The 55,778-nt window shown below is 63.9% G+C and carries 57 protein-coding genes; 14 read left to right on the top strand and 43 right to left on the bottom strand.

What is annotated here, in order from left to right; translation table 11 throughout:
* Positions 1–67: 67 nt before the first annotated feature.
* From V7E26_RS13020 to V7E26_RS13005, 4 genes are read right to left on the bottom strand one after another with little or no spacing between them, the layout of a single operon-like run.
* Complete coding sequence (locus tag V7E26_RS13020) at positions 68–1,309, bottom strand: TCR/Tet family MFS transporter (protein ID WP_324416450.1); 1,242 nt, start codon at positions 1,307–1,309, stop codon at positions 68–70.
* A complete protein-coding gene (gene der / locus V7E26_RS13015) occupies positions 1,306–2,685 on the bottom strand; it encodes a ribosome biogenesis GTPase Der (RefSeq protein ID WP_324416448.1) in 1,380 nt (459 codons plus the stop codon). The genes V7E26_RS13020 and der overlap by 4 nt, the downstream gene beginning before the upstream one ends.
* Positions 2,686–2,740: 55 nt before the next feature.
* On the bottom strand, positions 2,741–3,253 hold the full coding sequence (locus V7E26_RS13010) for a hypothetical protein (protein WP_324416446.1): 513 nt from the start codon (positions 3,251–3,253) through the stop codon (positions 2,741–2,743).
* 37 nt (positions 3,254–3,290) lie between these two features.
* On the bottom strand, positions 3,291–3,944 hold the full coding sequence (locus V7E26_RS13005) for a tetratricopeptide repeat protein (RefSeq protein WP_324416444.1): 654 nt from the start codon (positions 3,942–3,944) through the stop codon (positions 3,291–3,293).
* 244 nt (positions 3,945–4,188) lie between these two features.
* On the opposite strand from V7E26_RS13005, the gene V7E26_RS13000 reads away from it, so the two are divergent.
* Positions 4,189–5,040, top strand: a complete 852-nt coding sequence (locus tag V7E26_RS13000) for a hypothetical protein (protein ID WP_324416443.1) — start codon at positions 4,189–4,191, stop codon at positions 5,038–5,040.
* Between the two features lie 7 nt (positions 5,041–5,047).
* Here V7E26_RS13000 and V7E26_RS12995 read toward each other — a convergent pair whose 3' ends face one another.
* From V7E26_RS12995 to V7E26_RS12975, 5 genes are all read right to left on the bottom strand, one after another.
* Positions 5,048–6,640: a class I adenylate-forming enzyme family protein gene (locus V7E26_RS12995; protein ID WP_324416441.1), complete on the bottom strand. Its 1,593-nt coding sequence runs from the start codon at positions 6,638–6,640 to the stop codon at positions 5,048–5,050.
* 10 nt (positions 6,641–6,650) lie between these two features.
* Entirely contained in the window at positions 6,651–7,472 is an 822-nt protein-coding gene (gene panB / locus V7E26_RS12990; RefSeq protein ID WP_324416439.1) for a 3-methyl-2-oxobutanoate hydroxymethyltransferase, read from the bottom strand.
* A 2-nt stretch (positions 7,473–7,474) separates the two neighbouring features.
* On the bottom strand, positions 7,475–8,059 hold the full coding sequence (locus tag V7E26_RS12985) for an NnrU family protein (protein WP_324416437.1): 585 nt from the start codon (positions 8,057–8,059) through the stop codon (positions 7,475–7,477).
* Between the two features lie 86 nt (positions 8,060–8,145).
* Entirely contained in the window at positions 8,146–8,748 is a 603-nt protein-coding gene (locus V7E26_RS12980; RefSeq protein WP_324416435.1) for a hypothetical protein, read from the bottom strand.
* Positions 8,749–8,950: 202 nt separating this feature from the next.
* Positions 8,951–10,570 (bottom strand): peptide chain release factor 3, encoded by a 1,620-nt coding sequence (locus tag V7E26_RS12975; RefSeq protein ID WP_324416433.1) that lies wholly within the window; start codon positions 10,568–10,570, stop codon positions 8,951–8,953.
* A gap of 155 nt (positions 10,571–10,725) precedes the next feature.
* Between V7E26_RS12975 and sugE the strand changes: the two genes are divergently transcribed.
* Complete coding sequence (gene sugE / locus V7E26_RS12970; RefSeq protein ID WP_324416431.1) at positions 10,726–11,049, top strand: quaternary ammonium compound efflux SMR transporter SugE; 324 nt, start codon at positions 10,726–10,728, stop codon at positions 11,047–11,049.
* Here sugE and V7E26_RS12965 read toward each other — a convergent pair.
* The 7 genes from V7E26_RS12965 to V7E26_RS12935 all read right to left on the bottom strand — a co-directional run bounded on the left by V7E26_RS12965 (position 11,041) and on the right by V7E26_RS12935 (position 17,613).
* Positions 11,041–12,045 (bottom strand): inorganic phosphate transporter, encoded by a 1,005-nt coding sequence (locus tag V7E26_RS12965; protein ID WP_324416429.1) that lies wholly within the window; start codon positions 12,043–12,045, stop codon positions 11,041–11,043. The two genes, sugE and V7E26_RS12965, sit on opposite strands and share 9 nt — an antisense overlap.
* Before the next feature lie 77 nt (positions 12,046–12,122).
* Positions 12,123–12,767 carry a DUF47 domain-containing protein gene (locus V7E26_RS12960; RefSeq protein ID WP_324416427.1) on the bottom strand — a complete coding sequence of 215 codons (645 nt, stop codon included), beginning with the start codon at positions 12,765–12,767 and terminating at the stop codon, positions 12,123–12,125.
* Positions 12,768–12,918: 151 nt separating this feature from the next.
* Entirely contained in the window at positions 12,919–13,887 is a 969-nt protein-coding gene (locus tag V7E26_RS12955; protein ID WP_324416425.1) for a branched-chain amino acid ABC transporter permease, read from the bottom strand.
* Position 13,888: 1 nt separating this feature from the next.
* Complete coding sequence (locus V7E26_RS12950) at positions 13,889–14,776, bottom strand: branched-chain amino acid ABC transporter permease (protein WP_324416423.1); 888 nt, start codon at positions 14,774–14,776, stop codon at positions 13,889–13,891.
* Between the two features lie 89 nt (positions 14,777–14,865).
* Complete coding sequence (locus tag V7E26_RS12945; protein WP_324416421.1) at positions 14,866–16,086, bottom strand: ABC transporter substrate-binding protein; 1,221 nt, start codon at positions 16,084–16,086, stop codon at positions 14,866–14,868.
* 35 nt (positions 16,087–16,121) lie between these two features.
* The gene (locus V7E26_RS12940) at positions 16,122–16,850 is read right to left on the bottom strand and encodes an ABC transporter ATP-binding protein (RefSeq protein WP_442893397.1); all 729 of its coding nucleotides are present in this window, start codon (positions 16,848–16,850) and stop codon (positions 16,122–16,124) included.
* A 7-nt stretch (positions 16,851–16,857) separates the two neighbouring features.
* Positions 16,858–17,613 (bottom strand): ABC transporter ATP-binding protein, encoded by a 756-nt coding sequence (locus V7E26_RS12935; RefSeq protein ID WP_324416417.1) that lies wholly within the window; start codon positions 17,611–17,613, stop codon positions 16,858–16,860.
* 365 nt (positions 17,614–17,978) lie between these two features.
* Here V7E26_RS12935 and V7E26_RS12930 point away from each other — a divergent pair, with 365 nt between their 5' ends.
* Positions 17,979–18,581: a PAS domain-containing protein gene (locus tag V7E26_RS12930; protein WP_324416415.1), complete on the top strand. Its 603-nt coding sequence runs from the start codon at positions 17,979–17,981 to the stop codon at positions 18,579–18,581.
* 8 nt (positions 18,582–18,589) lie between these two features.
* Here V7E26_RS12930 and V7E26_RS12925 read toward each other — a convergent pair whose 3' ends face one another.
* Both V7E26_RS12925 and V7E26_RS12920 read right to left on the bottom strand, forming a co-directional pair.
* Positions 18,590–18,961 (bottom strand): ArsC family reductase, encoded by a 372-nt coding sequence (locus tag V7E26_RS12925; protein ID WP_324416413.1) that lies wholly within the window; start codon positions 18,959–18,961, stop codon positions 18,590–18,592.
* A gap of 83 nt (positions 18,962–19,044) precedes the next feature.
* Positions 19,045–19,749: a glutathione S-transferase family protein gene (locus V7E26_RS12920; protein ID WP_324416411.1), complete on the bottom strand. Its 705-nt coding sequence runs from the start codon at positions 19,747–19,749 to the stop codon at positions 19,045–19,047.
* Between the two features lie 95 nt (positions 19,750–19,844).
* Here V7E26_RS12920 and V7E26_RS12915 point away from each other — a divergent pair, with 95 nt between their 5' ends.
* Together V7E26_RS12915 and V7E26_RS12910 are read left to right on the top strand one after the other, a co-directional pair.
* Positions 19,845–20,717, top strand: a complete 873-nt coding sequence (locus V7E26_RS12915; protein ID WP_324416409.1) for an SDR family oxidoreductase — start codon at positions 19,845–19,847, stop codon at positions 20,715–20,717.
* Positions 20,718–20,738: 21 nt separating this feature from the next.
* Positions 20,739–21,383, top strand: coding sequence for an HAD hydrolase-like protein (locus tag V7E26_RS12910; protein ID WP_324416407.1), 645 nt, complete (start codon positions 20,739–20,741; stop codon positions 21,381–21,383).
* Positions 21,384–21,449: 66 nt separating this feature from the next.
* Here V7E26_RS12910 and ilvD read toward each other — a convergent pair whose 3' ends face one another.
* From ilvD to V7E26_RS12865, 9 genes are all read right to left on the bottom strand, one after another.
* On the bottom strand, positions 21,450–23,171 hold the full coding sequence (gene ilvD, locus V7E26_RS12905) for a dihydroxy-acid dehydratase (protein WP_324416405.1): 1,722 nt from the start codon (positions 23,169–23,171) through the stop codon (positions 21,450–21,452).
* Between the two features lie 73 nt (positions 23,172–23,244).
* A complete protein-coding gene (locus tag V7E26_RS12900) occupies positions 23,245–23,595 on the bottom strand; it encodes a Lin0512 family protein (protein ID WP_324416403.1) in 351 nt (116 codons plus the stop codon).
* An 83-nt stretch (positions 23,596–23,678) separates the two neighbouring features.
* A complete protein-coding gene (locus V7E26_RS12895) occupies positions 23,679–24,845 on the bottom strand; it encodes an alpha-hydroxy acid oxidase (protein WP_324416401.1) in 1,167 nt (388 codons plus the stop codon).
* A 234-nt stretch (positions 24,846–25,079) separates the two neighbouring features.
* Complete coding sequence (locus V7E26_RS12890; RefSeq protein WP_324416399.1) at positions 25,080–25,340, bottom strand: hypothetical protein; 261 nt, start codon at positions 25,338–25,340, stop codon at positions 25,080–25,082.
* Positions 25,337–26,086, bottom strand: a complete 750-nt coding sequence (locus V7E26_RS12885) for a DUF899 domain-containing protein (protein ID WP_324416397.1) — start codon at positions 26,084–26,086, stop codon at positions 25,337–25,339. The genes V7E26_RS12890 and V7E26_RS12885 overlap by 4 nt, the downstream gene beginning before the upstream one ends.
* A 45-nt stretch (positions 26,087–26,131) precedes the next feature.
* On the bottom strand, positions 26,132–26,665 hold the full coding sequence (locus tag V7E26_RS12880; protein ID WP_324416395.1) for an SRPBCC family protein: 534 nt from the start codon (positions 26,663–26,665) through the stop codon (positions 26,132–26,134).
* Positions 26,666–26,668: 3 nt separating this feature from the next.
* Positions 26,669–27,022, bottom strand: coding sequence for an ArsR/SmtB family transcription factor (locus V7E26_RS12875; RefSeq protein WP_324416393.1), 354 nt, complete (start codon positions 27,020–27,022; stop codon positions 26,669–26,671).
* Between the two features lie 93 nt (positions 27,023–27,115).
* Positions 27,116–27,817, bottom strand: a complete 702-nt coding sequence (locus V7E26_RS12870) for a GNAT family N-acetyltransferase (RefSeq protein WP_324416390.1) — start codon at positions 27,815–27,817, stop codon at positions 27,116–27,118.
* 111 nt (positions 27,818–27,928) lie between these two features.
* On the bottom strand, positions 27,929–29,158 hold the full coding sequence (locus V7E26_RS12865) for an MFS transporter (RefSeq protein WP_324416389.1): 1,230 nt from the start codon (positions 29,156–29,158) through the stop codon (positions 27,929–27,931).
* A gap of 158 nt (positions 29,159–29,316) precedes the next feature.
* On the opposite strand from V7E26_RS12865, the gene V7E26_RS12860 reads away from it, so the two are divergent.
* Both V7E26_RS12860 and V7E26_RS12855 read left to right on the top strand, forming a co-directional pair.
* Positions 29,317–29,820, top strand: a complete 504-nt coding sequence (locus V7E26_RS12860) for a peptide deformylase (protein WP_324416387.1) — start codon at positions 29,317–29,319, stop codon at positions 29,818–29,820.
* Positions 29,821–30,027: 207 nt separating this feature from the next.
* Positions 30,028–30,390: a hypothetical protein gene (locus V7E26_RS12855; RefSeq protein ID WP_324416385.1), complete on the top strand. Its 363-nt coding sequence runs from the start codon at positions 30,028–30,030 to the stop codon at positions 30,388–30,390.
* 20 nt (positions 30,391–30,410) lie between these two features.
* On the opposite strand, the gene V7E26_RS12850 is transcribed toward V7E26_RS12855, so the two are convergent.
* The 3 genes from V7E26_RS12850 to V7E26_RS12840 form a co-directional block, all read right to left on the bottom strand.
* Positions 30,411–30,962, bottom strand: coding sequence for a carboxymuconolactone decarboxylase family protein (locus V7E26_RS12850; RefSeq protein ID WP_324416383.1), 552 nt, complete (start codon positions 30,960–30,962; stop codon positions 30,411–30,413).
* Positions 30,963–31,300: 338 nt separating this feature from the next.
* Positions 31,301–34,612 (bottom strand): DEAD/DEAH box helicase, encoded by a 3,312-nt coding sequence (locus tag V7E26_RS12845; protein ID WP_324416381.1) that lies wholly within the window; start codon positions 34,610–34,612, stop codon positions 31,301–31,303.
* A 139-nt stretch (positions 34,613–34,751) separates the two neighbouring features.
* Complete coding sequence (locus V7E26_RS12840) at positions 34,752–36,023, bottom strand: NAD(P)H-dependent oxidoreductase (protein WP_324416379.1); 1,272 nt, start codon at positions 36,021–36,023, stop codon at positions 34,752–34,754.
* Here V7E26_RS12840 and V7E26_RS12835 point away from each other — a divergent pair.
* Positions 36,012–36,209, top strand: coding sequence for a hypothetical protein (locus V7E26_RS12835; RefSeq protein ID WP_324416377.1), 198 nt, complete (start codon positions 36,012–36,014; stop codon positions 36,207–36,209). The two genes, V7E26_RS12840 and V7E26_RS12835, sit on opposite strands and share 12 nt — an antisense overlap.
* Positions 36,206–37,195, top strand: a complete 990-nt coding sequence (locus V7E26_RS12830; RefSeq protein WP_324416375.1) for a tripartite tricarboxylate transporter substrate-binding protein — start codon at positions 36,206–36,208, stop codon at positions 37,193–37,195. The genes V7E26_RS12835 and V7E26_RS12830 overlap by 4 nt, the downstream gene beginning before the upstream one ends.
* 19 nt (positions 37,196–37,214) lie before the next feature.
* Here V7E26_RS12830 and V7E26_RS12825 read toward each other — a convergent pair whose 3' ends face one another.
* Complete coding sequence (locus tag V7E26_RS12825) at positions 37,215–38,474, bottom strand: serine hydrolase domain-containing protein (RefSeq protein WP_324416373.1); 1,260 nt, start codon at positions 38,472–38,474, stop codon at positions 37,215–37,217.
* Positions 38,475–38,769: 295 nt separating this feature from the next.
* On the opposite strand from V7E26_RS12825, the gene V7E26_RS12820 reads away from it, so the two are divergent.
* Complete coding sequence (locus V7E26_RS12820; protein ID WP_324416371.1) at positions 38,770–39,669, top strand: HNH endonuclease; 900 nt, start codon at positions 38,770–38,772, stop codon at positions 39,667–39,669.
* 8 nt (positions 39,670–39,677) lie between these two features.
* Here the strand turns inward: V7E26_RS12820 and guaA are convergent, their stop codons facing one another.
* The 3 genes from guaA to V7E26_RS12805 all read right to left on the bottom strand — a co-directional run bounded on the left by guaA (position 39,678) and on the right by V7E26_RS12805 (position 43,164).
* A complete protein-coding gene (gene guaA / locus V7E26_RS12815) occupies positions 39,678–41,276 on the bottom strand; it encodes a glutamine-hydrolyzing GMP synthase (RefSeq protein ID WP_324416369.1) in 1,599 nt (532 codons plus the stop codon).
* A 156-nt stretch (positions 41,277–41,432) separates the two neighbouring features.
* The gene (locus tag V7E26_RS12810; RefSeq protein WP_324416367.1) at positions 41,433–42,731 is read right to left on the bottom strand and encodes an RsmB/NOP family class I SAM-dependent RNA methyltransferase; all 1,299 of its coding nucleotides are present in this window, start codon (positions 42,729–42,731) and stop codon (positions 41,433–41,435) included.
* A 10-nt stretch (positions 42,732–42,741) separates the two neighbouring features.
* Entirely contained in the window at positions 42,742–43,164 is a 423-nt protein-coding gene (locus tag V7E26_RS12805) for an MAPEG family protein (protein ID WP_324416365.1), read from the bottom strand.
* A 433-nt stretch (positions 43,165–43,597) separates the two neighbouring features.
* Here V7E26_RS12805 and V7E26_RS12800 point away from each other — a divergent pair, with 433 nt between their 5' ends.
* The gene (locus V7E26_RS12800) at positions 43,598–44,566 is read left to right on the top strand and encodes a dienelactone hydrolase family protein (RefSeq protein ID WP_324416363.1); all 969 of its coding nucleotides are present in this window, start codon (positions 43,598–43,600) and stop codon (positions 44,564–44,566) included.
* Between the two features lie 154 nt (positions 44,567–44,720).
* Positions 44,721–45,557, top strand: coding sequence for a metallophosphoesterase family protein (locus tag V7E26_RS12795; RefSeq protein WP_324416361.1), 837 nt, complete (start codon positions 44,721–44,723; stop codon positions 45,555–45,557).
* A gap of 83 nt (positions 45,558–45,640) precedes the next feature.
* On the opposite strand, the gene V7E26_RS12790 is transcribed toward V7E26_RS12795, so the two are convergent.
* The 7 genes from V7E26_RS12790 to V7E26_RS12760 all read right to left on the bottom strand — a co-directional run bounded on the left by V7E26_RS12790 (position 45,641) and on the right by V7E26_RS12760 (position 50,852).
* Positions 45,641–45,919 (bottom strand): hypothetical protein, encoded by a 279-nt coding sequence (locus tag V7E26_RS12790; protein ID WP_324416359.1) that lies wholly within the window; start codon positions 45,917–45,919, stop codon positions 45,641–45,643.
* Between the two features lie 115 nt (positions 45,920–46,034).
* Positions 46,035–46,805: an SDR family NAD(P)-dependent oxidoreductase gene (locus tag V7E26_RS12785; protein ID WP_324416357.1), complete on the bottom strand. Its 771-nt coding sequence runs from the start codon at positions 46,803–46,805 to the stop codon at positions 46,035–46,037.
* Positions 46,806–46,834: 29 nt separating this feature from the next.
* Positions 46,835–47,860 (bottom strand): NADP-dependent oxidoreductase, encoded by a 1,026-nt coding sequence (locus V7E26_RS12780; RefSeq protein ID WP_324416355.1) that lies wholly within the window; start codon positions 47,858–47,860, stop codon positions 46,835–46,837.
* A 251-nt stretch (positions 47,861–48,111) separates the two neighbouring features.
* Complete coding sequence (gene guaB / locus V7E26_RS12775) at positions 48,112–49,602, bottom strand: IMP dehydrogenase (RefSeq protein ID WP_324416353.1); 1,491 nt, start codon at positions 49,600–49,602, stop codon at positions 48,112–48,114.
* Between the two features lie 219 nt (positions 49,603–49,821).
* Complete coding sequence (locus V7E26_RS12770; protein ID WP_028346604.1) at positions 49,822–50,070, bottom strand: hypothetical protein; 249 nt, start codon at positions 50,068–50,070, stop codon at positions 49,822–49,824.
* A gap of 119 nt (positions 50,071–50,189) precedes the next feature.
* A complete protein-coding gene (locus V7E26_RS12765; RefSeq protein ID WP_324416349.1) occupies positions 50,190–50,600 on the bottom strand; it encodes a helix-turn-helix transcriptional regulator in 411 nt (136 codons plus the stop codon).
* A 9-nt stretch (positions 50,601–50,609) separates the two neighbouring features.
* Complete coding sequence (locus V7E26_RS12760; RefSeq protein ID WP_324416347.1) at positions 50,610–50,852, bottom strand: type II toxin-antitoxin system RelE family toxin; 243 nt, start codon at positions 50,850–50,852, stop codon at positions 50,610–50,612.
* 199 nt (positions 50,853–51,051) lie between these two features.
* Here V7E26_RS12760 and V7E26_RS12755 point away from each other — a divergent pair, with 199 nt between their 5' ends.
* Entirely contained in the window at positions 51,052–52,527 is a 1,476-nt protein-coding gene (locus V7E26_RS12755) for a DHA2 family efflux MFS transporter permease subunit (protein ID WP_324416345.1), read from the top strand.
* A 26-nt stretch (positions 52,528–52,553) separates the two neighbouring features.
* On the opposite strand, the gene V7E26_RS12750 is transcribed toward V7E26_RS12755, so the two are convergent.
* Both V7E26_RS12750 and V7E26_RS12745 read right to left on the bottom strand, forming a co-directional pair.
* Entirely contained in the window at positions 52,554–53,246 is a 693-nt protein-coding gene (locus tag V7E26_RS12750) for an RlmE family RNA methyltransferase (RefSeq protein WP_324416342.1), read from the bottom strand.
* Between the two features lie 55 nt (positions 53,247–53,301).
* Complete coding sequence (locus V7E26_RS12745; RefSeq protein ID WP_324416340.1) at positions 53,302–54,336, bottom strand: Ppx/GppA phosphatase family protein; 1,035 nt, start codon at positions 54,334–54,336, stop codon at positions 53,302–53,304.
* 208 nt (positions 54,337–54,544) lie between these two features.
* Here V7E26_RS12745 and V7E26_RS12740 point away from each other — a divergent pair.
* On the top strand, positions 54,545–55,778 hold a 1,234-nt coding region (locus V7E26_RS12740), incomplete at its 3' end, for a xanthine dehydrogenase family protein molybdopterin-binding subunit (protein WP_324416338.1).

Below are 55,778 nucleotides of genomic sequence, written 5' to 3'. Positions count from 1 at the left end.
TAGCGCTGCGTAACCCGCCTTATCCAATGCAGACGAAGGGTGGGTTACGCCTACGGCTAACCCACCCTTACTTTTTCAACGTCCGCCACGCGATCAGGAGCGCGAGCCCGAGCAATGCCGCGGCCAGCAAAAACGGCGCACCCGGCATTTTGAACGGCGCCTGATCGCTGATGAAATAGGCAAAGGTCAGCGTAAACAGAAACGGCCCCAGCATCTGCGCGATGCTGTTGACGCTGTTGGTCGCGCCCTGCAACTGCCCCTGCTGGTCCGGCGCCACGAGTTGGGTCGTCAGCGCCTGCACTGCGGCGCCCGCCACGCCCCACAGCGCCATCACGGGAATGCCGACCCAGAACAGCGGCCCGGTCGGCGCTGCGCCATAGATGAAGAATCCCAATCCGCCGCTCGCGAGCCCGAGCAGCAGCGCCCGTCGCTCACCGAGCCGCTTGACGATCGGCCCGACGCCCGCGCCCTGCACCACCATCGCGCAGACGCCGACCAGCGCCAGCGTGAGGCCGACCGTCCTGGTGTCCCAGCCGTAACGGTAGGTCGCATAGAGCACGAAGGTGGACGGCAGCACCACATGCGCGACCTGACCGAAGAAATTCGCCAGCGACAGACCGGCGAGGATGCGGTTGGAGCGGAGCAGATGCAGCGCGCCGAGCGGACTGGCGCTCTTCCAGCGAAACGGCGCGCGACGCTCCACCGGCAGCGACTCCGGCAGGATCAGCCAGCCATAGAGCGTATTGGCGAAGCTCAAGCCGGCCGCGATCCAGAATGGCAGGCGCGGATCCATGCCGCCGAGCAGGCCGCCGACCGCGGGGCCAAGAATGAAGCCGGCGCCGAACGCCGCGCCGATCTTGCCGAACACCGCGGCACGCCGTTCCGGCGGCGTCACGTCGGCGATATAGGCAAACGCCGTCGAGATGCTCGCTGACGTAATCCCTGATATCACCCGGCCGATGAACAGCCAGATCAGTGACGGCGCGAGCGCCATCAGCACATAGTCCAGCGCCAGCCCGAAATTCGACAACAGCACCACCGGCCGCCGGCCGAAGCGATCCGAAAGCGCGCCGAGGATCGGCGAGAACAGGAACTGCATCAGCGCCCAGGCGGTGCCGAACAGGCCGAAGATCCGCGCCGCGGTGGCGGTGTCGTTGTCGACAAAACTCTCCACGAGCTTGGGCAGGATCGGCAGGATCAGGCCGAGCGCGAGCATGTCGAGCAGGATGGTGACGAAGATGAAGGCCGCCGCGCCGCTGCGCACCGGCGGCCTGTCGTCGGCGACGGCAGCGGACGCCTGCTCGCTCATGACGGCCGCTTGCGCTTGTGGGCGAATGGGTTGGCCTTTTCGCGCAGCGTGATCCGGATCGGCGTCCCCGGCAGTTCAAACGCCTCGCGCAGGCTGTTGGTGAGATAGCGCAAATAGGACTGCGGCACCGCGTCGGCGCGCGAGCAGAACAGCACGAAGCTCGGCGGACGCGCCTTGGTCTGGGTGATGTAATTCAGCTTCAGGCGACGGCCCGACACCGCCGGCGGCGGATTGGCCTGGATTGCCTGCTCGAACCAGCGATTGAGCGCGGCCGTCGACACCCGCTTGTTCCAGACCGCGTAGGCATCCTCGATCGCCTTCATCAGGCGATCGATGCCCTCGCCCATCAGGCCCGACACGGCGACGATCGGCGCGCCCTTGACCTGCGGCAGCCAGTGATCGGCATCGCTGCGCAGCGCCGAAATCAGATGCGGCTTGCGCTCCATCAGATCCCATTTGTTGACTGCGAACACGATGGCGCGGCCCTCGCGCTCGATCAGGTCGGCGATGCGCAGGTCCTGTTCCTCGAAGCGGTGCTGCGCGTCCATCATCATGACGACGACTTCGGCAAAGCGCACCGCGCGCAGCGCGTCCGCCACGGACAGTTTCTCCAGCTTCTCCTCGATCCGCGAGCGGCGCCGCAGGCCCGCGGTATCGAACACGCGGAAATCGCGGCCCTGCCAGTTGATCTCGACCGCGATGGAATCGCGCGTGGTGCCGGCCTCGGCGCTGGTCAACAGCCGCTCCTCGCCAAGCAGGTGATTGATCAGCGTGGATTTCCCCGCATTGGGACGGCCGACGACAGCGACGCGGATCGGGCGCTGTGCGAGATACTCCTCCGACATCTCCTCGTCGTCGGGCTCTTCCGTTTCTTCCTGAGGCTCCGGCATCAGCGCGGCCAGCGCGTCGTAGAGTTCGCCCATGCCCTCGCCATGCTCGGCCGAAATCTGCACGGGATCGCCGAGCCCCAGCGCATAGGATTCCATCGCGCCGATTTCGCCGTGCTTGCCCTCGCTCTTGTTGGCGAGCAATACCACCGGCTTGTTGGCGCGGCGGGCGAAATCGGCAAAGGCGCGATCGTTCGGCGTCAGCCCGGCGCGGGCGTCGATCACGAACATCAGCGCGTCGGCGAGGTCGATCGCGGTTTCGGTCTGCTCCTGCATCCGCGCGATCAGCGAGCCCCTGGCGCCCTCGTCGAGACCCGCGGTATCGATCACGGTGAATTCGAGATCGCCAAGACGCGCCTGGCCCTCGCGACGGTCGCGGGTCACGCCGGGCTCGTCATCCACCAGCGCGAGCTTCTGCCCAACCAGGCGGTTGAACAGCGTCGACTTGCCGACATTCGGCCGGCCGATAATGGCAATCGTAAAGGACATAAATGACCCAAACGCCCTTTTTCGAAGGGCGTGTCAATCGAACGAATATCAGAAATCAGCGCTGGAAACTGCCGCTCGGCATCGGGGCCGGGAAAGCCGATTGCTGCGAAGATTGCGTCGATGCTGCCGACTGATCGGGCGGCGGCGCGGTGGTGCGCTTGCGCGTGATCTTGGCCGGCTTGGGAGCCGGCGGCGCCGCACCGGTGCTGCCCTCTTCCTCGGGAGCGGCATCCTGCTCCGCAGGCGCGGCGGGTGCAGCAGCCTGCTTGCCCTTGGATTTCGCGCCGCGCTTGGATTTCGGCTCCTCCGGCGGCGGAGCAACGGCAGCGGCCTGCGCGTTCGGGTCCTCGACACGCGAGCCCTTGTAGAGATCCTTCGGTACGCCCTGCTCGAGCCCGGGCACGCCTTCGGGAAACACCGCCTTGCGCTCGCCCGGCAGCTTCTTCTTGGTATCGAGGAAATCAAGCAGATCGGACGGATCGAAATTGCCCATGCTGCCACAGCCGGCAAGCGCGCTGGATAGCGCGACGAGGACGGTGGCTGCGATCAAACGTTGCGGGCGGCGCATAAGCTTTTTTCCAACTCGTTCTTTTGCCGGTTTATCTCTAGCTCTTGGCGACCGGCGGCAGCAGGGCCTGCAGCGCCTCGGCACGCGAGCGCAGGCTCGGCGGCGTTTCGCCGTCATCGGCAATCATGTCGAGCCACTGCCTCGCCGCGGCGGCATCGTTGGCGCGCCAGGCCGACAGCGCCAGCAATTCGCGCGCAGTATGGCGGAAGGTCGCGCCCGGCGCAGCCGCCGCCTCGAGGCGCTCTTTCATGTTCGGATAGCCAGCGGTTTCCAGCAGCAATTGGGCGGCGCGGACCCGCGCCAGCTCCTGATCGGCGGCGCCGACGCTGCGATCAGCCGCGATCTCGTCGTACATCTTTGCCGCCGCCGGCGCGTCGCGGTTGGCGATCTCCGCTGCCAGACGCAGCCGCGACAGCACGCGATATCCGGACGGGGCTTTCGCCACGAGATCGGCAAAAGCCGCTTCGGCCTCGGCATGCTTGTTGGCGTCCGAAAGCTCCACAGCCTTGTCGAAGGCAGCGCCCGCCTCGGCCGCCTTCTTGGCCTCCAGGTACTCATAACCGCGCCAGCCGCCCACCGCGGCAACGATCAAAATCATGCCGGCAATGATGTAGAGCGAATACTTGTCCCACAGCTTCTTGAGCTGTTCGCGACGTACTTCTTCGTCTACTTCATCAAATAATTCAGACACTTAATGAAATCCCATCCCGGAGGAACCGCGACTATGCCGGCAGTATCGCGCAGCCGATCCCCGCATGGCCGGGGCGTAGCCTATCGGTATGGCGGTGGCAAGGCAAAGCGTGGCGGATCAAAGCGTTAACAGCCCTGCCGAACGGACCGAGAATCCGGCAGAGATTGTTGACATCGCAGTTCAAAGTTTGGCGTAATCCGCCCGCGTCAATCTATCGACTCGTCCCCCGTTTTTCAGGTGTTTCATGCCCCGCCCTGCGCTGGTTTTGATCCTCGCCATGGGCCTGATATCCCTGCCCGCTGCCCTGTTTGCCGACGACCTCAGGGCAAAGGCCCCGGAAACCGCATTCTCGGGCAAGTTGCGCCCCGACATTCTGGGAATCTCGACCGAATCGACCGCCGAATCCTCGCGCGCCATCTTCGATACGCTGTTCAGGGGGCGCACCGACACCCAGACCGACATCCAGCAGCAGAAATCCGGCCACGGCACCAGCTACGTCGCGGCGCTGAATTTCACCCTCCCCGCCGGGCCCAAACAAAATGGCGAGATGCTGTCGACCTGCTTCTCCGCGCCGGCCAGCACCAATCGCGCCTATTTCGTCGCCCGCAACCTGACCTTCGCGCAGGACCAGCAGCCGTCGAAGGCTGACATGATCAAGGACGTGATGGGCAAATACGGCGTGCCCACCATCGTTGGCGACCAGCATCTGTACTACATCTACCGCAAGGGCTCGATCATGTCGGTCGGCGGCAAATACAAGGAAGCGACCGCGCTCGAAGCGATCGACAAGCCGCTCGATCCGCGCGCCGCCGTCAAGCTCAACGGCGACACCGTGCGCGGCAGTTGCGTGGCCGTCATCAAGCGGGCGCAGGCCAAGGTCAGGGATCCCGGCGCCATGCTCATTGAGGCCAAGGGCGCGAACTGTGACGGGGTGCTGAGCGTGCAGCTCGTGCCGGGCACGCAGGCTGATCGCGTCGGCATCGCGCAATTCACTTTGCTCGATGTCAAACAGCTCATCAGCGCGGCCGCCATCGACCGCGCCGCTGCAGGACAAGGCGACGGCCAGATGCCGACAGGCAGCACGCCGAAACTCTAACGGCCCTTCAAGCCGTAAGAGTCTCGCGGAGCTGCCGCTTCATCACCTTGCCATTGGCGTTGCGCGGCAACGGGTCGGTCCGCACATCCATGGTTTCCGGCACCTTGTAGTCCGACAGCCGTTCGGCGCACCAGGCGCGCAGCGCCTCCGCGCCGACGGCATTCCGCGTCACGACGACAGCGTGCACGCGCTCGCCCAGCACCGGGCACGGCCTGGCGATGATCGCGCTTTCGACCACCTCCGGGTGCCCCGCCAATACCGACTCGACTTCCGCCGAATAGATCTTCAGCCCGCCGCGGTTGATCATGTCCTTCTGGCGGTCGAACACGCGGACGAAATTCTCATGATCGATCGAGCCGAGATCGCCGGAATGCCAGAAGCCGGCGGTAAAGCTCTCCGCGGTCGCCTTCGGGTTGTTCCAGTAGCCCTTGATGACGGAGCCGCCGTGAATCCAGATTTCGCCGATTTCGCCGCGCGGCAGTTCGCGGCCTTCGGCGTCCATCACGACGATCTGCGCGCCTGGACAGGGTAAGCCGACACTGTCGATATGGCTGGCGGTCAATTCGCCCGGCATCATGGTCGACGGCGATGTCGTCTCGGTCGCGCCATAGCAGTTCGCCAGCTTGAGGCCGGGAATCTTGGCGTCGAGCCGTTCGATGGTGGCGATCGGCATCGGCGCGCCGCCGAAGCCGCCGATCCGCCAGCTCGAAAGATCGTAGCTGTCGAAGTCCGGCTGCAGCAGGCAGAGATTATACATCGCCGGCACCATCACCGTGTAGGTGACGCGCTCGCGCGCCGCCAGCTTCAGATATTCCGTTGCCTTGAACTCCGGCATGATGATCAGCGCGCCGGCGGCGCACACCATGGTCATGACGTTGGCGACGACGCCGGTGACATGACCGAGCGGCACGGCGGCGATCGAGCGGTCCGCCTCGGTGAGCGCCAGGCACGACACGAACACCATCGACGAATGAATGATGGTGCAATGGGCGAGCATGGCGCCCTTCGGCTTACCCGTCGTGCCCGAGGTGTAGAGGATCATGGCAGTGTCTTCTTCGCCGACCTCGACCGGCGCGGCCAGCGGCGGGTTTTCCGCAAGCTCCGAAAAGCGCGAGACGTGCGGATCGTCGTCGACGGCAATGCGATGCGCGACTTCCGGAATGTCGGGTGAATCGGGCACGCGGCCGGCCAGCGCCGCCTCGTGGATCAGGAGCTTTGCGCCGCAATCGGTCAGCACATAGGCAATCTCGGGCTTTTGCTGGCGGGTCGACAGCAGCACGGTTACCAGCCCGGCATGGGCGGCGCCGAGCATCGTCAGCACGAACTCGATCCGGTTGCCGAGCAATATCGCGACGCGGTCGCCACGCCGCAGGCCGAGCTTCTGAAATCCTGCCGCGATCTTCGCCGATTGCCGCGCGACTTCGCGCCAGGTCATGCGCGTGTTGCCGCAGACCAATGCTTCGCCGTCGCCGTTTCGCGCCACGGCATCGGCCACCATGACCGAAATGCTCTTCGGCCGCTCGCAGAAGACCGGAACGATCCGATCGCCGAAGCGCGGTTCCAGCCGCATCGCCGGAATGGAGTGCCGCGACCAGTCCATTGCGCCCCCGTCAGCTCTTTTTCATCTCGTAGACATGTTCCGCTCCGGGAAACGCCCGCGAGCGGACGTCATCGGCATAGCCCTTGATCGCCGTTTCGATCGCGGGGCCGAGATCGCCGTAGCGGCGCACGAATCTCGGCGTCCGCGGCGACAGGCCGAGCATGTCCTCAAGCACCAGAACCTGCCCGTCGCAGGCCGCGCTGGCGCCGATGCCGATGGTCGGAATGGCGATGGTTTCAGTGATCTTTCGCGCCAGCGGCTCGGCGACCGCCTCGATCACGACCGAGAAGGCCCCCGCATCCGAGACCGCCTGGGCATCCCTGAGGATCGGCTCCCAACTGCCCTCGTCGCGGCCCTGGGCGCGAAACGAGCCGAGCGTGTTGATCGATTGCGGCGTCAGCCCGATATGGCCCATGACCGGCACGCCGCGCTGGGACAGGAAAGCGACGGTTTCCGTCAACCGTTCGCCGCCTTCGAGCTTCACCGCGCCGCACTGCGTCTCCTTCAATATCCGCACCGCGGAATGAAACGCCTGCTCCTTGGACGCTTCATACGAGCCAAACGGCATATCGACCACGACCAGCGCCTGCTTCGAGCCGCGCATCACCGCGCTTCCCTGCAGGATCATCATGTCGAGCGTCACCGGCACGGTGGTCTCGAAGCCGTGCATGACGTTGCCGAGGGAATCGCCGACCAGGATGACGTCGCAATGGCGGTCGACCAGCGCGGCGGTGTGCGCGTGATAGGACGTCAGCATCACGATCGGCTCGCCCTTCTTGCGCGCTCGAATATCGGGCGCGGTCTTGCGCCTGACGGCAGACTGAACAGACATTGCTAGGCTCCAACCACGGGCACGCCGATCACGACCGGATGGAACGCGAATGCCAGCGCGAGATAGACGACGAGACCGACCGCAATCGCGATCAGGTCGTTGCCGGGACCGCCGACGGGTATCGGCGGCCCGCCGGCATCGGTGCGAGATTTGAGCGAAATGCGATCATAGACCGCCCAGGCGAGGAACGAGCCGAACAGGATGATCGAGCCGAGATCGCCGTTGGCGAGCAGATGCGCGGCGGCCCACAGCTTGATGCCCGTCAGCATCGGATGCTTCAGCGTCGTGTAGATCCGGCCGCGGATATAGGAGGCGACCACCAGGATGACCGCGGGCAGCATCAGCGCCACCGCGATGTGCTTGAACACCACTGGCGGGTTCCAGACGTCGATCCAGCCCGTCGCGCGATATTTGGCAAAGCCCCAGATGATCAGCGCAAGCCCTGCGAACGAGGCTAGCGAATAGCCGATCTTGTAGCCACCCTCGCCGGTCGCGGCGATCACCTGCGCGCGCAGCTTGCGCTGGATGGTGAGCGTATGGACGCCGAAAAACACGATCAGCCCCAGGATCATCACCAGCAGTCCCATGATGTTCTCCCGTCACGCGGCTGGTCTTCTCGGATATCCGAGTATCATTTTAGGGGCTCGGAAAGCAATGCGCCACGCCGCCGCCATCACGGCTTCCCGGCCTGCTTTCCGAGATCGCGGTTATCGACATAGCGGATCGCGATCGGCCGCCCGGCGAGCGCGCCGCCGAGGCCGGCGGTGAATTTGAGTGGCAGGCAGGCGGTCAGCGAGGCGTTGATGGCTTTCAGATAGGTCGCGCGGGTGTCGGCGGGGATGCCTGCCGTGGCATAGGTCACGCGTGGTGTCGCGATGATCCCGCCCGAGCGCCTGAAGCTGAAACGAACCGACATCTGCATGCCCTCGCGCGCGACCTCGGCCGGCGGCGGCGTCCAGCAGGAGCGCAGCGCCGCGAACAGGTCGCCGATCGTATCGAGATCGTGGTCGGGCTTCTTGTATTTCGCGACCTGATCCTGCTCCGGCACGCTCTCGATGGTGAGCTGCAGATTCTGGCCGTAGGGGTAGTCGATCTCGGGAATGCACGGGCCATCGTTGAACACGCTGCAGAACGACGGCGTGCACGGCTGGCCGTCGAGCACGCTGCAGGGCGCATGCGAAAACGGCGTGGCGTCGATCTGGCGGCGGTGCTGCGCATCGGCAGCACCGATCCCGAGGGACAGGCCGATCAGGCAGAGGATGGCGAACCTAGGCATGAGCGGGGTCCTCGGGCGACCCAACCAAGGTGACGTGCGCTTGGGCCACTATCAAGGCGGTCCGCGTTCACATCCCCGCGTTCATCGCGGACAATTCCGCAATCAGGGCCGTCGCGCTGGGCTGGTCGAGAGACGTCAGTGGTTTACGGATAAGTCGCGGCGTACTGGGTCCCCCGCTTTCGCGGAGGACGACAGTGGAGGCTCACGCCTTCTTCTTCACGTCCTTGACGTTGGAGAAGTTGATCCCTTCGGCGCGCTCGCGGGTATAGCCGAGATAGAACTCGTTCCTGGCCATGAACACGGGGTCGCCGTCGACATCGTCGGCGATGCCGGAATTGTTGGCGGCGACGAAGGCGTCGAGCTTCTTGCGGTCGTCGGAGGAGATCCAGCGCGCGAGCTGAAATTCCGAGACCTCGAATTCCACCGGCAGCGAATATTCGGCATCGAGCCGCGCCTTGAGCACATCGAGCTGCAGCGGGCCGACGACGCCGACCAGCGCCGGCGCGCCGTCGCGCGGCCGGAACACCTGCACAACGCCCTCTTCCGACATCTGCTGCAGCGCTTCCTTCAGCTTCTTCGCCTTCATCGCATCCGTCAGGCGCACGCGGCGGATGATTTCCGGGGCGAAGCTCGGCACGCCGACGAAGGTGATGTCCTCGCCTTCGGTCAGGGTATCGCCGATCCGCAGCGTGCCGTGGTTCGGAATGCCGACGACGTCGCCGGCAAAGGCTTCGTCCGCCACCGAACGGTCCTGCGCGAAGAAGAACTGCGGCGACGACAGCGACATGTTCTTGCCGGTCCGCACCAGCTTCGCCTTCATGCCGCGGCTGAGCTTGCCGGAGCAGAGGCGCGCAAACGCGATGCGGTCGCGATGGTTCGGGTCCATGTTGGCCTGGATCTTGAACACGAAGGCGCTCATGCGCGGCTCCGCGGCCTCCACCTTGCGAATGTTCGAGTCCTGCGCGCGCGGCGCCGGCGCGAACTTGCCGAGGCCCTCGAGCAGGTCGCCGACGCCGAAATTGCGCAGCGCGCTGCCGAAATAGACCGGCGTCAGATGACCCTCGCGAAACGCTCCCAGTTCAAACGGCTTGCAGGCCTCGGAGGCCAGTTCCAGCTCTTCCTTGACCTGGCCGACATCCAGGCTGGCGTTGCGCCTGCCGAGGTCGGCGATATCGATCTGCTCGGTCGCGCCGGTCTTGGCGCCGCCGCCTTCCAGCAGGCGCACGCCGCCGTTGACGACATCGTAGGTGCCGAGGAAGTCGCGGCCCCGGCCGACCGGCCAGGTCATCGGCGTGGTATCAAGCGCCAGCGTCTTTTCGATCTCGTCCAGCAGTTCGAACGTATCGCGGCTCTCGCGGTCCATCTTGTTGATGAAGGTGATGATCGGAATGTCGCGCAGCCGGCACACCTCGAACAGCTTTCGCGTCCGCGCCTCGATGCCCTTGGCGGCGTCGATCACCATGACGGCGGAATCGACCGCGGTGAGCGTGCGGTAGGTGTCCTCGGAGAAGTCCTCGTGGCCCGGAGTATCCAGCAGGTTGAAGACGAGATCGTTGAACTCGAACGTCATCACCGAGGTCACGACCGAGATGCCGCGCTCGCGCTCGATCTTCATCCAGTCGGAGCGGGTGTTGCGCCGCTCGCCCTTGGCCTTGACCTGCCCCGCCAGATTGATGGCGCCACCGAACAGCAGCAGCTTTTCGGTCAGTGTGGTCTTGCCGGCGTCCGGGTGGGAGATGATCGCAAACGTGCGGCGGCGCGCCACTTCATCTGACAGCGGCGAGCGGGACGGCGATTCGGCTGATGCGGCAATGTCGGACATGAGGCTCGTGCGTTTGGCAGGGAAAACCGGGCTGATCAAGCCTCATTTGGTGGTTGCGGAGGCCTCTCACCAGCCCCATATCGGATGCGGAAGGACGACCTTCCATTCCAGCTCATTCCCGCGGGGACGACCCTGCCTTTTTTCGGAGGGTCGTCATGGCCTGGATCGTACTGTTCATCGCTGGCCTCCTGGAAATCGGCTGGGCGATCGGCCTCAAATATACCGAGGGTTTCACTCGCCTCGTTCCATCGGTCCTGACGCTGACCTGCATGGCAGCCAGCATCCTCCTGCTCGGTCTTGCCTTGAAAACACTTCCGATCGGGACCGCCTATGCGATATGGACCGGCATCGGCGCGGTCGGGACGGCGATCCTCGGCATCGCCCTGTTCGGCGAGCCGGCGACCGCCGCCCGCCTCGCCTGCATCGGCCTGATCGTGGCAGGCATCATCGGGCTCAAGCTCGTCACCGAGCTAGCGTAGCGCCACCGCCGCCCAGTAAGTCGCCGCGGCTACGATAGCGGACGCTGGAATGGTGATTACCCACGCGTAGACAATCGAACTCGCCACGTTCCAGCGTACCGCCGATGCGCGCCGCGCCGCGCCGACGCCGACAATGGCGCCGGTAATGGTGTGGGTGGTCGAGACGGGGACCCCGAGAAAGGTCGCCAGGAACAACGTCACCGCTCCGCCGGTTTCAGCGCAAAAGCCCTGCATGGGCGTCAGCTTCGTGATCCGCAGCCCCATGGTGCGCACGATCCGCCAGCCGCCCATCAGCGTGCCGAGGCCCATGGCCGCCTGGCAGGAAATCACGACCCAGAACGGGACGGAGAATTCCGCCCCGAGGTGCCCCTGCGAATACAGCAGCACCGCGATGATACCCATGGTCTTCTGCGCGTCGTTGCCGCCATGGCCGAGCGAATAGAGCGATGCCGAGACGAATTGCAGGATGCGAAAGGCGCGGTCGACCGCAAACGGCGTCGAGCGCACCGATAGCCAGGACACGATCGCCACCAGCACCAATGCCAGCAGGAATCCGACCAGCGGCGAAAGCACGATCGCGAGCAGCGCCTTGGTGAGGCCGCTCCAGACCGCCGCCGATATGCCGGCCTTGGCCACGCCAGCGCCGACCAGTCCGCCGATCAGCGCGTGCGAACTCGACGACGGAATACCGAGCGCCCAGGTGATCAGGTTCCAGACGATGGCGCCGACCAGCGCCGCGAAGATCACGGTGGCATCGATGACGCTGGCGTCGATGATCCCGGTGCCGATGGTATTGGCGACGTGCAGTCCGAACACCAGGAAGGCGATGAAATTGAAGAAAGCGGCCCACAGCACCGCATATTGCGGGCGCAACACGCGGGTCGATACGATCGTGGCGATCGAATTGGCGGCGTCGTGCAATCCGTTGAGGAAGTCGAACAGCAGCGCAACCGCGATCAGGAAGATCAGGATGGGAAGGCCAAGCGTGGCGTCCACTGGATCGGCCCTGCCCTATATCACTTGGTTGAGCATGATCTCATCGGAAAACCGGTATCCACTTTTCCGGATCATGCTCATACCTGTTCGATCACGATCGAGTTGATCTCGTTGGCGACGTCATCGAAGCGGTCGGAGACTTTTTCGAGGTGCTTGTAGATCTCGGCGCCGACGACGAAGTCCATCGAGTTGCCGTTGCGGTGCTTGAGGAACAGCTCCTTCAACCCGATGTCGTGGAGGTCGTCGATGCGGCCCTCCAGCTTGCCGATTTCCTCGGTGATGGCGGTCAGCATCGCGACGTTGCTGCCGATCGATTGCATCAGGGGGATCGCGCGGCTGACAAGATTGGCGCACTCGACCAGCAGCGTGCCCATCTCGCGCATCGGCGGCTCGAAGCTGCGGACCTCGAACAGCACCACCGCCTTTGCGGTCTGCTGCATCTGGTCGATAGCGTCGTCCATCGCGGTGATCAGGTTCTTGATGTCGCCGCGGTCGAACGGGGTGATGAAGGTACGCCTAACCGCAGTCAGTACCTCGCGCGTGATGCCGTCGGCGTCGTTTTCGAACTGATTGACGCGCTGGCAGAATACCGGCGTCTCGTCGCCACCCCGCAGCATGTCCTGCAACGCCAGCGCGCCCTGCACGACCGTCTCGGCATGGCGGGCAAACAGGTCAAAGAACCGCTCCTCCTTGGGCAAAAAGGCACGAAACCAGCGCAGCATGGTGTTTTCCGTCGTTCATAAACGGCCGCGGGGAGCGACCTGTCACAAAACTGTCATAGACGATCCGCCGGAAAAACGCTCGACAGGGTGACCCGGGAACCGGGTCATCCACCGCTTTGTGACGTCGAAAATCGCGCCAAAAATGGCCGTTTCAGAGGGATCGGCGGAAAAAATGCGCGATTTCGCCGATGACGCCACGCCGGAAGGTCAGCACGCAGGTCACGAAGATGACGCCCTGGATCACCGTCACCCACTGGCCGAAACCGGCCAGATATTGCTGCATGGCAATGATGATGAAGGCGCCAACGACCGGGCCGAAGATGGTCCCGAGGCCGCCGACCAGCGTCATCAGCACGATCTCGCCCGACATCGTCCAGTGCACGTCGGTAAGCGAGGCGTTCTGCGCCACGAACACTTTCAGCGACCCGGCAAGGCCCGCAAGCGTCCCGGACAGGATGAAGGCGAGGAGCTTGTACTGGTCGGTCTTGTAGCCCAGCGAAATCGCCCGCTGCTCGTTCTCGCGGATCGACTTCAGGACCTCGCCGAACGGCGAGTTGATGGTGCGATAGATCAACAGGAAGCCGCCGAGGAAACCGGCCAGCACGACGTAATACAACACCGTCGGCTTGGCGAGGTTGAAGATTCCGAACAGATAACCCTGGGGAATGCCCTGGATGCCGTCTTCGCCGTGGGTGAATGGCGTCTGCAGATAGACGAAATAGAGGAGCTGCGACAGCGCCAGCGTGATCATCGCGAAGTAGATGCCCTGCCTTCGGATCGAGATGAAGCCGGTCACCACCGAGAGCGCGGCCGCGGCCGCGACGCCGACCACAATTCCGAGTTCCGGCGACAGCCCCCACACCTTCAAGGCGTGCGCCGAGCAGTAGCCCGCCGTTCCCAGGAACATGGCGTGGCCGAACGACAGCAGCCCGCCATAGCCGATCAGCAGGTTGAAGGCGCAGGCGAGCAGCGCGAAGCACAGCGCCTGCATCACGAAGAACGGATAGATGCCCGACATCGGCACCAGGCCGAGCAGCACCGCCATCGCGGCGAACACGATCATCTCGTCGCGCATCGCGCGCGGCGTTGCGGGAAGTGTGTCGTCAGTCAATGCGCTCATGTCAGGCCGCCCGTCCAGTCAATCCCGTTGGCTTGATCAGCAGCACCAGCACCATCAGCACGAACACCACGGTGTTGGAGGCCTCGGGGTAGAAGTATTTCGTCAGGCCCTCGATCACCCCCAGCGCGAAGCCGGTGATGATGGAGCCCATGATAGAACCCATGCCGCCGATCACCACCACCGCGAACACGACGATGATGAGATCGGCGCCCATCAGCGGGCGCACCTGGTTGATCGGCGCCGACAGCACGCCGGCGAGCGCCGCAAGGCCGACGCCGAGCCCGTAGGTCAGCGTGATCATCCTCGGCACGTTGATACCGAAGGCCCGCACCAGCGTCGGGTTCTCGGTCGCAGCGCGCAGGTAAGCGCCAAGCCGCGTCTTCTCGATCAGGTACCAGGTCGCAATGCAGACGAAGAGCGAGAAGATCACCACCCAGCCGCGATAGACCGGCAGGAACATGAAGCCGAGATTCATGCCGCCCTGCAGGCCGCGCCAGTCGCCGATCTGCGGGTAATCCGGGATCGCATAGGGCAGACCGGACGAACCGAAATAGTTCTGGAATACGCCCTGCACGATCAGCGCGATGCCGAAGGTCAGCAGCAGACCATAAAGATGGTCGAGACCTGTCAGCCATTGCAGCATGGTCCGTTCCAGGATCATGCCGAATATGCCGACCGCGATCGGCGCGATGATCAGCGCCCACCAGTAACCGATGCCGGTAACCTGCAGCAGGAAATATGCGCAGAACGCGCCCATCATGTAGAGCGCACCATGGGCGAAATTGATGATGTTGAGCATGCCGAAGATCACGGCGAGCCCGAGGCTGAGCAGCGCATAGAACGATCCGTTGATCAGTCCCACCAGGAGCTGGGCGTAAAGGGCTTGCATCGGTTTCGCACTCGATCTCGTTTAAGAAGCGGAATCGCGTCGGGACGCGAAAGGAGCCCCGCCGGCACGGCGCCGGCGGGCCGTTACTGTCATTTCTTTACCAGCGGGCAGGCGCTTTCCGAAAGCGGCCGGAACGCCTGGTCAGCCGGGGTGGTGCCGATCAGCTTGTAATAGTCCCACGGGCCCTTGGAATCAGCGGGCTTCTTGACCTCGAACAGGTAGGCCGGGTGAATCTTGCGGCCATCGGCGCGGATCGATCCCTTGCCGAACAGCGCGTCGTCCGTCGGCAGTTCCTTCATCTTCGCAACAACCTTGGCGCCGTCATGCGGATTGCCGCCCATCGCTTCGAGCGTCTTGAAATAGTGGATCAGGCCCGAATAGACGCCTGCCTGCACCATCGAGGGCATCGCCTTGGTCTTCATGCGCTCGGAGAAGCGCTTCGAAAACGCGCGGGTGCCGTCGTTCATATCCCAGTAGAAGGTCTCCGTGAAGTTCAGGCCCTGCGCCACCTTGAGGCCGAGCGAATGCACATCGGTGATGAACAGCAGGAGGCCGGCGAGCTTCTGGCCACCGGCGACGATGCCGAATTCCGCCGCCTGCTTGATCGTGTTCGTGGTGTCCCCGCCCGCATTGGCCATGCCGACGATCTTGGCCTTGGATGCCTGTGCCTGCAGCAGGAAGGAAGAGAAGTCCGACGAGTTCAGCGGATGTTTGACGCTGCCGATCACCTTGCCGCCCGACTTGACGACAACGGCCGTGGTGTCCCGCTCCAGCGCGTGGCCGAATGCATAATCTGCAGTCAGGAAGTACCAGGTGTCGCCGCCGGCCTTCACCAGCGCCTGCCCGGTCGAGTTCGCGAGCATGTAGGTGTCGTAAACCCAATGGACGGTATTGGGCGAACACTGCGCATTGGTGAGATCCGACGTCGCCGCGCCGGTATTGATCATGATGGAGTTCTTTTCCTTCACCACGTTGTTGACCGCGAGCGCGACGCCCGAGTTCAGCACGTCCATGAGGATATCGACCTTCTCCACGTCGATCCACTGACGCGCGATGGTGGTGGCGATGTCCGGCTTGTTCTGGTGATCGGCGGAGATGAGGTCGACCTTCCAGCCCTTTGCGGCGAGCCCTGAATCCTCGATCGCCATCTGGGCGGCGAGCGTGGAGCCGACGCCGCCGAGATCCGAATAAAGTCCGGAATTATCGGTAAGCACACCGATCTTGATGGTTTTGTCCTGCGCCATCGCGCCGCTAGCTGCAGCAAGCGCCAGCGCTGTGCCGAGGAAGAAAGCTGAAATCCGATGTTTCATAGTATCTCCATGAATCCAGAGTGCGGCAGTACCAATTAGACACCGAGATAGGTATGGAGCTTGTCCATGTTCGACGACAGCTCCGAATTCGCAAATCCATCGATGACCTTGCCGTGCTCGACGATGTAGTAGCGATCTGCCACCGTGGAGGCGAAGCGGAAATTCTGTTCGACCAGCAGGATCGTGAAGCCTTCCGACTTCAGTCGCGCGATGGTGTGGCCGATCTGCTGGATGATGACGGGCGCCAACCCCTCGGTCGGCTCGTCCAGCATCAGGAAACGCGCGCCGGTGCGCAGGATTCTGGCAATCGCCAGCATCTGCTGCTCGCCGCCCGAAAGCTTGGTGCCCTGGCTGCCGAGCCGCTCCTTCAGGTTCGGAAACAGTTCGAAGATCTGATCGAGCGACAGCCCGCCGCTGCGCACGACCGGCGGCAGCAACAGGTTTTCGCGCACGTCCAGGCTTGCGAAAATGCCCCGTTCCTCCGGACAGAATGCGATGCCCATCCGCGCGATGCGGTCGGACGAGGCGCGGATGATGTCCTGATTGTTGAAGCGGATCGTGCCCGAGCGCTTGCCGATGATGCCCATCACCGACTTCAGCGTCGTGGTCTTGCCGGCGCCGTTGCGACCGAGCAGCGTGACCACCTCGCCGGCTTTCACATTGAAGTTGATGCCGTGGAGGATGTGGGATTCGCCGTACCAGGCCTGCAGGTCGGAGACGGAAAGCACTTCCGCGCCCGCCGATTTGGCGGCGGCTTCGGCCATTTTCAGATCAGGCATGACCGGCTCCCAGATAGGCTTCCTTGACCCGTTCGTCCTTTGAGAGTTCGGCGTAGTTGCCTTGCGCCAGCACCTGCCCGCGCGTCAGCACGGTGATGATGTCGGACAGGTTGGCCACGACGGAGAGATTGTGTTCGACCATCAGGATGGTGTGCCTGGCCGAGATGCGCTTGATCAGCGCCTGGATCTTGTCGATGTCCTCGTGGCCCATGCCGGCCATCGGCTCGTCGAGCAGCATCATTTCGGGGTCGAGCGCCAGCGTGGTGGCGATCTCCAGCGCGCGCTTGCGTCCATAGGGCATCTCGACCGCCGGCGTATTGGCGAATTCGCTCAAGCCGACGTCATTCAATAGCTCTAGCGCGCGGCCGTTGAAGCGGTCCAGCACGCTCTTGGAGCGCCAGAAATCGAACGAGGAGCCATGCTGACGCTGGAGCGCGACGCGCACGTTCTCCAGTGCGGTCAGGTGCGGAAACACCGCCGAAATCTGGAACGAGCGCACCAGCCCGAGACGGGCCACATCGGCCGGCGCCATCGCGGTGATGTCCTGCCCCTTGTACAGAATCTGACCCGCCGAGGGCCTTAGAAACTTGGTGAGCAGGTTGAAGCACGTCGTCTTGCCGGCGCCGTTAGGCCCGATCAGCGCATGAATACTGCCGCGACGCACTTTGAGGGCGACATCGCGAACGGCGAAGAAACCCGCGAATTCCTTGGTCAAACCATGGGTTTCGAGAATAAACTCATCAGCCAAACAAATTTCCCCCGTCAGCCGTCTCCGCGAAGCCATTCGCGTGCGGCTTATCTCCCTGTTCGGGCGAACTCTGTCGGACGTCTTGGAAATCGTCCCGAGCGCGCCGCCTCCGGGCCGGAATATGCCGTCAACGCGGTGGATTAGGCAAGGTCGAAAGCTGCCGCGAAAAAGCGCACCGGTTCCGGATACGCCATAAGTCGAATGCCCCCTGCCGCCCTCGACCGGCCTGACTGCCGGCTGTCAGCATGGCCCTCGCGCCGGCAAGCGATCGTTAACGGTGTTCTGCTGCAATCGGGCGATTTCACACAATATTTCCGCTCCGATCGCATCTTTGCGCGGATTTTGGGTAGCCAGGAATTTTTGCCTTGGAATTTGAGAGCGCCGGACCGTCGGTCGTCAAATCGATCAAGCAGCGCGATCTGCTGAACACCTGGCTGCGACTATACGCCCGCCACCAGTCGATACCGCGCGTATCCGAATATGAGCCGGCGCGGATCGAAGACGAACTTCCGGATCTGGTCTTCTACACCGTCGATACGCAGGTTCAGCCGCCGCGCCTGACCATCCAGAGCGACGGCACGCGGATGTCGACGGCCTATGGAAATACCGGCAAGGGGCGCTATCTCGACGAGTATCTCGGGGCAAGGCTCGCTCCGATGGTGATGCCGGTCTATCATGAATGCATCGGCCGCCGCCTTCCGGCCTACACCATCGCCGACATGACCGACGTCAACGGTCGGATCGTCGCCTATGAGCGGCTGTTGCTGCCGTTCTCAGATAGCGGCAGCGTCACTCATATTGTCGCTTCCCTGAAGACCATCAGCGAAGACGGCGGCTTCGAAATCAGGAACCTGATCGGCGGAAACGACAAGCTGCCGGTGCCGACGCTGCGCACCATCATCGACCGCGATCTCTTTCATCGCGCCCCCGGCCGTATTTCGTCCGGCGACGAACTCGAATTCAGCTAGGCCCTGGACTAGGCCTTGCGCCCGCGGGATTTCGACGACACCTCCGTGCCATAAACGTCCGGCTTGAACCCCACGAGCAATTTGCCGCCGAGATCGAGCACCGGGCGCTTGATCATGGAAGGCTGCGCCAGCATCAGCGCCAGCGCCTTGCGCTCGTTCAAGCCCTCCCTGTCGCCATCAGGAAGTTTCTTGAACGTCGTGCCCGCGCGGTTGAGCAGCGTTTCCCAGCCAACTTTGTCGGCCCACTGTTTGAGCTTGTCCTGGGTGATGCCGGCCAGCTTGTAATCGTGGAAATCATAGGCCACGCCATGATCGTCCAGCCAGGCACGGGCCTTCTTCATCGTGTCGCAGTTCTTGATGCCATAGATGGTGATGGGCATTTTCGGTGCATTCCGGAATATCAGGATCGGCCTTTGCGGACCGCATTAAGGCAGATCGGCGAATCTATCATAGACCGCGCCGCTCAAGGTCGCTTCGGAATCTCGAGCCCGCGCCGCACCGCCGGCCGGGCCAGCCCGCGTTCCAGCCATGCCGGCACTTCCTTCAGCGTATCGAAGGCGACGAGATCACGCGCACCATAGAAGCCGATCAGGTTGCGCACCCAGCCGAGCATGGAAATGTCGGCGATGGTGTATTCATCGTCCATGATCCATTGCCGCCCGGCAAGCCGCGTCTCCACCACCTCGAGGAGGCGTCTCGCCTCGGCGACGTAACGCTGCAGCGGGCGCTTGTCCTCATATTCCTTGCCGGCGAACTTGTGGAAGAAGCCGACCTGGCCGAACATCGGTCCGATCCCGCCCATCTGGAAATGCAGCCACTGGATGGTCTGATATCGTCGCGCCGGATCATCAGGCAGAAGCTTGCCGGTTTTCTCCGCGAGATATTGCAGGATCGCACCCGACTCGAACAGCGGCAGCGGCTTGCCGCCGGGGCCGTCGGGATCGAGGATCGCCGGAATCTTGCCGTTCGGATTGAGCGACAGGAACTCCGGCGTCTTCTGATCATCCTTGCCGAAATCGACCAGATGCACCTCATACGGCAAGCCGATCTCCTCGAGCATGATCGACACCTTGACGCCGTTTGGCGTTGGCAGCGAATAGAGCTGAAGGCGGTCGGGATGCTTGGCAGGCCAGCGTTTGGCAATCGGGAAAACGGAGAGATCGGACATCAAACTCGTTCTTTTGCGTGGTTTAGGGTATCGGGCTAATGTACGGCTGATGCCGCACATGACAAGACCTGACATGACAAGACCTGCCCCGATCCATGACTGACCCCCCATCGCCAGCGAAGCTCGGCCTGACGGACGCGGAACTTGCGGCTCATCCGACGGTCTTTGCGAAGGACGTGCTGAAGGACCGGGTTGTCGTCGTCTCGGGCGGCGCAGGCGGCATCGGACGCGCGATCGCCTGGCTGCTCGCACGGATCGGCGCGCACGTCGCCGTGGTCGGACGCGACGGCGGCAAGCTCGATGCGCTGGCCACTGAAATGACGGGCCGCGGTTTCAAAGCGTCAGCGCATGTCGCTGACATCAGGGAGCCCGATACGGTCAATCTGCTGTTCGATGCGATCTGGGCCACGCAGGGCCGCGTCGATGCCCTCGTCAACAGCGCGGGCGGACAGTTTCCGCAGGCTGCGATCGAGTTTTCGGTGAAGGGCTGGAATGCCGTCATCAACACCAACCTCAACGGCACCTGGTACATGATGCAAACAGCCGCGCAACGCTGGCGCGACCGCAAGCATCCCGGCAGCATCGTCAACATCGTTGTCGTGACGACGCACGGCCTCCACGGCATCGCGCATAGCGTCGCCGCGCGGAGCGGCGTGATCGGGCTGTCGCGCGCCGTGGCCGTCGAATGGGCCCCCTTGAACATCCGCGTCAACTGCGTGGCGCCTGGCACGATCGAAACCGAAGGCTGGAACGTCTATACGCCGGAAGTGCGGGCCGCCTACCCGCGCTCGAACCCGATGATGCGCGTCGGCTCGCCCTGGGATGTGGCAGAAGCGGTCGCCTTCCTTACCGCGCCATCGGCGAAATTCGTGACCGGCGAAACGCTGACCGTCGACGGCGGCAGCCAGCTCTGGGGCGAGACCTGGACCACCGGCAAGCCCGCTTATTTCGGCGGCGACGCCAAGTGACACGCTGAAAGCCGGTTGCCCATGTCATCCCCGCCTGCGACGCGCTATCGCCTCGTCATCTTCGATTTCGACGGCACCCTGGCCGATTCACTGCCCTGGTTTCGCGCGTCCTTCGACGACATGGTCGCGCGGTTCAATCTTTCGCCGGTTCCCGCCGACGAAATCGAGGGGCTGCGCGGCATGTCCGCACGCGAAATCATGGCGCGGCTCAACGTCTCCATGTGGCAACTGCCGGCCATCGTCAGCGACATGCGGAAACGCAAACTTGCCGCCGCAAGCGAGATATCGCTGTTCAAGGGCATACCCGCCATGCTGGCCAATCTGCAAGACAGAGGGATCAAGATCGCCATCGTCAGCTCGGACAGCGAAGCATCGGTGCGGCAGGTGCTCGGACCGGACACCCGCCTGATCACCCGCTTCGACTGCGGCGCCGCGATGTTCGGCAAGCACCGGAAGTTCCGCCGCGTCGCCCGGCGGCTCGGAATCAAGGCATCGCAGACGATCTGCATCGGCGACGAGCTTCGCGACCTCGAAGCCGCGAAAGCCGCCGAGATGGATTCCGGCGCGGTCGCCTGGGGCTATGCCCTGCCTTCCGCGCTGCAGGCGGCGGGACCGACGCATCTGTTCAGCTCGATTGAAGAGATGACCGAGCGGCTCGCCAAGTAAATTGCCGCGCGAAGCAGTGTGCCGCGGATGGCTGCTACGTCCGCAGCCGCCAACGCGCAACCAATCTTACAACACGCAGCCGTAATGCGCCGAAGACACCAGGCGGATGTACTTGTCGTGCACCGAGCCCGGCCGCACCGCGGCGACGGTTGCCGGCGCGCGCCAGTCGGCCATGCGGCGGGCGATCTCTTCCGCGGGCACTTTGAGACTGAGGGTGCGGGCACCGGGATCGATGACGATGGTATCGCCGTCGCGCACCGCCGCGATCGGGCCGCCGCGTGCGGCCTCCGGCGAGATATGACCGATCAGGATGCCGTGCGAGACGCCGGAGAAGCGGCCGTCGGTGATGAGCGCGACGTCTTCGCCGAGGCCCCGCCCCTGCAACTGGATGGTCAGCATCACCATCTCGGGCATGCCGGGGCCGCCGACCGGGCCGACATTGCGCACCACGATCACGGTGCCCGGCACGATTTTGCCGGCGCGGATCGCCGCCATGGTTTCGGCCTCGGATTCGAATACCCGCGCGCTGCCGCGAAACTGGCCCTTCTCGAGCGTCTTGCCCGAGAGCTTGAGCAAACAGCTTTCCGGCGCCAGATTGCCCTTGAGGACGCTGATGTGATTGTTGGCCGGCGCGATCGGCTTCGATACCGGGGCAACGATCTCCTGCGGCGGCATCTGCTCCAGCGTCGGAACCTCGGCGAGATTTTCCGCCAGCGTCCTGCCGGTCACCGTCATGACGTCGCCGTGCAGCAGCCCCGCGCGCAGCAGTTCCTTCATGACGACGGGAACGCCGCCGATCGCGTGCAAACTCCCCATCGCGAACGGACCGTGCGGCTGCAGATTGGCCAGCAGCGGCACCCGCTCACCGACCCTCTGGATCCGGTCAATCGTGATCGGCACCTGCGCCTCGCGCGCGACCGCGAGCAGATGCAGGTACATGTTGGTCGATCCTCCCATCGCATAGATGGTCGTGATCGCATTCTCGAAGGCTCGCTCGGTCATGATGTCGCGCGGCCGGAGACCGGCCTGCATCAGCCGGTACAGGGCATCGACGGAAGCGCGGGCCTGCGCGCGGACATCGGCGTGGATGTCGCTGCCGGCGTCGTAGTCGGCCGGATGCGAGGCACCGCGCGGCAGCATCATACCGATCGATTCCGCGATCGTGCTCATGGTGTTGGCCGTGAACATCGCCCCGCAGGTGCCGCTGCCGGGCATCACGTTACGCTCGACCTCCAGCAATTCCTCGCCGGACAGACGGCCGGATTCGTTGGCGGCGCGCGCCTCGGCGTAATCCATGACAGTGAGATTGTTGCCCTTGCTCGCCCATGCCCCGAACGAAACGGTGCCCGGTGTGCTGGTGCCGGGATAGAGCACGAGGCCGAACGCGTTGGTGCGCGCCAGCGGCATCAGCGCAGCGGCGCCGGTCTTGTCGCAGCCGGAGATCACGATCATGGCGTCGCCGTGATGGGCGTAGTGGCCGATCTCGAAGCAATCGGCGACGACGTCGCGGGAGACGAGGCTGTAGCCCGCCGTCGGCGTTCCCTGCGTCAGCGCATCCGACACCGCCGGCGCGCCGACGACCAGTCCCTGCCCGCCGCGCTCGGCGAGGATTTCCACCAGCAGGTCGGTGATGGCGCGGACGCGGTTGTTGCAGCGATGCGCATTGGTGTAGGCGCTGGCGATCGTCACCACCGCGTTGGTCTGCGCCGCGCGGTCCGGATCGAAGCCGGCGGCGCGCAATTCCACCCGTGCCCGCTTCCAATAGGTGCTGCTGTCTTTCGTCGTCATGACGTGCTCCAGGTCTTCTGGTTGGGTGCGCGGACGGAGGTCCGGCCTGATTGGCACTAATGATGTTGAGTGGTTAGGCCGTCTTGCCGTCGTCGAAACTGACGATCACGGCCGCGTTCGCAATCAGGATGGGATCGTTGCCGCTTTCGGAGGGGATCTCCAGCCCGCCGGCGACCGCCCTCACCTGCACGGTGCCGTACGGCAGCTCTTTCGCCACCACCGCGGTATCGACCGCTTCCGGATTCGGAACGGCGATCATGACGTCGACGAACATGTCGTTGGCGGTTCTGCCCAGCATGCGGAAGAAGCCGAGGCTGGAGTGGCGGATGGCGTCCGAGACGGCGCGCTTGGCGGCCTTGGTCGCATCGCGTCCGTGGACGTCGACGCCCATGCCCATTTCGGTGATACAGCGCACACGTGCCATCGGTTTTCCTTCGATCGTTTGAGTGAGGGATATCAGCCGCCGTGGCCGGAGCCGTCGGCCCCGATTTCTCGCTATTATGACGGTCAGCGCGAAGAAGTGAAGCCGGCGCGGAAGCGCAGATTTTCGCGCGAGAGCTGATCGAGCGACCTCACGCCCATCAGCTTCATGTCGCGTTCGATCTCGGTCCGCATCTGCTCCAGCGCGCGTTCGACGCCGGCCTGGCCCGCGGCAGCCAGCGGAAAGAGATAGTAACGGCCGAGACCGACCGCCTTAGCGCCCAGCGAGAGCGCCTTGAGCACGTGGGTACCGCGCTGCACGCCGCCGTCCATGATGACGTCGATCCTGTCGCCGACCGCGTCGACAATCTCCGCCAACTGGTCGAAGCCGCTGCGCGAACCGTCAAGCTGCCGGCCGCCATGGTTGGAGAGCACGATCCCCGTGCAACCGATCTCCACCGCGCGCCTGGCGTCTGCCGCCGACATCACACCCTTCAGGCAGAACTGGCCGCCCCAGTGCCGCACCATCTCCGCCACGTCGTCCCACGTCATCGACGGGTCGAGCATCTCGGTGAAGTAGCGGCTGATGGACATGGTGCCGCTCCCCATGTCGACATGGGTGTCGAGCTGCGGCAGCTTGAAGCTCTCATGCAGGAAATAATTGATTGCCCAGGCCGGCTTGATCGCAAACTGGGTGATGCCTGCCAGGTTGAGTTTGAACGGGATGGCGAAGCCGGTGCGCTTGTCGCGCTCCCTGTTGCCGCCGGTGATGCTGTCAACGGTCAGCATCATGACCTCCACACCGGCCTGCTTGGCGCGATTCATCATTTCGCGGTTCAGGCCGCGATCCCTGTGGAAGTAGAACTGATAGACCTGCGGCGTGTTGCTGATCTTGCGCGCCTCTTCGAGGCTTACGGTGCCGAGCGAGGAAACGCCGAACATGGTGCCGTATTTGCCGGCGGCCGCCGCAACCGCGCGCTCGCCCTGGGGATGGAACAAGCGCTGCAGCGCCGTCGGCGAGCAGTAGACCGGCATGGCGAGCTTCTGCCCCATGATCGTGACCGACATGTCGACATCGCCTACGCCGCGCAGGACGTTCGGCACCAGGTCGCAATCGTCGAATGCGCTGGTATTGCGGCGGTAGGTGACCTCGTCTTCGGCCGCGCCGTCGATGTAGTTGAAAATCGGCCCGGGCAGGCGCTGCTGCGCCATGCGGCGAAAATCGTGGAAGTTATGGCAATTTTTCAGACGCATCTTGTTTCTCGATTGGGATCGCCGAGCGCGTACCGCGGCGCTCTCGCTTGGCGTTTGGACGGTACTACTCCCAACCCTACGTCTCATACAAGCAGGCGCGCTTGCTCCCCCTGTCAGGCCTGGCGATAACCGACCATTCGTCGATCAGCAAGCAAAACGGGCCCGGGCACGCAGCCCGAGCCTCCACATAAGTCTAGCACATGACGCGTCCGGCTTTCAGCAATTCTGACGATTTCAGAGACGGCTGGCGATCAGTTTGAGCCACGGCGGCAGATGAAAGGCACTCATCAGCAGATACATCGGCACCATTCCGCTCAGCGGTGACGCGCTTGCGATCGAACACAGTGCCGATCCGTCACCAAGCACGGCCGTGAGCAGCGCCATCATCGCGAAGGTCGGCGCGGCCGCGAGATGGAGCCGGCCGGCCGACCTGAGCGCCGCGGCGTTCCGTCGGGGCGCCTTGTCGTCAAATCCGCCGGAGCAGACCGGGCTCATGGCTTTGCGCTCGCGCTCTCCTTCCTGAACGCCGCTTCGCCTGCGTCCGAAATCTCGACCCACCGCTTGTCGGGCACGGCGCCTTCGACGTAACTGTCGTGCCAATTCCACCATTTGTAGGTCGCCGTCTGCGGATAGCCTTCGGGCGAATCCTCCCACACTTCCTGGCGCCCAAGCGGCGTGATGTCGAGGTAGTTCCAGGTGCTCCCCATCTGCTCGTCGCCGCGGTTGTTGATGAAATAGGTGCGGTAGATCTTGCTGCCGTCGCGGAAGAACACGTTGGTGCCGTGCCATTCGCCGACGCCGAAATCGGCGTCAAAACTGTCCGTGACGGTATACCAGGGGATCATCTCCCATCCCATCCGGGCCTTCAGCCGCGCGATGTCGGCCTGCGGCGCGCGCGAGGTGAACACCAGCGTGGTGTCGCGGGCGTTGAGATGGGCGAGATGGGCGACCTGGTCGGCCACCATCGAGCAGCCGCGGCAGGCATGATCCGGCCAGCCGAACACGCCGGGCTCGTAGAAGGCGCGGTAGACGATCAGTTGATGACGATCTTCGAACAGGTCGCGCAGGCTCACCTTGCCGCGCGGCCCTACGAGCTCGTAGCTCTGCTCCACGGCCAGCCACGGCATCCGCCGGCGCTCGGCGGCCAGCGCGTCGCGCGCGCGGGTCATTTCCTTCTCCTTCACGAGCAACTTTTGCCGCGCGGCTTCCCACTCCTGGGCTGAAACAGCATTGACCTGCATAGCGAACCTCCTGTTGGTCGGGATGATTGTTGCGTGTCGCGCCATTCAAGCCGGCAGCCGATGGGCATATTCCTCATGCAGGCGAGCCCAGCCGTCCCAGAACGGCGCCGGCTCCCTGTCGTTGGCGCGGGCGACCAGCACGTCGAGATGCATGTGCCAGCCGGCGCTGACCTTGAGCAGCGTCGAGCGATCGGGCAGCCGCCGGTGGGTTACCGTGAGCAATACGCCCGTGCCCTTCGGTTCCAATTCGAACGTCACGTCGCCGCTGTTGTTCCAGGCGAACGAGATCTTGCGGGGCGGATCGAGTTCGGTGATTCGGCTCTGCATCCGGTTTTCTTCCGCAAAGCCTTCCGGTCGGTTGCTCGGAGGATCATTGAGTTCGTCGTTGCGCCAGACGAATTCGAAGGGCGCGCCGACCTTCATCACCATCTGTCCCGCCGCCAGCCATTTGCCGCGCAGCTTGCTGTCGGTAAGATAGGCCCAGATGCGTTCGATCGGCCCCGGCAGCAGCCGTTGAATCCGTAGCGTGGTCGGCTCGATCAACTCGCCATAGACATCGGGCTGTTCGGTTGCGTTCATCGTCTACTCCTTCGCCTTCCTTGCTTTCGCCTCGTCCTCTGCACGCAGCAGGGCTTCCAGTTGATCGAGCCTTGCGTTCCAGAATCGTTCGTAGCGGCGGAGCCACGCATCGGCGTCCGCGAGCCGCGCGGCGTCGAGTCGGCACAGACGGCTGCGGCCGCGGATCGTGCGCGTCACGAGGCCGGCCTCCTCCAGCACCCGCAGATGTTTCGACGCACCGGCGAAGCTCATCTGGAACGGGGTCGCCAGTTCCCCGATCGTGAGTTCACGTTCCGCCAGATGTCCAAGCATCGCGCGGCGGGTCGGGTCCGCCAGCGCGCGGAAAACAGCGTCGAGATGCCCTAGATATTCAACCATATGGTTTAGTATAGAGACGCAGCCGAGATAGTCAACCGATCGGTTTAACGTTTTCGTGATGGGGTCCTCCGCGAGCCTTCCGCGTCGCAGCGGCTACGGCTCCTGTTTCTTCAACACCGTCACGTGGAAGCGGCGGCGGATTTCCATGCCTTGCCGCCGGTAGAGCGCGATCGCCGAATGATTGCTGGTGAAGACGTGCAGGAACGGAATCTCGCCGCGCGATACGATCTGGCGAGAGATCGCCGACAGCAGCATCTGCCCGTAGCCGCGGCCGCGATGCGATGGGTGCACGCAGACGGCAGTGATCTCGGTATGCTCCGCGGGCTTCATGCGTTCGCCGATCATCGCGGCGAGCTGGCCATCGACGCGGATGCCGAGGAAGATACCGAGTTCGTGGGTCCGCGCGCTGAACGGACCGGGCTTGGTGAGCGCGGTCAGTTCGATCATGTCAGGGACGTCGTCGGCACCGAGGGTGACGATCTCGACGCCGTCGGTCGACGTCTCCTTCGGCGTTCCGATCATCTGCTCGCCGGTCTCTGCCAGCACGATCTTGAATTCGGCCGGCGCGCTCACGGCTTCCGGCGTGAACAGCACGGCAATGTCAGTCGGCGACATCAGCGCGCCGAGTGCTGCGAAGTTCTCAGGCGAAAGATCCGGCATGTCAGCAAACGGCGTCACCTCCGTCGGATAGCGCCGCGCGCGCCCATCGCCTTCGGCCAGCGCCCGTTGCGTGGTCGTCAGTGCGGTCCAGATCGGATGATCGAGGGGATGACTGGGTATGTCGCTAACCGGCATCAGGCCTGCTTCCTTATTGTTGTTGTGCCTCGCCTGCTGGCCGTTGCGCGATGTGAAGCCCCGCATCCATATATATCGCGTCGGATTGGATCGGAAGGCTTGAGATGACGGTTAGCGCATCGCCTGCTCCAGCGCCGGTACGGGTGCCGGCCGCGCCGCCGGCACCGGCCGGAAGGTCATGATCATCAGGAAGGCGCCGATCCCCATGACCCACGAGCCGAAATAGAGCCAGGCGTAGCTCGCAAAGCTGTCGTAGATCAGGCCGCCGGCGAGCGGTCCGGTCGCCATGCCGAGGCTGCCGGCCATCGCGGTGCCGCCGATCACCGTGCCCATCATCCGCAACGGAAAGTTTTCGCGCACCAGCACGGCGTAGAGCGGCATGGTGCCGGCATAGAGGAAGCCGAACAGCGCCGCGACCGCATAGAAAGCGGCGAGTTCGCGCACGAAGACATAGCCGAGCGCGCCGAATGCCTGCGCCAGCAGGCCGAACACGAGCACGCGCTTGGCGCCGAAGCGGTCGCCGAGCAGCCCGAAGGCGATGCGGCCGCCCATGCCGGCGAGACCTTCCACGCTGTAGATGGTGACGGCGGCGATCATCGGGATGCCGCAGCTGATGGCGTAGCTGACGGTGTGGATGATCGGGCCGGAATGCGTGGCGCAGCAAAAGAAGTTCGTCAGCACCAGCGTGATGAATTGCGGCGAGCGCAGCGCCTGCGCGAGCGACATCTCCACGCCCCCTGCTTCGCCCGACGGCGCGAGGTTTGCGTTCTCGAGCGCCGGCGGGCGGCGCACCAGCAGCGAGACCGGGATCATGATCGCGGCGACGACGAGGGCGACGATCTGCATCGAGGTCCGCCAGTCGTGATGCGAGACCAGCCAGGCGGCGAGCGGCGCCATCGTCATCGGCGCCATGCCCATGCCGGCCGAGACCAGCGAGACCGCGAGGCTGCGATGGGTATCGAACCAGCCGGTGACGGTCGCCATCATCGGCGGCAAGATGGCGGCAGCGGCGGCGCCGACCATCAGCCCGAATACGAGCTGAAACACGACGAGCGAGGTCGCGATGCTGGCTAGTCCCAGGCTCGCCGCGAGCACGATGGACCCCGTCAGCACCACCGGCAGCGGGCCGAAGCGGTCGGACAGCGTGCCCCAGATCATGCTGGTGAAGGCCATGGCAAGAAAGCCGATGGTCATGGCGCTGGAAATGCCGGTCACCGACCAGCCGGTATCCCGCGCGATCGGCTGCAGGAACACCGGCAGCGAAAACATCCCGCCGATCGCGACGCAGCCGAGCACGCCGCCGGCCGCGACGATCACCCAGCGATAATGCGAATTGGTCATTCCTGGTCTCCCCGTGGCTCTCTGGCTGGAAGACGAACGGGAACGGCCGAAAGCGACAGGCGACCCTCACTTTTTTTGCGGGAAGCGAAGCGGCGCCGGATCTCGTATCCCTGAACGGCCTTATGGGCTAAGTCACACCGGCACATGCCGATGCCATCATGACCATCCGCCCGATCGTCCGCTATCCCGATCCCCGGCTCGCGCTTGCGGCAGAGCCCGTGACCGCGCTCGACGCGGCGCTCCGCGAGCTCGCCGCCGACCTGCTGGAGACGATGCATGCCGCGCCCGGTATCGGCATCACCGCGCCGCATGTCGGCGTGCTGCTGCGCGTCGTCGTGCTCGAACTTGCTCCGGCCGAGGGCGCGCAGATCTATGTCAATCCGAAGATCGTCTGGACATCGCCCGAGACCATCCTGCACCGCGAAGGCAGCGTCTCGATGCCCGGCATCAACGACGAGGTGAGCCGCCACGCGCGTATCGGGATCAGCTATCGCGACCTCGACGGCCATCCGCAGACCGAAGAGTCGGAGGGGCTGCGTGCGGTCTGCCACCAGCATGAGATCGATCAACTCGACGGCGTGTTCTGGATCCGCCGCTTGTCCCGCCTCAAGCGCGAGCGGCTGATCAAGCGGTTCGAGAAGATGTCGCGCGGTTCGGTCTAGCTCGCGGGGCGGGTAACCAGCCACTGCACCGCACCCCGCCTCACCCTGATGTGACGGGATTCCGGGCGGATTCATGCGAATGTCCCGAGATGCCCGGGCATTAAGATTACGCCTTAACCAACCATTAATTTTGTCTTTGCGGGCACGGGAGGCACGGCTTAGCGTCGGGAAAAATTGCCAAGCAACGTAACGACAGGGTTGAGTACCATGACCTACAGAACGACGTTGATCGCGTCCCTCAGCGCAGTCGCGCTTGTCCTCGCCGCGGGCGAGACATTTGCCAATCCCGTCGGCGCGCGCGGCCCCGCCGCCGCGCCGGTCGGTCCGGGCGTTGCGCCGGGGCGTCCCGCCTTCCCGGGATTCCGCTCGATGCACCACCACCATCCTCGCGCCGGCGTCGGCTTCTTTCCGGGCGGCGGCGTGTTCTATGGCCTGTCCGACGAGGTTTCGCAGCCAGTCGTCGAGGCCCCGCCGCTCAAGCAGTCGGACGATCTCCGCTTCACCTGCGTCTACGATATTCCGTGGGACTACGTGCATCGCTGCCCGCAGTTCAACACGCCGCGGTACTAGTTTTCGGAGCATCGGCCCTGCTATTCGGCGGCCTCCCGCGCAGGCACGCCCTGCTCGATGTCGCATTGCAGGATGTCGGTGAAGCGGTTGAAGGCGCCGCAGAGCGAAATGCGCCAGGTCAGCTCGACGATCTCCGCTTCGGAGAAATGCTCGCGAAGCCTTGCGAAGATCTCGTCGCGCGTCTTGCTCCAGTTGTTGTTTACGGCGATGGAAAATTCGACGACGAGCTTGTCGACGGCGTCGAGCTCCGGATGATCCTTGTAGTCGAGCAGGCGGTCGGCGCCCTCCTCCGATACGCCCTGGATCGCCAGTTTCGGCGCGTGGTGCGATACGCAATAGTCGCATTTGTTCAGCAGCGACACCGCGACCAGCGCGATCTCGAGGTGGCGTTTCGACAGGACGCCGTTGTCGGCGAGATCGACCAGCAACGACCACGTGTGCCTGAAGATCGGCGGCCGGTGCGCCATCACGCCCGCCTGGTTCTCGAACGCGCCGTAGGTCGTCATCTTGTCCCACAGCGGCTGCAGCTCGGCCGGCAGATCGTCCCTGGTCCTGATCGATACGCGCGACATGGGTGGTTCCTGATTGGAGAGGTCGAGGTTGTGGGGATGCTGGACTCTTGTGGCGGACAAATCAATGTCTCTTACCGAGAATTGCCTCACGTCATTGCGCACCAGGCTCTACCGTCATCCTCCGCGCAGGCGGAGGATCCAGTACGCCGCGGCTTCTCGGTTCGATCGTTGAACTCCCTGGACTACTGGGTCACCCGCCCCAGCGCGCAATTGTCGGGCCTTGCATCTTCTTCGCCCTCCTCTGATTCAGTGGGCGCAGGGAAGACCGGGGTCGGCCCTGGGAAGACCGGGTGAGCAATAATTCATCGCATTTGCAAATCGTCGCGTACTCCCCAATCCTAGTCCTCAAACAGCGCGCGCACGTCCTCTTCCGTGAGGGCCGAACCGATCTGTCCATCGGCATCGAACACGCTGTCGGCGAGCGCCCGTTTTCGTTCCTTGAGTTCCTCCATTTTCTCTTCGACCGTACCCGACGCGACGAGCCGGTAGACGAAGACCGGCTTGTCCTGCCCGATGCGGTGCGCCCGATCGATGGCCTGTTCCTCGACGGCGGGATTCCACCAGGGGTCGAAGATGATGACGGTATCGGCGGCCGTCAGATTGAGTCCGACACCGCCGGCTTTGAGGCTGATCAAAAACACATCGTTTGCGCCGGTCTGAAATCCGTCGATCGCGGCCTTGCGGTCCCGGGTTTCTCCGGTCAGCACGCCATAGCGAACACGCTCCGCGTCCAGGCGCGCGCGAACCAGATCGAGCATGGAGGTGAACTGCGAGAAGACGATGATCTTCCGTCCCTCGCTCAGCAATTCCAGCATCATTTCCATCAAACGGTCGAGCTTGGCCGACGGCCGCTCGATGTCGTCGAGTTTCAGGAGCGCCGGATCGCAACAAACCTGCCGCATTCGCAGCAATGCCTCGAGCACCACGATGTGGCTCCTGGCGAGGCCGCGTTGCTGGATTGCCTTGCGAACCTTCTCCGACATCGACAGCCGGATCGAGTCGTAGAGGTCGCGCTGGCCGCCTTCGAGCGCGATCCGCTCGACGATCTCGGTCTTGGCGGGCAATTCCCCCGCCACCTCCGCCTTGGTCCGGCGCAGCAGAAACGGCCTCACCCGCCGGGCGAGCGCCGCCGAGCGGACCTTGTCGGCGCGTTTCTCGATGGGCGTTCGCCACCGCCGAACGAAGCTGGCCTTGTCGCCGAGATAACCGGGGTTGGCGAAACTCATGATCGACCAGAGTTCGCCGAGATGATTTTCCATCGGCGTTCCGGTCAGGCAGAAACGGTGCCGCGCCTTTATCTCGCGCAACCACCGCGTGGTCGCCGCATCGGGGTTCTTGACCGTTTGCGCCTCGTCCAGCACCGCCATATGCCAGTCGCGCGACAGCAGGACTTCCCGGTCGCGTGCGATCAGGGGATAGGTCGTCAGCACAACATCATGCTCCGGGATGGCCGCAAAACTGCGCTTGCGATCGGGGCCATGGAGCACCAGGACCTTGAGGTCCGGCACGAATTTCTGCGTCTCGCTGAACCAGTTGCTCATCAGGCTGGTCGGTGCGACGACGATCGTCGGCTCCGCGAGATGCCCACGCGCCTTCTCGAGCGCGATCAAGGCCAGAATTTGCACGGTCTTGCCCAGCCCCATGTCATCAGCCAGTACGCCGCCCAGTCCGCTTTCGCGGAGCAGATCGAGCCAGGCTACGCCCTGCGCCTGATAGGGTCGGAGCCCGGCGCGAAAGCTCTCCGGCAGGCGCGGATCGCTCAAGCCCTGGGTGTGAAGCAGAGCGGCGAGACGACGAAAATTGTCCGTGCCCTTGAAGACGAACCCGTGACTCTCGAATCCGAGGAGCGGCACGATGTCGGCACGTGACAGCTTCAGCTTTCCCGAAACATCGAGGGAGATGCCGTGCAGGTTCAGGCCATGCAGCGCCAGTACTAGAGGCAGAAAGCGATCGGCCGCTACAGAAACATGGCGCCCGTCCGCCAGGGGCAGATAGAAGTTCCTTCCGTTCTCAGCGAACTGTTTGATCAGATCCGGCGTAAAGTCCGGCCGCGAGATCAGCGCGGCCAGCATCGGCGCAAGATCGCGCCGCTCACCGTCGATGTCGATTCCGAGAGCAAGTTCGAACCAATCGATGCCGCTGGATTCGAATTCCGCATCGAAATCGCCCGATTCCGCCAGGCGGTGAGGGAAGTTGCCGTCGATCAATATCTCGAAGCCCGACGCGCGCAGTTCGGCCGCATCCCGGTCGAGAAAATCGAGCCAGTCATGGCTCCCGTCGAGCGTCAGGTCGCGGGCATGACTGGCATCGAGAAAGGAGAACTTCCTCACCGCGTCGACGAAGCCAAGATCGATCAGGCGCTTGCGCGCCTCCTTCTCCTTCGGCCGGCGCCGGAAGACTTCGTAGACCTTTCCGGCGTGGAACGCTTCCGGTCGGTTGGCGCGTTCCGCAGAATCGATCTCGACAGGCCCATAACGGAAGCCGAGGCGAGCGACCGCGACCGATCCATCATCCGCACGCGATTGATCATAATAGTAGTAGGAGCCCTCTCTCACCCGCGCCCGCTGCAGGCGCAACACCGGCACCGGTTCCTCGTCTATCCGCACCGCCGCGGTTGGCGCCGCCGGCAGGAAGCCGTGATGGCGCTCAGGAAGACTTTGGCCAAGACGACGCGATACTTCCAGGACCTGGTCGCGCGGAATCTCCGGCGCGGACAGGATCCGGCGGGCAAGCTTCGGCGGCAGACCGAGATCCACCGGCCCGATCGTCCCGACGGACTCATCAACATAGAGCGGCGGCTCGGCATTGAGCGCAATCATTCCCGGCACGAGAAGGCACGGAGCAACGCCGCGGCGGTCGGACGCGCGCCACTCGATGCGCCCCTCGCGCTGGTCCGCCCAGCGCAGCGGCTGCCGCTTGTGATCGAGCCAATAGGCGCGTCCGGTCGCGACGATCCGTTGCACCAGTTCGGCCGGGAGCGGTCGGGGGGCGTAGTACGTTCCCCTCCAGACCGAGAGTTGACCGAGAATATCGACATCGGCGTCGCGATAGTATTTCGGTGCGCGCTCGGGCAAGAACTCGGACGGGCTGGGTCGCGCCGGATTGCTGCCGAAAGTGCCGTCTTTCAGCACTTTCACCGAGAGCAGCGATACCGCCAGAACCGGGGTCTGAACGCCCTCTCCAGAAGGATGCAGGCGATAAAGCAGCCGCTGGTTCAACCCGGCCGGATAATCGTCGCCGCGCACCGCGTTGCCGATGCTATCGAGCCATTCAGTCACCGCGTAGCCCAGAACCGGCGGCAGCGACGAGAGGGTCGGAGCAATTTTGGCTATCGTCGACGCGGACGCCGGTTGCGGCCCGTTGCTGGTGGCCTCGAGCAATGTCGCAGCCACATGCTTGCAGTTGACGGACATCGGACAACTACATTCGCCGTCGACGTCGGAGAGCCGGTTATCGCTGTAGTCAAGGTGAATATCGACGCGATACTCGTTCGATCCGCTTCCCCGCACCCTGGCACGAAGGTGCGTCAGGTCTTCGCTGACCTCCAGTCCCTTTACGCGTCCTTGCGCTTGATAGGCGTGAGCCTTCTCGAAAGCCGAACGGCTGAAGAAGCTGTATAATTCCTTGCGCTTCAAGACGTCCGAGTGCACGGGACCAAGTTCCACGACGGCAGCGGCCGGTTACATTAGAGCGTAATCAGGCTCGATCAAGGTCGCCGCCGTTGGTTTACCCACACGATATGCGGGAATGGCGGTCCCTGGACATGATGAGAGGCTCCGGCGAGGATCGTCAGACGGCCTTCCGTGCCACCGGAGAATACAGCGCCTCCTGCTCCTTGCGGATGCGAACCGCCGGCAGCGTCTCGTCGATCGCGACATCGGCCCAGGTGATGCAGGCGTCCTTGGCGACCGGCCGAATCAATCGCATATCGTGAGCGAGGCCCAACGGCAGATATCCTTTTGTCAGCGACGTGCTTGCAGGCGTCAACTTTCCGAAAACGGTGTAGCCGCCCTCGCCGTCGAGCGCATCGCCCGGCTGCAGGTTCTTTTTTGCGGTCGCGGCAACATCGGCGTTGAAGCAGGTCGCGACGCCCGTCGGTTCGCCGCGCAGCGCAATGGCGGCGACGGAAATTCCGAGCTCCAGACCGATCAGGTGCCACTTCTTGTAGGAGTTCATGTAGCGGCCTGACGGATCGGTCACGACGCTGTACTCCTGGAAGCAATTCTGGATGTACTCGCTGTCGCCTTCGAAGCAGACCCAGACGCCTTTTCTGATGTCGTTCGGGATCTGGGCGCCGTCGGCCGTGAGGCAGGACACGACCTCGACCTGCCCCTTGGCTTCGAGCACGCCGCCTTCCGCGCGGGGACGCATCAGCGTGGGAATGTCGTTCACCGATCCCGGCGGGAACGCCAGGCCCTGCGACGGCGCCTCAAGGCCGGTCGCATTGGCGATCGCAGCCGACTCGATCGCCGGCTTCGATCCGTCGAGGAAGGCATTGAACATTTTTGGGTTCATGCCGCCGCGCACGGCCTGGTCGGCCGTCAACCCCCAGTGATCCCAGACTGTCTCGGGCGTCGATTCCCGATATTGCGGCAGCCATTTGTGTCCGCGACCAGCGGCCACCACCGGGAAGCCGCACGCCCGCGCCCAATCGACGAGATCGCAGGCCAGGGCCGGTTGATCGCCATAGGCAAGGCTGTAGATCACGCCCGCCTGCCTCGCCTTATGCGCGAGGATCGGTCCGCAGAATGCATCAGCCTCGACCGTCACGTTGATGACCGGCTTGCCGGCCGCAAAGGCCGCCAGACAGTGTTCGACGGCGGCCGCCGGATTGCCGGTGCATTCGGCGATCACGTCGATGCCGTGGAATTTGACCAGCGCTTCCCAATTGTCGCTCACGAACGTCGTGCCGTGCGCGAGCGCATCATCGAGCGAAGCCGCGCCATAGCGCTCCTCGGCCCACCCGACGCGCTTCAGGTTTTCGATCGCACGTGATGGCGACAGATCGGCGATGCCGACGATATGCACGCCGGGCGTTCGCGGCGCCTGATGAAGGTACATCGCGCCGAACTTTCCGGCGCCGATCAACCCAACCCTTATGGGGCGCCGCTCTGCTTCACGCGCGAGGAGTTTTGCGTAGAGGTTCACGATTATCTCTCCTGTTCCGCGCTGGTGCGTCCGCGCACATTCGCCTACAAGCAAGTGGTCGTTCTGTCGACCAACAATAAAACGGAGGAACTGGAATGAGAAGGGTGACGGCTCTGACGCTGATGGCTTCGGCGTTCAGTCTATCGATGGCCACCTTGGCATCAGCACAGACAGACTATCCGAACCGAGCCATCACCATGGTCGTCCCGTTTGCGGCAGGCGGCGCCACCGACGTCATCGCCAGGATCGTCGCGGAAGGCATGTCGAGGCACCTGGGCAAGCCGATCATCATCGAAAACGTGGCCGGCGCCGGCGGCACCATCGGCTCGATCCGCGTCATGCGAGCCGCGCCAGACGGCTACACGCTGCTGACAGGGCATATGGGGACTCATGCGTCGTCCTACGCTCTCTATGAGAAGCGGAAATACGATCCTCGCACCGATTTCGAGCCGATCGGGCTCGCGGCCTCCGCACCCATCGTGGTGTTCGGCCGAAAGGATCTGCCCGCTGCGACATTCCAGGAATTCGTCGGGCTGATGAAAGAGAAGGGCCCTGACTTCAAGGTCGGTCATTCCGGCGTCGGATCCAACGCGCACCTGACATGCACTTTGCTGAATGCGCTGGTCGGGACCAAGCCCACCGAAATCCCCTATCGCGGCAACAGCCCGCTGATGAATGATCTGCTCAGTGGAGCCATCGACTATTCGTGCGACCAGGTGATTACGGTCGCCCCGCAGGTTGCAGCCGGCACGATCAAGGCATTCGTCGTCGCCTCGCCGCAGCGCTCGAAGGTGCTTCCGGACACGCCCACATCAGAGGAAGGAGGCCTGAAAGCCTATCAGGCCGACGCATGGACGGCGCTGTTCTCCCCGAAGGGATTGCCCGACGACGTCATGGCGAAGATCCACGCCGCCTATGCAAAGGCGCTGGCGGACCCGGATACGATCAGCCGGCTCGAGAAACTCGGCGCCGTGGCGCCCGCACCCGAGCAGCAGTCGCCGGCTTATCTCAAAAACCTTGTTGCCAGCGATGTCGATCGATGGACCAAGGTCATCACGGATGCACATATCAGCATCGCGGACTGATCGGCGCGAGCGCGGGCGATCAGCCACCCGCCATCAAATCCTTTGCCAGCGCCATGTAGGCCGGCAGCGTCACGGGATCGTTGGCGGCATTGCCGGCGGCCGGGTGCGAGGCGTAGCGGGCGATCACCATCTCGGCCTTCGGATCGATGTAGATGCCCTGCCCGTGCACGCCGCGCGCCATGAAGGCGCCGTGCGCGTTATGCGTCACCCACCACTGGTTCCGGTATGAGGCGCCGGGCAACGTGGTGTAGCCGGCCGGCTTGAACTTTTCGGGATCGCCGCCGCGCGCGATGTCCTCGACGATCTGCGACGGCACGATCTGGCGGCCGTTGAAGCGGCCGTGATTGCGGATGGTCTCGCCGAAGCGGGCGAGATCGCGCAGCGTCGTCGAAAGCCCGCCTCCGCCGCTTTCGGTGCCGATGCGGTCGACGTGATAATGCGCGTCCTCCTCCGCGCCCATCGGAATCCAGATGCGCTCCGAGAGCAGGTCGGACAGCGTCATCCCGCTCGCGCGCCGGCAGATAAAGGCCAGCACGTCCGAATTGACGGTCTTGTAGGAAAACGCCTTGCCGTGCTCGCCCTGCTTCTTCTGCCCGCACAGGAAATCGAAAATATTGGTCGCGCCTTCATAGCCCGGCTCGATCGGCGCCATGCCGTTCGCGCGCCTGAGGCCGAACACGCCTGAATTCTTGTCGGTATAGACCTCAGTGTACTCGAGGCCCGTGGTCATATCCATGGTCTCGTGCACGCGCGCGTCGCCGAATGCGCTACCCTTCAGCTCCGGCACATAGTCCGTGACCGGCGCCTGCGGATCGATCCTGCCCTCCGCGACCAGAATGCCGGCGAGCGTGCCGGTGAAGGATTTCGTCACCGACATCGCGATGTGCGGCTTGTGCGGCTTCAGCGCGCCGAAGTAGCGCTCGTAGATCAGTCTGCCCCGGTGCAGCACGGCGATGCCGTCGGCGTAAGTCTCCTCGAGCATCCGCGCGAACGTCATGGGACGCCCGTCCATCGTGATCGAAGCGGACGTGCCGATGTCGTGCTCCTCGCGCGTCAACACCGAAGCAGGCCACGCCCCACGCCAAACGTTCACGGTCGGTACCAGTTGTCGGATATTGCTCCACGCCCAGCGCAACTCGGGGAAGCTGCGAAAGGAGCAGTTCTGGAAGATGATGGTGCGGTCCGGCGGCGGCGGGAAGCCCTGCATCCAGCCGAGGGTTTCGGGGTCGGTGGAGGTGGCGGTTTGGATGGACTGGTTGGCGGCGGTTGCGACGGACATCGAGGATTACTCCAAAGACGATCCCGATATCGTACCATGCGGTCACGCACCACACATCCCGCGTTTGCGCCGGGGTGACCGTCATTGCAAGCGGTCAGGGCGCTGCCTGCAGGGCGGGTTCGCGATAGCGCAACCCGCCGATCTCGCTCCACAGCATGGTGGATTACGCCTTCTAGTCCACCCTACTCGCTAGGTGAATCGTGCAATCGAAGAACACTTTACTCAGAAGTCGCGCAGCTTAGGATAGTAACGTTAGACCACGCGCACAGCAGTGGTGACTTCAGGGGAGCGATCTGTGGCATTTGGTGTCTTCATCCATCGGTCGGACTCGATTTATGAAGATACCCCCGCTGAGCGATACCAATTTCCTAGCCAGTACCTTGCTCGCGTTCAGTCATGTATCGGCGATTGGATCGTCTACTACGAGCCCCGGAAGGCGCAGGAATCGCGCGGCTACTTCGCACTCGCAAAGGTCCAGCAAGTCATTCCCGATCCGGGTTTATCGGGGATGTACGTCGCGATAATCGAACCAAATAGCTATCTGGATTTCGTCAATCCCGTTCCGTTCCGAGATGATGAAGGGCTTCTTGAGCGGGGTCTGCTGAACGAGCAAGGCAAAATTTCAGGACGCGCCCAATCCGCCGTACGGCCCATTTCTCTCGACGATTTCAACCGAATTACTGAACGTGGACTCACCGAAGAAGCAACTTTGTTACCCCGCGTCGATGCCCCCAAAGCCTCCCAAGGCATGCAAGAAGAGGGATCGGCTTTTCGATACGAACAGGAACGGAGTCGCCTCACCTATCTGACTTCGCGAATAGTCCGCGACGGCATTTTCCGCCGCATCGTTCTTCGCGCCTATGATGCCCGTTGTGCGGTTACATCCTTAAAGCTCATCAACGGTCGCGGGCGAGCCGAAGTTGAAGCCGCACACATCAGGCCAGTCGAGGCTAATGGGCCTGATATCGTAAGCAACGGACTTGCTCTGTCAGGAACTGCGCATTGGATGTTTGACCGTGGCTTGATCAGCATTGCCGATGATCATGAAATCCTGATCTCTCGGCATGTGAACGATCCGGACGGGGTACGCGCCATCATTAACAAGACCGGGCGCATTCTGAAGCCAGCTCGCGCGATCGATCAACCCCACCCACACTTCTTGCGGTGGCATCGCGAAAACTGCTTCAAAGTCTGAGTGAGCCCCTACTCCCACTCAATCGTACCCGGCGGCTTGCTCGTCACGTCATACACCACCCGGTTCACCCCCTTCACCTCGTTGATGATCCGCGTCGCGGTTTCGCCGAGGAACTTCATGTCGAAGGGATAGAAGTCGGCGGTCATGCCGTCGGTTGACGTCACGGCGCGCAGGCCCACGACGTATTCGTAGGTGCGGCCGTCGCCCATCACGCCGACGGTCTTCACCGGCAGCAGCACGGCAAAGGCCTGCCAGATCGCGTCGTAGAGGCCGTGCTTCCTGATCTGGTCGATATAGACGGCGTCGGCATTGCGGAGGATGTCGAGCTTTTCCCTGGTGATGTCGCCGGGGCAGCGGATGGCGAGGCCGGGGCCCGGGAACGGGTGGCGGCCGACGAAGATTTCGGGCAGGCCGAGTTCGCGCCCCAGCACGCGCACCTCGTCCTTGAACAATTCGCGCAGGGGCTCGACCAGCTTCATGTTCATGCGCTCGGGAAGCCCGCCGACATTGTGGTGCGACTTGATCGTCACCGAGGGACCGCCGGTGAAGGAGACGCTCTCGATCACATCAGGGTAGAGCGTGCCTTGCGCGAGGAAGTCCGCGCCGCCGAGTTTTTTGGCTTCCGCATCGAACACGTCGATGAAAAGACGTCCGATGGTCTTGCGCTTCTTTTCGGGGTCAGTGACCCCATCGAGCTCGCCGAGGAACTGCTTCGACGCGTCCACATGCACCAGCGGGATGTTGTAGTGATGGCGGAACAGGTCGACGACGGTTTTGGCTTCATCGAGCCGCAGCATGCCGTGGTCGACGAACACGCAGGTGAGCTGGTCGCCGATCGCCTCGTGGATCAGCACCGCGGCGACGGCGGAATCGACGCCGCCGGAAAGGCCGCAGATCACCCTACCCTTGCCCACCTGGGCGCGGATCTTCTCGATCGCTTCCTCGCGGAAGGCGCGCATGGTCCAGTCGCCGGTCAGCCCCGCGACCTTGCGGACGAAATTGCGGATCAGTTTTGCGCCATCGGGCGTGTGCACCACCTCGGGGTGGAACATCAACCCGTAGTATTTGCGCTTCTCGTCCTGGATGACAGCGAACGGCGCATTCGGCGAGACGCCGGCGACCGTGAAGCCCGGCGGCATCTTGGTGATGCGGTCGCCATGGCTCATCCACACCGGGTGCTTCTCGCCCTTGCCCCAGGTGGAGTCGAACAGGCTGCTGGCCGCCTTCACCTCGACATCGGCGCGGCCGAACTCTCTGGCGTGGCCGCCCTCGACCTCGCCGCCGAGCTGAGCCGCCATGGTCATCTGGCCGTAGCAGATGCCGAGCACGGGCACGCCGGAATCGAAGATCTTTTGCGGCGCGCGGGGCGAGCCCTCTTCGTGCACCGATTCCGGACCGCCGGAGAGGATCACCGCTTTCGGTTTCATCTCGTCGAAGGCTGATTCCGCCTTCTGGAACGGCACGATCTCGGAATAGACGCCCTCCTCGCGCACGCGGCGGGCGATCAGTTGCGTCACCTGACTGCCGAAATCGACGATCAGAATCTTGTCATGCGCCGAGGCCACCGATGGCGTCGACGAATCCTGGTTTTGTTTGGGGGCTGTCATGGCAAGCAGATACGCGACAGGGGGCGGCATCGCAACCGCGCGGAACGGGCGGCCCACATCCTTCTGCGGGGATGGACAGAGGTTTGTAGGTCAGTATTATTGACCCAATTTGGGCGGTCTGCAGGTGTCAAAGCGCAGCGTGCCCCGCCTGCGCGATCACGCCTTTCTCAGCACCGACACGAAAAATCCGTCCGTGCCGGTGCGGCGCGGGGTCATCAGCCAGCCTTCCGGCAATCGGAGCGCGGCGTTCTCGAAATCTTCCGCCTTGTCCCACAGCACGTTCGCGGTCTCGTTCGATGGTTGAATCGAAAACCCGGGATGACGCGCCAGGAACGCGCGCACCTGCTCGCCGTTTTCGGCCGGCAATACCGAGCAGGTGACGTAGGCGATGCGGCCGCCGGGCTTCACCATCGCTGCCGCGCGATCCAGCACCTCGGCCTGGTCCTTCAGGCGAACCTCGAGCGCGCCGGGGCGCATGCGCCACTTGGCGTCGGGGTTGCGGCGCCAGGTGCCGGTGCCGGTGCAGGGCGCATCGATCAGCACGAGGTCAGCCGATGAGCTGATGTCGGCCAATGGGTCGGCGTCGCCCTTCGGCGGCCGGACCTCGGCATTATGGACGCCGGCGCGCGACAGCCGCTCGAAGATCGGCGCGAGCTGACGCTTGTCGCGGTCGGTCGCGATCAGCCGGCCCTTGCCGCCCATCATCGCCGCGAGCGCCAGCGTCTTGCCGCCGGCGCCGGCGCAGAGATCGATCACCTGCTCGCCGGGCCTGGCGGCCGTGAACAGCGCGGCGAGCTGCGAGCCTTCATCCTGCACCTCGATCGCGCCCTTGATGAAATCCTCCTCGGAGGAAATGCCGGGATTGCGCGCGTCGGCGCCGAGCGCGATGCGAAGGCCGATCGGCGACCACGGCGTCGGCACGGCGCCGAGATGTTTCAGCGAGGCCTGCACCTTCTCGCGCTTCGCCTTCAGCGTGTTGACGCGCAGATCGAGCGGCGCACGGCTCGCCATCGCGGTTGCCTCCGCGACGCGATCCTCGCCGAACACGGCGGCGAGATGCGGGTCGAGCCATTCCGGATAATCGCCGGCGACATGCGGCGGCGCGCCGTCAAGCGAGCGCGCGGTGAGCGCGGCGCGTTCGGCCTCCGTCAGCGGCTCCGGCGCAAAGCGCGAACCGTCGCAGAGCGCGGCGATGGCGTCGACATCCATGCCTCGCTCGAGCTTGAGCATGCCGAGCACACGGGCGCGCGGCGTGTCGGCGTCCATCAGGAACGCGCTGGATGCCCGCCGCCGCAGCACGTCCCAGATCAGGCCGGAGATCGCGGCGCGGTCGCCCGAGCCGGCATAGCGGTGCGCGGTGCCCCATTCCTTCAGCGCCTTCGCCGCCGGGACGCGCTCGGCGTCGATGGTCGCGATCAGCTCGATGGCGGCGGACAGGCGGGCGGCGGGGGTCATCAGGGGCTTTCTAAATGAGCAGCAGCATCTTCAGCGCGAAGTAGAGCCACATCGCCAAGAGCACCAGCACGCCGGCGAACCAGGCGAGGCTGCGCTGCTGGATGTTGTTGGAGGTGACGAAAATGCCGGCATGGGCAAATCGCGTCACCACGAACACCCAGGACATCAGCACGATGAAGAGATCGGCGTGGCGCAGCGGCAGCGCCAGTGCGATCAGGAAATAGAACAGGACGGGTACTTCGAACTGGTTCGCAAAGCAATTGCCGACCTGGGCCACACCTGTCGGATATTTCGGCTGCCCCGCCGCGATGTCCTTCAGGCTGGTTTCCCGGGCCTTCACCGCCTTTGTCCGGGCGGTCACCATCCACAGCAGCAAGGCGAAAGTGAGCCCGATTTGCACGAAGACCGGCAGCAAAACCATTTGAAGCGACATGAGAATCTCCCCCGATGCCCGCAAGTGGCTTTAGCATTAGCGACCCGTCCCTCACCTGACAAATCAGATGAAGAGGCTGCTTGAACCACGAATGGAACGCCAGCGACCAACTACCGAGAATTGCTTTTGTTCTGGTCGCAAACCAGCCCTGAGCTTCCGGCCGACGCGAAACAGAAGCTGGCCAGGCTTCAGGAGCGCACCCGCTAATTGAAGGCCGAAGCATCCTGCGCGCGATCCGTTACCGCGTGGCCTGACGGCTGGATATTCCGGGCGACGATATTTTCCTTCGCATTGAGGATCCCCCCGCACGCGGCGGCCCGATGCGCCCTAAGGCGAACGGACCGCGGGGCACATTTGTTTTGACGGAAGCAACCAGCGCTCTACTGTGTCTGCGATAGTCGCCTGACAAGAGCGGCAGCGGGAGGGATGCAGCTTGCGATTTCGCGATCAGGATATTGTTTTCGCCGCCGGCGCGCGGGGACAGAATTTCGACATCCCCACCGCCAATCCGGTCAATTATTTCCACGTCATCAGCAGTGCTGCCGACCTGTCGAAGCTTGCGATCGACGGCAAGCTGTTCCTGCCGGCTTCCGACCAGCGCCGGCGCAACGGCAAGCTGCCGCTGGTGATGGTGGTGCCGGGCAGCCTTGGCGTGGCGTCCTCGCATCTGGCGCATGCCGAGACGGTTGTCGGCGACGGCTTTGCCGCCTTTGTGCTCGACAGTTTTGGCGCGCGCGACGTGACGTCGACGGTCGCCAACCAGACCCAGTTCTCGTTTGCATCGAGCGCCTACGATGTGCTGGCGGCCTGGCAGGTGTTGTCGGATCATCCCGAAATCGATGCGTCGCGGATCGGCGCGCAGGGCCACAGCCGCGGCGGCTCGGCGGTGCTGACGGCTGCGACGCGGCGCTTTGCCGATGCGGTGGTCGGCGCCGGCGCCGGGTTTCGCAGCGTGCTCGCCGCCTATCCCTGGAGCGGGCATCAGTTTCTCGATCCGTCCGTCGACGAGACCGAGATCCGCGTCATCATGGGCGACGCCGATGAATGGTGCTCGCCGATGCAGGTGCAGGGCCATTGCCAGGCGATCCGCCTCTCCGGCGGAAGAGCGACGATGCGGCTGATCGGCGGCGCGCAGCACAGCTTTGATCGCGGCACCGGAATTGAGAACATTGCCGATGCATCGGTCTCCCCCGCCGCGCCCACCGCCTATATCGCCAATGACGGCGCCTTCATCCATCCACTCACCGGAATTGCCGACAGCAAGCTCACCGACCGCGATCTGATGATCTATGCGCTGAAGGCCGGCTATGGCCGCAAGGGCGCGCGGATCGGAAGCCGCGATGGCGACGCCGAGCTGTTCAAGGCGGACATGCTGGCGTTCTGGCGAAGGACGCTGGGGTGAGCGTGACTATTGCGGCAGTCAGGATTGTCGTCACCGGTGAGTGATGACGGTTATTGCGCTTTGTGACCTGTCGGCGGCGAAATTGGATGTCCTCACAGTCGTCATCGTTCTGACTTTTCCGATCGGCTATTGTTGGCTCCAAAAGGAATACCGCATGCCCGAATTTCGCCTTACCCAGATTTCCGACACTCACCTTTCCCGCGCCGGCCGCTTTGCCGGACTGATCGAAAATTTCCACCGCGTCAGCGAGCACATCGATGCGGCGCGGCCCGATCTTGTCGTCAACAGCGGCGACGTGTCCTGGGACGGGCCAACCAACCGCGGCGATCTGGAATTCGCAAGGGAGCTACACGCGGCACTGCCGGTGAAGTGCCGCTATCTGCCCGGCAATCATGATATCGGCGACAACCCGACCGCGGTCGGTGTTGCGCCTTCGCACCCGGCGAACGAGAAGGATCGCGCCGTCTTCGTCGAGGTGTTCGGCGAGGACCGCTGGCAATTCGAAGCCGTGGGCTGGCGCTTCATCGGGCTGAATTCGCTGATCATGAACACGGGAATTGTGAGCGAGGCCGAACAGGAGGATTGGCTGCAGTCCCAGCTCTCCGGCGCGAACGGCAAGCCGATCGCGCTGTTCCTGCACAAGCCACTATTCCTGCACACACCCGGCGACCTCGAGGAAGCGAGCACCGCCGTCCGCTACGTACCGCAGCCGGTGCGCGCCAGGCTCGTCGAACTGTTCGGTGCGCACGACGTTCGTCTCGTCGCCTCCGGCCATGTACATCAGCGCCGCGACTTCAGCCATGGCCGCACCCGCCACGTCTGGGCACCGTCAACCGGCTTCGTGATCCCGAACCGCATTCAGCCCGTGATCGGCGCAAAGGAAGTCGGGCTGGTGGAATTTCGCTTCCAGCCCGACGCCTTCGAGGTCCGGCATGTCAGGGTGCCGGGCCAGTCCGACATTGATCTGGATTCGCTGCTCGGCGACATCTGATGAAGCGGGTGCGACGTTCATCGTCGCCCCGCTCCACATCTTGACCTGGTCTTCCACGACCACGCTTCAGACCTCAGGGCGTATCACCACTGGCGCGCGACGAGACCATAGGAGCCGTAGGCGGAGTTAGAGCCATTGTCCGATGGGGCTGCCGCAGCCGCTCTTGCATGTGGCGCGGGACGAAACCGGTAGCCGCGATAATAGCCAGGTCCGCCGGCCGCCCGGACGCTCGTGATGTAGCGGGAGTTCGGATCGTGAAAGCCGCGCATGCCAGCTTCCCGATAGACCCCTTGAGCCATCACTGGAGTGGCCAGCATCGTGGCGGCAACCAGGCCGAACGATAGTTTCTTGCAGATCATCATTTGGCGTCTCCATCTGATGTCAGAGCCAAACAATGCTGAGGTTAGGACGTTCAGCCATCCGTCTCAAGTGACCGTGAGGATGTGTTCCCCACGATCACCGCGAGCGCGCTTCGCCTCACGCCGCGTAGTAGCCACCGTCAACGACATGCGATGCGCCGGTCATGAACGAGGCCTTGTCGGAACACATCCAGGCCACGGCCTCCGCGATCTCGTCGGGAACGCCGAAGCGCCGCATCGGCACCTTGTTCAGAATATCCGCGCCGCGCTCCTCGATGGTTTCCCTGGTCATCGGCGTCGCGATGTAGCCTGGATTGACGCAGTTCACGCGGATGCCATCCTGGGCATATTCGATCGCCGCGCTCTTGGTCAGCCCCACCACGCCGTGCTTGGCCGCCACGTAATGGGCCGAGGTCGCCAGGCCAATCAGACCGGCGATCGACGCGGTATTGACGATCGCCCCGCCACCGCCCTGCGCCAGCATCTGTGTGACTTCGTGCTTGAGGCAGAGGAACACGCCCCTCAAGTTCACTGCCAGCATGGTGTCGAACGCGTCCTGGCTGAGTTCATGTGAACGCTGGCCGGCCGGGCCGACGGCGCGGCCGGCAATGCCCGCATTGTTGAACGCGCAATCGATCCGGCCGAACGCGGCGACGGTGCGCGCGATCATCGCGGCGACATCGGCCTCGCGTGTCACGTCGCCGCCGATGGCAATCGCCTGGCCACCGGCCGCATTGATCAGCGCGACCGTCGCCGCGGCGTCTGCCTCGGCGCGATCGGCCACCGCCACCCGTGCGCCTTCCCGCGCCATCACCACCGCGGTCGCCTGCCCGATCCCGGAAGCTCCACCCGTGACCAGCGCTACCTTGCCGTCAAGAATTCCCGCCATGTTCCATCTTCTCCGAGATGTTGCAACGGCTACGCTCTGTCGGGCCCGACGCGCACCAATTGCTTGCCGAAGTTCGCCCCCTTCAGAAGGCCCATGAAGGCGTCCGGCGCGTTCTCCAGGCCTTCGGTGACGAACTCCTTGTGCTTGACCTTGCCCTCGCGCACCCAGGCCGACATGTCGCGCAGGAAATCGCCGTGGCGCGCGGCGAAATCGCTGACGATGAAACCTCGGATGGTGAGACGCTTGGTCAGCACGGCGCGCATCATCTTGCCGGCCCATTTCGGGCTGGTCTCGCCGAAATTATTGTATTCGGAGATCAGGCCGCACACCGGCATCCGCGCAAACGCATTGAGCAGCGGGAACACCGCCTCGAACACCGCGCCGCCGACGTTTTCGAAATAAACGTCGATGCCCTTCGGGCAGGCAAACTGCAGCTTCGCGGCGAAATCGGTTTCGCGGTGATCGAGGCAATCGTCGAAGCCGAGTTCATTCTTCACATAGGCGCACTTGTCCTTGCCGCCGGCGATGCCGATGGCACGTGCGCCCTTGATCTTCGCGATCTGGCCCACGGCGGAGCCGACCGCGCCGGAGGCGGCGGCGACCACTACGGTCTCGCCGGCCTGCGGCTTGCCGATGTCGAGCAGGCCCGTATACGCGGTCATGCCGGGCATGCCGAGCACCCCGACCGCGGTCGAGATCGGCGCGATCTTCGGATCGATCTTCGCAAGGCCCTTGCCGTCGGAGACCGCATGGGTCTGCCAGCCGGCGCGCGACAGCACGATGTCGCCCTTGGCAAAACCGGGATTGTTCGAGGCGATCACCTCGCTGACGGTGCCCGCCTCCATCACGCCGCCGACCGGCACCGGCTGGGCGTAGGACGGCCCGTCGCTCATGCGCCCGCGCATATAGGGATCGAGCGACAGCCAGACGGTGCGCAGCAGAACTTCGCCGGCGCCGGCTGTCGGGATCGCGCATTCCTCGAGACGGAAATCGGAAGGTTTCGGTTCGCCGACGGGGCGCGAGGCGAGGACGATGCGTTTGCCGGATGCGGACATTGGGTTCCTCCGATGTTGTTGTTCTTCGTCGAGGCGAGCGTAGCGAAGCCGTCCACGTCTCCGCAAGCGGTGAAATGGATTGCTTCGATTCGCTCGCAATGACGGTGGAGAGTGTCTCGCCCCTTCGCAAACGCTGTCATTCCGGGGCGATGCGAAGCATCGAACCCGGAATCTCGAGATTCCCCGGCACGCAATTGCGCGCCTGAGGTCTGGTCCTGCGGACCATCCCGGAATGACCGCGCTCAGGAGTCTTACACCCCGCCCGGATAATTCGGGCTTTCCCGCGTGATCGTCACGTCGTGGACGTGGCTTTCGCGCAGGCCCGCGCCGGTGATGCGGACGAACTGCGCCTTGTCGTGGAATTCGGCGAGATTGCGCGCGCCGACATAGCCCATCGCCGCGCGCAGGCCGCCGGCGAGCTGGTGCATGACGTTGCCGACCGGCCCCTTGTACGGCACCTGGCCCTCGATGCCCTCGGGCACCAGCTTGAGCGTATCCTTGATGTCCTGCTGGAAGTAGCGGTCGGCCGAGCCGCGCGCCATCGCGCCGACCGAACCCATGCCGCGATAGGCCTTGTAGGAACGGCCCTGCCACAAAAACACTTCGCCGGGCGTCTCGTCGGTGCCGGCCAGCAGCGAGCCGACCATGGCGATATCGGCGCCGGCGGCGAGCGCCTTGGCGAGATCGCCGGAATATTTGATGCCGCCGTCCGCGATCACGGGCACGTCGGCCTTCTTCGCCGCCTCCACCGCATCCATGATGGCGGTGAGCTGCGGCACGCCGACGCCGGCGACGATACGCGTGGTGCAGATCGAGCCGGGGCCGATGCCTACCTTGACCGCATCTGCGCCCGCATCGATCAGCGCCTGCGCGCCCTCTTTCGTCGCGATGTTGCCGGCGATCACCTGCACCGCGTTGGAGAGCCGCTTGATGCGGTTGACGGCTTCGAGCACGCGCGAGGAATGGCCGTGGGCGGTGTCGACCACGACCAGATCGACGCCGGCGTCGATCAGCCGCTCGGTGCGCTCAAAGCCGCCCTCGCCGACCGTCGTCGCGGCGGCCACGCGGAGCCGGCCCTGCTGGTCCTTGCAGGCCAGCGGATGGGCGACCGCCTTCTCCATGTCCTTCACGGTGATCAGGCCGACGCAGCGATACTGGTCGTCGACCACCAGCAGCTTCTCGATGCGGTGCTTGTGCAGCATCCGCTTGGCCTCGTCCTGGCTGACGCCCTCCCGCACCGTGACGAGGTTCTCGTGCGTCATCAGTTCCGAAATCTTCTGCTTCGGATCGGTGGCGAAGCGGACGTCGCGGTTGGTGAGAATGCCGACCAGCTTGCCGGGCGAGTTCTTGCCGGCGCCGGTGACGACGGGAATGCCGGAGAAGCCGTGATCGTTCATCAGCGCCAGCGCATCCGACAGCATCGCATCGGGACCGATGGTCAGCGGATTGACCACCATGCCGGATTCATACTTCTTGACCTGCCGCACCTGGGCGGCCTGTCCCTCGGGATCGAAATTGCGGTGAATGACGCCGATGCCGCCGGCCTGCGCCATCGCGATCGCCATGCGCGCTTCGGTGACCGTGTCCATGGCGGAGGCGACGATCGGGATGTTCAGGTGGATCGCGCGGGTCACGCGGGAGCGGATATCGGCCTCCGAGGGCAGGATATCCGAGAGACCGGGCTTCAGAAGCACATCGTCGAACGTGAAGGCTTCGCGGATAGCCTGAAGTCCCTGCGCCATTGCCAACTCCTTTCGGCGGCTCGCCGCCGCGGTATCTTAGAGATGAACGCCGCCTACGGCGCCGCTAGCGGCGTCGCCGTCGAATCGAAGCCCATCGGTGGGGTTGACGGTGGTCGATAGCATGGCACGACGCCGAATCAAAGCGTTTGCCGGCCATGCACAGGCTTTTCGGGAAATGTCACGATACCAAGGGGTTAACGCCAGGGGTTGGATCACCCCTTACGGCCGGTAGCCCGGCGGCGGCCCGTGCTGGCGGATCGCCTCCACCACCTCGCGGTGCCGGCGGTCCTCCCGCTTCATGTGGACCGCAATCAGCGCATGCGCCGAGGGCACCAGCAGCAGGACGTGGAAGATCAGCCCGAAAACCAGGCAGAACACGATCAGGACCAGGTTGAAGATCGCCGAAAACGGCTGCCCGTTCAGGAGCAGCCCGAGCGGCGGCAACAAGGCAGCGAGAACGTAGATCATCCAGGACCCTCCACGGCTGGCGCGGTGCATACCAGCGTCACGCAGGATTTAGGTGGTTTGCGCGCTTCCGCAATGGCTGAGGCCCGTCAGAGAACCGACGACCTGCTCCAACACGGAATCTAATCAATCAGCAGGTCTATCGGCACGCCAAGGGCGCGAGCGAACTTCTTCTGCAATTCGGCGGGCCCTTTGCGCCGACCGGTTTCGATTTCGGAGAGGTAGTTTTGGCTGATGCCTGCCGCCGCCGCCAACTCGCCTTGAATCATGTCGCGCCATTCACGAAGGACGCGCACGGCATTCTCGCCATTTGCGAGTCGATCGGCGACGGCTTTGGGCAGCGCAACTTCCCGTCCTTCGCGGAGCGCACGTGTGGAATTGCGAACGATTCGGCTCGCGGCAGCATCCTCCTGAGCCTCGGCGGCCAGAGCGACCAGCCGATCATATTCGCTCCGCGGCAGCACGGCGAGATCGTCGCCACCCGGCGTATGAATGAACTGCACGTTGCTTTTTGCGGTACCGGCCTTTGCCATAGTATGTCCTCACTCGTAAACTTCGCGGCGGTGCCCGACAGCGTGAATCGTGATGGTATTGCCCTTGATCGTAAACAAGACGCGCCAGTCACCAGACCGCAACCGCATACCCGGCGCGCCCTTTAGCGCCTTCACGTCGCCGATCCCCGATTCTGCGAACGTTCTTAGTTTGAGATCAATCTGCGCGCGCGTAGCGGCAGTGAGCTTGCGCCATTGGCGGACAGCCGCAGAGGTGAACTCAATTTCTCTCACATCTCATTAATCGCGCAATGCGATATTAAAGTCAAGAAACTTTCGCATAGTGCGATACAGCCTTCGTTTGCCCATGGTTCGTCGGCCGGAGAGGATATCGCGCAGGATTTAGCTGGTATGCGCGCTTCCGCAATGGCTTGTGGGACGGCGGGATGATACAGGCGCGTCACCTGCCTCTTTCTCCGATCTCCCCGATACGATGGACAAGCAACGCATTATCCCGCTGATCGTCGCGACCGCCCTGTTCATGGAGAACATGGACTCGACTGTCATCGCGACGTCGCTGCCGGCGATCGCGGCTGACATCGGCACCAGCCCGCTGACGCTGAAGCTTGCCATCACCTCCTATCTGCTGTCGCTCGCCGTGTTCATTCCGGCCAGCGGCTGGACCGCCGACCGCTTCGGCGCGCGCATGGTGTTCTCGATCGCGATCGGCGTCTTCATGATCGGCTCGATCGGCTGCGCGCTGTCGCAGAACGTCACTCATTTCGTGATCGCCCGCATCCTGCAGGGCATGGGCGGGGCGATGATGACGCCGGTCGGGCGGCTGGTGCTGCTGCGCTCGATCGACAAGAGCGCGCTGGTCAATGCGATGACCTGGGTAACGGTGCCGGCGCTGATCGGGCCGGTGATCGGCCCGCCGCTCGGCGGCTTCATCACCACCTATTTCTCCTGGCACTGGATCTTCCTGATCAACATCCCGATCGGGCTGCTCGGCATCTTCATGGCGATGAAGTACATCGATCCGATCAAGAGCACGGATCCCGAACGCTTCGATCTCTATGGTCTCGTGCTGGCCGGCATCGGCCTCGCCGGCATCGCCTTCGGCCTCTCGGTCGCCGGCCTCAACCTGCTGCCCTGGCCGATCATGGCCGGCCTCGTCGCGCTCGGGTCGATCTCGATGACGCTCTACGTGATGCATGCGCGGCGGACCGGCTCGCCGGTGCTGGACTTTTCGCTGCTGCGTCTTTCCACCATGCGCGCGGCCATCATCGGCGGCTTCCTGTTCCGCCTCGGCATCGGCGCATTGCCGTTCCTGCTGCCGCTGTTGATGCAGGAAGGTTTCGGGCTCACCCCGTTCCAGTCCGGCCTCGTGACGTTCGCCTCGGCGGTCGGCGCCATGGGCATGAAGACGCTGGCCGCGCGCATCATCCGCGCCTTCGGCTTCCGCAACATGATGACGGTCAACGCCGTCATCAGTGCGGTCTTCCTCGCCGCCTGCGCGCTGTTCACGGTGACGACGCCGTTGATGTTGATCTTCATCATCCTGGTCGTCGGCGGCTTCTTCCGCTCGCTACAGTTCACCGCGATCAACACTGTTGCGTACGCGGAAGTCGAGCCGGCGCAGATGAGCCGCGCCACCACGCTCGTCAGCGTCAACCAGCAGCTGGCGATTTCCGCCGGCGTCGCCATCGGCGCCGCCTCGGTGGAATCGACGATGGTCTACCAGCACGTCACCGAGCTGAGCGCCCAGGTGTTCCCGCCCGCCTTTCTCGTGGTCGCGTTCATCTCGGCCATATCGGCCTGGTGGTTCTGGCAGATGCCCGACGATGCCGGCCACGAAATCTCCGGGCGCAAGGTCGCCGAGATTGCCAGCCGCAAGGGTGCGGCGAAGGCGGCGACCAAGGCCGCGGTCCAAGGCACCCAGGACGCGCGCGACCAGAGGCTGGGGTGAAGGGCGCGCGCTCGCTCTGTCGGCGGCTAGTTTGCCGGCTTCGCCCCGCCCCGGAATCCCATCGCCAGCACGTAGCGCTCCGAGGAATCCTGCCGGCTGGAGGCCGGCTTGACGTGGCGCACGCTGGCATAGTCGCGCTTCAATTGCGCGACGAGTTCGGCGTCGGCGCCGCTTTGAAATACCTTGGCCAGGAACGTCCCGCCGGGATTGAGCACCTCGGCGGCAAAGGCGGCGGCCGTCTCGACGAGGCCGATGATACGGAGCTGATCGGTCTTGCGGTGACCCGTCGTGTTGGCCGCCATGTCAGACATCACGACGTCGACGCGGCCGCCCATCATCGCCATCAGTTTTTCGGGCGCGTCATCGGCCAGGAAATCGAGCTGCGCGAAGGTGACGCCGAGAATTTCGCTCATTTCCAGGAGATCGATCGCCACCACCTTGCCCTTGCCGTCGACGGCGCCGACGCGCTTGGCCGCGATCTGGCTCCAGCCGCCGGGCGCGGCGCCGAGATCGACGACCGAGAGGCCAGACTTGAGCAGGCGATACTTGTCGTCGATCTCGATCAGCTTGTAGGCCGCGCGCGAGCGGTAGCCGTCCCGCCTGGCCTTCGCCACGTAGGGATCGTTGAGCTGTCGCTCCAGCCAGAGTTTTGATGACAGCTTGCGCTTGCCGGCGCTCTTGACCGTGACGTGGAGCCGTCCGGTGGTGTCTTTTGCCATGTCGATGGTGCCTTGAGTGTTGGACGCGATCTAGCACATCACGCGATCAGGCGCATCAGCAGGCCCGAAGCGCGCCGTCCTCGCGCATCATCTCGACCAGCATGCCTTCGCGCAGGCCCCGGTCGGCGACCCGCAGCCGCGGCAGCGGGAAGGCATTCCTGATCGCGTCGAAGATGGCGCAGCCGGCCAGCACCAGATCTGCGCGCTCGATGCTGATGCAATTGTTGTTGGCACGTTCCTGATAGCTCATGCCGAGCAGCCGCTGAATGACGGCGGTGACGTCGGAACCGTCCATCCAGATGCCGTCGATGCGGCGGCGATCGTAGCGCGACAAATTGAGGTGAACGCCGGCCAGCGTCGTCACGGTGCCCGACGTGCCGAGCATGTGCATGTCGCGCAGATCGCTGCCGTGCTCGGCCGCGAACGGCGCCACATGCTGCGCGACCTCGCGCACCATGTTCTCGTAGGATTCGGCCGTCACGTCGCGGCCGCCGAAATGCTCGGCCAGGGTGACGACGCCGAGCGGGATCGACATCCACGCCTTGATCCGGGGCGCAGCATTCTGCTCGGCGGGATCGCGCTCGATCCGCACCAGCTCGGTCGAGCCGCCGCCGATGTCGAACAGGATCGCGCCGCGCCCCTTGGCATCGAGCAGCGGCGAGCAGCCGATCACGGCCAGTGCCGCCTCGGTCTCGCGATCGATCACCTCGAGCCGGATACCGGTCTCCGCCGCGACGCGGTCGCGAAAGAAGTCGGCGTTGGCGGCGGCGCGGCAGGCTTCGGTCGCGATCAGCCGCAGACGCTTGGCCTTGCGGTAGCGGATCTTGTCGCTGCAGATGCTGAGCGCCGAAATCGCGCGCTCGATCGCCGCCTCGCTGATGGAACCGGTGGCGGAGATGCCTTCGCCGAGCCGGATGATCCGCGAAAACGAATCCACCACGCGAAAGCCGTCGCCGACCGGGCTGGCGATCAAAAGCCGGCAATTGTTGGTGCCAAGGTCGAGCGCGGCATAGACGCCATTGGCCGCGGCCGACCCTGACGGGCTTGCGCAGGCCAAGGGACCTTCGCGCAGCCGCGTATCGTCATTCATCAAAACTGTCTTTCCACAGGCCGCTTTCCGACCCGCCGAAGAAAATTACCGTTCACGGAAACTTTAGCAGCGCCAAAGGGGTAAGCAACAACCCATCACATAGGACTATGCCCAATCAGGCGTTGTCCGGCATGACGCGCTGCGTTATCTCAACGGGAACCGCGGAACCCGAAAATCAGGCGGATTCCCACGAATTTCAGGTGTTTACATGCAAGATCAGACGCCGGCCTCCGCCCTCGACAACGCTATTGCACTGCAAAAATACGGGGTGGGGCAGCCCGTGCGCCGCAAGGAAGACGACACGCTGGTCCGCGGCAAAGGCAAATATACCGACGATTTCACCCTGCCCGGCCAGGCCTATTGCTGGATGGTGCGCTCCAGCCACGCCCACGGAATCATCAAGGGGATCAACACCGCCGCCGCCAGGACGATGCCGGGCGTGCTCGGCGTCTGGACCGGCAAGGACCTCGCTGCGGCCGGTTACAACCCCTTCACCTGCGGCCTGCCGCTGAAGAGCCGCGACGGTTCGCCGCTGCTGCAGACCAACCGTCCGGCGCTGGCTGTCGACAAGGTGCGCTTCGTCGGCGACCCCATCGCTTTCGTGGTGGCGGAAACCCTGGCGCAGGCGCGCGATGCGGCAGAAGCCGTCGGTCTCGACATCGAGCCGCTCCCGGCCGTGACCGACGCCGCGGAGGCTACCAAGCCCGGAGCGCCCCAGCTTTACGATCACATCCCGAACAACGTTGCGCTCGACTATCACTATGGCGACAGCGCCAGGATCGACGCGGCGTTCGCGTCGGCCGCGCATGTCACCAGGCTCGATATCGTCAACACCCGCGTTGCCGTGGTGTCGATGGAGCCGCGCGTCGCGCTCGCAGCGTATGACAAGGCGGCCGAGCGCTTCACGCTGCAGGTGCCGACGCAGGGCGTCTCCGGCAACAAGGTGACACTGGCGAAGATCCTCAATGTGCCGAACGACAAGGTGCGCATCCTGACCGCCAATGTCGGCGGCTCCTTTGGCATGAAGAATGTCAGCTACCCCGAATATACCTGCATCCTGCATGCAGCGAAGGCGCTGGGCCGCCCGGTGAAATGGACCGACGAGCGCTCGACCAGTTTCCTGTCCGACAGCCACGGCCGCGCGCAGCTGATCCATGCGGAGCTGGCGCTGGATGCCGAAGGCAAGTTTCTCGCGGTACGCCTGCAGGGCTACGGCAATCTCGGCGCCTACATCACCGGCGTCGCGCCGGGGCCGCTGTCGCTCAACACCGGCAAGAATCTCGCCAGCGTCTACCGCACGCCGCTGCTCGGCGTCGACATCAAGACGGTCTTGACCAACACCACACTGATGGGCGCCTATCGCGGCGCCGGCCGGCCCGAGGCCAATTACTACATGGAGCGGCTGATCGACCGCGCCGCCGACGAGATGGGCATCAATCGCC

Source organism: Bradyrhizobium sp. (assembly GCF_036735945.1).
Lineage (GTDB): Bacteria > Pseudomonadota > Alphaproteobacteria > Rhizobiales > Xanthobacteraceae > Bradyrhizobium.
Note: the sequence above shows the minus strand (reverse complement) of the source record. Positions and strands in the feature narration are given on the sequence as shown.

Excerpts from the sequence above, each read along its gene's own strand:
- V7E26_RS12825 (WP_324416373.1), bottom strand. The coding sequence starts at position 38,474 with ATGTCCGTCGCAACCGCCGCCAACCAGTCCATCCAAACCGCCACCTCC.
- V7E26_RS13010 (WP_324416446.1), bottom strand. The coding sequence starts at position 3,253 with ATGCGCCGCCCGCAACGTTTGATCGCAGCCACCGTCCTCGTCGCGCTA.
- V7E26_RS12910 (WP_324416407.1), top strand. The coding sequence starts at position 20,739 with ATGTCATCCCCGCCTGCGACGCGCTATCGCCTCGTCATCTTCGATTTC.
- V7E26_RS12875 (WP_324416393.1), bottom strand. The coding sequence starts at position 27,022 with ATGGTTGAATATCTAGGGCATCTCGACGCTGTTTTCCGCGCGCTGGCG.
- V7E26_RS13000 (WP_324416443.1), top strand. The coding sequence starts at position 4,189 with ATGCCCCGCCCTGCGCTGGTTTTGATCCTCGCCATGGGCCTGATATCC.
- ilvD (WP_324416405.1), bottom strand. The coding sequence starts at position 23,171 with ATGACGACGAAAGACAGCAGCACCTATTGGAAGCGGGCACGGGTGGAA.
- sugE (WP_324416431.1), top strand. The coding sequence starts at position 10,726 with ATGGCCTGGATCGTACTGTTCATCGCTGGCCTCCTGGAAATCGGCTGG.
- V7E26_RS12980 (WP_324416435.1), bottom strand. The coding sequence starts at position 8,748 with ATGCCTAGGTTCGCCATCCTCTGCCTGATCGGCCTGTCCCTCGGGATC.
- V7E26_RS12890 (WP_324416399.1), bottom strand. The coding sequence starts at position 25,340 with ATGAGCCCGGTCTGCTCCGGCGGATTTGACGACAAGGCGCCCCGACGG.
- V7E26_RS12945 (WP_324416421.1), bottom strand. The coding sequence starts at position 16,086 with ATGAAACATCGGATTTCAGCTTTCTTCCTCGGCACAGCGCTGGCGCTT.
- V7E26_RS12860 (WP_324416387.1), top strand. The coding sequence starts at position 29,317 with ATGACCATCCGCCCGATCGTCCGCTATCCCGATCCCCGGCTCGCGCTT.
- guaA (WP_324416369.1), bottom strand. The coding sequence starts at position 41,276 with ATGACAGCCCCCAAACAAAACCAGGATTCGTCGACGCCATCGGTGGCC.
- V7E26_RS12940 (WP_442893397.1), bottom strand. The coding sequence starts at position 16,850 with ATGGCCGAAGCCGCCGCCAAATCGGCGGGCGCGGAAGTGCTTTCCGTC.
- V7E26_RS12770 (WP_028346604.1), bottom strand. The coding sequence starts at position 50,070 with ATGATCTACGTTCTCGCTGCCTTGTTGCCGCCGCTCGGGCTGCTCCTG.
- V7E26_RS12915 (WP_324416409.1), top strand. The coding sequence starts at position 19,845 with ATGACTGACCCCCCATCGCCAGCGAAGCTCGGCCTGACGGACGCGGAA.
- V7E26_RS13020 (WP_324416450.1), bottom strand. The coding sequence starts at position 1,309 with ATGAGCGAGCAGGCGTCCGCTGCCGTCGCCGACGACAGGCCGCCGGTG.
- V7E26_RS12870 (WP_324416390.1), bottom strand. The coding sequence starts at position 27,817 with ATGCCGGTTAGCGACATACCCAGTCATCCCCTCGATCATCCGATCTGG.
- V7E26_RS12895 (WP_324416401.1), bottom strand. The coding sequence starts at position 24,845 with ATGCGTCTGAAAAATTGCCATAACTTCCACGATTTTCGCCGCATGGCG.
- V7E26_RS12830 (WP_324416375.1), top strand. The coding sequence starts at position 36,206 with ATGAGAAGGGTGACGGCTCTGACGCTGATGGCTTCGGCGTTCAGTCTA.
- V7E26_RS12750 (WP_324416342.1), bottom strand. The coding sequence starts at position 53,246 with ATGGCAAAAGACACCACCGGACGGCTCCACGTCACGGTCAAGAGCGCC.
- V7E26_RS12900 (WP_324416403.1), bottom strand. The coding sequence starts at position 23,595 with ATGGCACGTGTGCGCTGTATCACCGAAATGGGCATGGGCGTCGACGTC.
- V7E26_RS12865 (WP_324416389.1), bottom strand. The coding sequence starts at position 29,158 with ATGACCAATTCGCATTATCGCTGGGTGATCGTCGCGGCCGGCGGCGTG.
- V7E26_RS12920 (WP_324416411.1), bottom strand. The coding sequence starts at position 19,749 with ATGTCCGATCTCTCCGTTTTCCCGATTGCCAAACGCTGGCCTGCCAAG.
- V7E26_RS12765 (WP_324416349.1), bottom strand. The coding sequence starts at position 50,600 with ATGGCAAAGGCCGGTACCGCAAAAAGCAACGTGCAGTTCATTCATACG.
- V7E26_RS12955 (WP_324416425.1), bottom strand. The coding sequence starts at position 13,887 with ATGAGCGCATTGACTGACGACACACTTCCCGCAACGCCGCGCGCGATG.
- V7E26_RS12960 (WP_324416427.1), bottom strand. The coding sequence starts at position 12,767 with ATGCTGCGCTGGTTTCGTGCCTTTTTGCCCAAGGAGGAGCGGTTCTTT.
- V7E26_RS12855 (WP_324416385.1), top strand. The coding sequence starts at position 30,028 with ATGACCTACAGAACGACGTTGATCGCGTCCCTCAGCGCAGTCGCGCTT.
- V7E26_RS12755 (WP_324416345.1), top strand. The coding sequence starts at position 51,052 with ATGGACAAGCAACGCATTATCCCGCTGATCGTCGCGACCGCCCTGTTC.
- V7E26_RS12840 (WP_324416379.1), bottom strand. The coding sequence starts at position 36,023 with ATGTACCTTCATCAGGCGCCGCGAACGCCCGGCGTGCATATCGTCGGC.
- V7E26_RS12805 (WP_324416365.1), bottom strand. The coding sequence starts at position 43,164 with ATGTCGCTTCAAATGGTTTTGCTGCCGGTCTTCGTGCAAATCGGGCTC.
- V7E26_RS12850 (WP_324416383.1), bottom strand. The coding sequence starts at position 30,962 with ATGTCGCGCGTATCGATCAGGACCAGGGACGATCTGCCGGCCGAGCTG.
- V7E26_RS12885 (WP_324416397.1), bottom strand. The coding sequence starts at position 26,086 with ATGCAGGTCAATGCTGTTTCAGCCCAGGAGTGGGAAGCCGCGCGGCAA.
- V7E26_RS12925 (WP_324416413.1), bottom strand. The coding sequence starts at position 18,961 with ATGCCCATCACCATCTATGGCATCAAGAACTGCGACACGATGAAGAAG.
- der (WP_324416448.1), bottom strand. The coding sequence starts at position 2,685 with ATGTCCTTTACGATTGCCATTATCGGCCGGCCGAATGTCGGCAAGTCG.
- V7E26_RS12790 (WP_324416359.1), bottom strand. The coding sequence starts at position 45,919 with ATGATGATCTGCAAGAAACTATCGTTCGGCCTGGTTGCCGCCACGATG.
- V7E26_RS12880 (WP_324416395.1), bottom strand. The coding sequence starts at position 26,665 with ATGAACGCAACCGAACAGCCCGATGTCTATGGCGAGTTGATCGAGCCG.
- panB (WP_324416439.1), bottom strand. The coding sequence starts at position 7,472 with ATGTCTGTTCAGTCTGCCGTCAGGCGCAAGACCGCGCCCGATATTCGA.
- V7E26_RS12950 (WP_324416423.1), bottom strand. The coding sequence starts at position 14,776 with ATGCAAGCCCTTTACGCCCAGCTCCTGGTGGGACTGATCAACGGATCG.
- V7E26_RS12810 (WP_324416367.1), bottom strand. The coding sequence starts at position 42,731 with ATGACCCCCGCCGCCCGCCTGTCCGCCGCCATCGAGCTGATCGCGACC.
- V7E26_RS12780 (WP_324416355.1), bottom strand. The coding sequence starts at position 47,860 with ATGTCCGCATCCGGCAAACGCATCGTCCTCGCCTCGCGCCCCGTCGGC.
- V7E26_RS12975 (WP_324416433.1), bottom strand. The coding sequence starts at position 10,570 with ATGTCCGACATTGCCGCATCAGCCGAATCGCCGTCCCGCTCGCCGCTG.
- V7E26_RS12795 (WP_324416361.1), top strand. The coding sequence starts at position 44,721 with ATGCCCGAATTTCGCCTTACCCAGATTTCCGACACTCACCTTTCCCGC.
- V7E26_RS12745 (WP_324416340.1), bottom strand. The coding sequence starts at position 54,336 with ATGAATGACGATACGCGGCTGCGCGAAGGTCCCTTGGCCTGCGCAAGC.
- V7E26_RS12835 (WP_324416377.1), top strand. The coding sequence starts at position 36,012 with ATGAAGGTACATCGCGCCGAACTTTCCGGCGCCGATCAACCCAACCCT.
- V7E26_RS12785 (WP_324416357.1), bottom strand. The coding sequence starts at position 46,805 with ATGGCGGGAATTCTTGACGGCAAGGTAGCGCTGGTCACGGGTGGAGCT.
- V7E26_RS12985 (WP_324416437.1), bottom strand. The coding sequence starts at position 8,059 with ATGGGACTGCTGGTGATGATCCTGGGGCTGATCGTGTTTTTCGGCGTC.
- guaB (WP_324416353.1), bottom strand. The coding sequence starts at position 49,602 with ATGGCGCAGGGACTTCAGGCTATCCGCGAAGCCTTCACGTTCGACGAT.
- V7E26_RS12995 (WP_324416441.1), bottom strand. The coding sequence starts at position 6,640 with ATGGACTGGTCGCGGCACTCCATTCCGGCGATGCGGCTGGAACCGCGC.